Origin of the sequence: Sulfuricurvum sp. (genome assembly GCF_028688295.1) — a bacterium.
In the GTDB taxonomy this organism is placed as follows: Bacteria; Campylobacterota; Campylobacteria; order Campylobacterales; family Sulfurimonadaceae; genus Sulfuricurvum.
The window spans coordinates 1-44,378 of record NZ_JAQTYM010000014.1 but is presented as its reverse complement, the minus strand read 5'-3'; the positions used below and the strand labels follow the sequence as shown (position 1 = coordinate 44,378).

Here is a 44,378-nt window from a genome sequence, read left to right as displayed (position 1 = left end):
TTTTAGAGTATTGTTGGCTAAAATAATCGAAACAGATGCCTAAGATGCAATCGTTCAACTCAAATTCTGAAATCTATGCTGATTTTGGATTATTACGGGGTGAGATTTGCAAGTGGCTCTATAATAAAAAAGAAAAGAAATTAATATGCGATAAAACAGTGAAAACAATAAACGGTAACCCTATAATCAAAAAATATCGAATCTTTTGAACTAAGTGACTTTAAGTAGAAAAATTCACAATATGACTTCGTAATTACAGCATAGTTATATCAAAACATAAATCTACTCCTGCGCGGGAGTAGATGAAAAATACTATTAGAGAAATCCCTATATTCTGGAATAAAAGAGACTTTTTATGCAGGTATTTGGAAAAATAAATGAGAGTGAAAACGAGAAGATAAGTGATGAAATTTTTTATTTTGTAGCCAGGAATTATTTCCCGGCTACTTTTTCTTTAAGAACAGAGCTTGCAGCGAATTTAGCGACAGTTGTTGCAGGCTTGCTGTAGGTCTTATCTGTACCTGGAACTTTTCCTTCTTTAGCAGCTTGAGTAGCTGTTTTGAATGATCCGAATCCCGGAAGTGCTACATCTTCTTTAGCACTTAGTGCTTCAGTGATAGCAGCAGTAACTGCATCGATTGCCGCGTCGGCTGCCGCTTTTGAAGAGTATTCTCCATGTTTTTGTACGAGTTCTACAAATTGTGCTTTATTCATGAATGTCCTTGGTCAATAATTTGAAGGCGCGATTATAGCACGCTGTAGAGGGGAAAGGAAATTTTTGAGAACGATTGATAATGATCTGGAGTGTAATGATAGAGGAAGGGTAGGGGACTTCTCCCCTAGAGTTTAGCGATATAGTCAGAAAGTGTTTTCATATCAGTTTCATTAAGAGTTGCGGTCTGACCTTTCATGATCGCGCCCATACCTTTGGTATTGCGAGTTCCTGCTTTATAGGCTTTAAGAGCATCGAGAGTTTTAGTGGAACTCCATCCTCCAATCACTTCAGATTTGCCAAGAGCGGCTTTTTCACCTTTGGTTCCATGACATGCAGCGCATTTGCTATAAAGAGCAGAACCATCTGCCGCACCTAGAATTGCAGTGAGTGTTAAAAGGGCAAGTAACGTTTTCATAATCATCCTTCTGTGAGAATCTTTAGATTCTCTTTTTATATAACAGCAGTATAAAAAAAGATTGTGGAGCCATCGTGAAAGTAAAGCGCAAGCAATTAAACGTAACAATCATGTCATGATTAACTACTCTTTCCCCCTCTACCGTCCCCCTGCTGAAGCCGACAACATAATCATCCAAGCCACACTTGGGTGCAGCCACAACCGATGCAGCTTTTGCACCATGTATAAAAGCAAACGCTATACAATACGTCCATTAAATGAGGTACGCCGTGAGATAGAAGCCCTTGCACACGCGTATCCGAACGCTAATAAAGTATTCCTAGCAGATGGAGACGCACTCGCACTTCCAACGGATCATCTCGCAAAGTTGTTACGTTTACTAAAAACATCTTATCCAAGACTATCACGCGTATCGCTCTATGCCACGGCACAGAACTTTCTGGAAAAAAGTGTCGATGAACTAAAAGAACTCAGAGCAGGGGGGCTGAGTTTGGCGTACTTTGGGATTGAGACTGGGAACGATGAATTGCTTCGTAAGATCGATAAAGGGGTGAATGCGGATCAGATGATTGAAGCGCTGCATCGTGCCCATGAAGCAGGGATAAAAATATCGGCTACTGTCATTTTGGGAATAGGGGGGATAGAATATACTCGTGGGCATATTCATGATACGGCCAAATTGATCAACGCCGCTCCGATAACCTATCTATCCACATTACAGTTGGGATTGGAAGAGGGGGCAAAGGACCGATTCCTAAAAGCATTTGATTCCTTTACTCCATTAAATGACCTACAGATTCTGCACGAACAGCGTGAATTGATTTCTCTCATCAACCCACCGCAAAAGATTATTTTCCGGTCCAACCATGCCTCCAATGCACTGCATCTCTCCGGTATCTTGCCAAAAGACTCTAAAAAGTTAATGGCTCAAATCGATGATGCACTGAGAGTAGGGAAGGGTGCAATGGTACCTAGATGGATGAGAGGGTTTTAGCGGGCGTAATTTAAAGCATTTTCAAATAAATTTTAGCTTTTTGTTTCATAATGTAATACTGGTACTTTTAGACTGAATAAACCTCATTAAATCATCTGTAAAAATGCTTTCATCATTAAGAATTTCATTTGCCTTACTAGTGTCGCTCAGTATTACAAAACATTCGATTGAGTTAAATTGTTTGAGAATACTTGATAAGCAGAGCCTTTGTTTTTCTGAAATAAAATTTTTTGATTTACTATTACTTCCAAGGTGATACGTGGCGATATGTGTTTCAAGAATTTCACGTGCGAATTCAGGAACTATGAGCTGAATAGTAGATTTATATGATTCTAGCGCCTGAACAAAAAGATGCAGTGCTTGTAACGAACCAAGATGTACAAAAGCCTCTCCGAAAAAAGTTGCTGATTGAGGAAATGTGAAGCGTTCTCTAAATTCTTCTCTAATGATAAATTGTTCTAGCAAGTTATTTAGATATTGATATGAGTTGTTTTTATGAGTATACATTAAAGCTTTTGTAAATAAATTGCTTGTTGGTTCAGGTATTAGATCTAAATTATCATTGGACTTCGATGGGTCATTTTCGATGATAATATCACCTATCCCAGATATTAACCAATTGAGATTAATCATAACTCCTGATGTCTTGCCAGAAATTGCTATACGTTCAAAAAAATCTAGGGATGGTTGAACGGTATTGTTTTCATATCTTGTCAAAGAACTGGGTGTAATATCTAAAGCTTTTCCAAATTCAGTTTTATTCATTCTAAGAACATGTCTGACTTCTTCGAGTCTTTGCCCAAAAGTGCTTAGAGGCAATCCCATATCTTCCATTTATTACTCCATATGATTAATATTTACAAAATACTTGCATTTATGCCAAATAATATTTATACTTGCAGATATGCAATATTATTGAATATATGTATACAATAGTGCGATACAGTGAATTTTACCTTAGTATCATTTAAATTTTGCGCTAAGTACTCAAATATTGCAATTTATTTAGAGCGTCCCATCGTTTTTTTTAAGCGATGATACGCGAAGTGATAAGGAGAAAAATTATGTCAAAAGTGATATTTCAAGAGTGCACTATCGCACTCGATGAGCATCATGCAAGTAGGTTTATCAGCCATGGAGGTGTGAGATGATGGAGTATATCAACGGATGGGAATGGCTTCCTCTTGTTATCTGTACGATAGCAGGGTTTATTATGGTTTCATTTACCAAAAGAGTAGATATGGCCGTCATAGGTACCATAGTCCTTTTCATGACGATGATCTTAGCCTATGAAACCCACAGTAATAACCTTGATAAAGAATATGTACTCAAACGATTCACACAAGGAAAAGCACTCAAATGCGGTCTGTGGAGAGGTGAGAGTCTTCTCGTCGATCCAAAATCCGGTTGGAAATTTGAAGAGAATATCGGTTTTATCAAAGGTGATCAGATTCATAACGATCATGGACTGTGTTCGGTTATCGGTGAAGAATCACCAAGAGCCTCAGATATTCCCTATGTGTTTGCTCTGATATTTGAGCTGATGCTGGCGTTTGGTCTGCGTGCCGTCTTTGTAAACTATGCCGAAAAAGAAGAGGAGAAAGATCATGACACCGAATGATATTTTATTTGTCGGTGTCGCAATGGACATTCTCACCCTCATCGTGGTGTGGCGGATACGCCGTCACCGCCAACACACTAAATCACTTGGTCAAGGAGATTGATATGGAACTCTATGAAATCGTTCTAATCGTTTCTTCGATCATTGTTACCCTAATGTGGAGCATGCTGCTCTTACGTATAAGAGCCTATGCGGTATTGGTGTTTTTGCTGATGGTACTAGGTGTAAGCGAAGTGGTCATCTTTTTTGAGGATCATGAGCTCAAATGGCACCTTATTACAACGACATCGTCCGCTCTGGTGGCATTGATCTATGCCATGATAAGAATACGACTCTGTGTAAAAAAGATATACAAGCAAATCGATACTCTGGAAAAAGAGAAAGCGCGCGAATCTGCAAACACAAATGCTCAGATGAACAGTGAGGTGTCCGATGGAACCGAACATCATCTACTGTAGCGATGCATCGTATGACTTAAAAACCAAGGAAGCGGGGCTGGGGATTAAAAACCTCACCACCGGAGTCAGTCACTCGGTAGCACTTACTGCTTCGAGTGTTCAAGAGGCCGAAGAGTTCGCCCTCTTAGAAGCGATCAATCACGCGATACTGCATCGCCACCGCAACTGTATCTTTGTGTATGACAACATCAGCATCGATACGGCGAGTATCGGTGCGTTCTATGCCAATGCGTTTGAGATGATTCAGTTCTTGTGGTGCAAGCGTGACTATCTGGTCGAAGTGGACCGGTTGGCTTCCAACGTCCGTACTTCTGCTTCGAACGTGAGGACGCTGAGCAAGCAGATCCTCTCCCATGCAAAGCAGATCAGTGATGAGGAGCTGGTATCTGCCCTGATGCCGCTGACGCGAGGCGAGACGTATGGATATCTGTGTGCCATCAGTGGCACCGCTCCAATGCATAAACCTTACCCCTCATCGATAAAAGGGGTAAATGAGATGATCGTTTCTCTTTTAATGTATGTCTCCTCAAACCCTTTGAGAGCCAGACTCATCGAGCGGTTTGGATACCTCAGAGGGTACAAAGAGAAACACTACGATGAATTACTCAAAAATGCCCACTTCTCTATGGAGTGGTTTGATGAGGCCAAACATGAGTGCCGCGCACTCCATCGTGCGGCGTAACGATGGTCACGATACTCTATAGGACGCTCAATCATAAAGAGCGTTATTACAGCATACAGCTGCTTCCCACTCTATTTGGAGAAGCACTGGTGATCCGAAGCTACGGGTCGGTGAACAATCATAAACCCACCGGAGAGATCCGTAATGTCTATGAAACGATCCAAGAGGCACACAGCAGTGTCTCCGTATTGCTATCCAAGAAGTATAAACGGGGCTATCGTCTAAAAGGCAAACCGATGACGACAGGGCTTGAAGAAGAAAAGGAGAGATTATGTTAATACTTAAATTGATTGCACTGCTCATAGGGGCGTTTGTGTTATTTCTAATCATGGATCGGTTTAACCGCTTTAGCCGGGATGAAATCGGATACGAATACTTTACCCATGAGCATACGATCGCCATGGTGATCGGATACGCTCTGATCTTAGTGGGGCGGGTTTGGAGTATCGGATCTACCAATGATCCACTTAATGGGATTATCGTGATGCTTATCGGTATCGCGATTATCGCTATGGTGATCAAGAACAATTTCAATAAAACCCCAAGACTCTATGCCATTGCGGGTTCGTTGATGCAGATTGTCATCTATATACCGGTGACGTTCCTGATCATCCCCATAGCGATTATGCTGTTTGGGTTCTTATCCCAAATCAAACCGGTCTATACGATCAATGCACGCGATTAAGTGATGTGGAGTGTACGATTGATCATAACGGTGGGATTTTTTCTCCCCTCATGTGTATTCGCCCTAAATGCTAGATCTATCAGTGATTGGATCAATGCCATTGGGGGATTGCTGCTGGGGTGGATAGCACTTTATGTGATCAAACATCAAGATAAACCCAACGTGAAACGCTTTTTAGAGCGTTTTTAACTCAAAACATAAAACAAATAATCAAAGGAACTTCCATGTCAGAAGCCTTACAGATCATCAACATCATTGTTCTTGCTATAGCAATCGGGTTTGCAATCAATCGCTTAATCAAAAGCGATAGAAAACTGAAAATGAAAAAAGCTCAAGAAGACTCCGAACAAAAGAGATGGGAACGCGCTGCTCATATCGCCGCCAACGATAAAGAGTATACGGCATTCGTCCATGACGTAACAGGCTTAGGAAAAGAGTACGACCCCGATCAATGGTATTTCAAAATGCCCGATTCTGCCCTTAAACACTTAGAAGCGTGTTTCGAAGGTGATGAGCACAAAGTCTATCTGATGCAACGGGCCATTGAACTCTCCATAGAGCACTTTGCGATCGAAATGGCCGATGATGCCGAGTGCGCTAGGATTATCGATGAGAGGGTATATAAAACCACCAAAGAGTTTAAACCTTTGGATATCGATGAACTCAATAAGCGGAGAAAAAGTCTACAGGGTGATAAAAGCAAAAAGGATTAGAGCTCTTCTTGGAAGAAGTCGGTGATGTTACACTCTAAAATATGGGCAAGCTGATAGAGGTGTTTGATATTGAAGTGCTGCTTTTTGAGATAAAGCTCCCCTTGTGATATTAGCCCCGGAGATTTGAGATTCATCGCCAGTGCCAATTGTAGTTGAGTAAGCCCTTTTAGCTCACGGCGTTTTTTAACATTTATTCCGATACGGCGATACAAAGCATCGATGTGTGCATCGCTAATATCTTCAATGTTGTTCAAAGTTTCTCCATAATAGTAATTACTATTCGGAGTGTACTTATGTTATACTATTTAGCTCAAATAGTAATAACTATGTAAGCTAAGTTTTAGCGACGTTATAGAGCGGTAATAAGGTCATAAAAGACTATAGAAAAGGGTAAGTAGAAAAAGAGTTTGAAGCAGAAAAAACAGATTAAAAGGGTGCTGAGTCAGGAAGAAGGTCTTTGACATCCATTTCCCACTCTTTTGCCAAAATGACCAAATGGGCAAGGTTGTAATTGGCTTTAGCCTGTCGAAGTTCAATGCGGGCAATGAAAGAAGTGGAGTTATGCCCCAAAATATTGGCCAGTTTTAACTGGCTGATTCCCCGATCTTTACGGAGATGCTTGATGTGTTCGGTGAGGGTATCGTAGTACGCTTTAACGTCGGGATGCTCTTCTTTAGACATAACCACCATCACTCACTATTAGATGGGTGATTCTAATGGAATCAATCAGCGATAAACAATCACTATTAAGTGAGTGTAAAGAGTTGTGAAGATAAACTCTCCGCGAATAAAAATACATAAATCAGCATAAAAGGATGATACCGATGAAAATACTGTTAAGTATTCTGATCTCAGCGGCAATGTTTGCCAATGAAGTTCAGATAAATGAATCCAATGTTTCCGATGCAGGAATAACTGCTCCCCAAGAACAGCAAACGGTTCAGAATGAAGAGAGCGGAATAACGGCAAAAGATGTGGTTGTCGCAGTAGCGACACCGGTGGTTGTTGCCGGAGCGGTTGTTGCCGCCGTTGTAACCTCGCCAGTATGGCTGGTTAAAAAAATATTTGAATAGGAGATAAGAGAATGAGCATCTATAAATCAATAGCATCGGTAAGTTTGTTGCTGCTTCTGGCAGGATGCAGCAGCACGCCGACACCTGCATTGCCCGAATTCAAAGCAACTAAATTGGATAAAAGTTCAGTATCTAATCTCAAAGAAAATGAAGTCAAACATCTATTCTACCTCACCTTTAACGATCATGTGAGAGCAAATGGCGGATCTCAGTATTTAAAATCAGCTCAATCCAGTCCGTTTTTAGCGGTATCCGGTTCGAATTCAAGTATTGTAGATGCGCGTGACACCTATAATTATTCATATACCTACGGATACTATTACGATCATCCGACCATGAATATTACCGAAGTACAGCAGGGGACATGTCTGTCAAAAAGTTTTTATCCAACTTCGGGAAAAACACGCATTACGGAAAATAATTGTAAAGATTTTACCTCTTTGTATCGTGCCCCAAATGCATTTGAAATACAGGTAGAGTCAGCTCGGAATTTTGTGAAGAACACTTTTCCGGTTCTTTTAAATAATTACAACGCAAATAAACCGCAAGCCGATCAATGCCGATTAAAACGTTCGCAAGAGACAATAGCACTTATAGATAAAACGGGTCTGCTGAATAAGAACTTTCTTAAAACATTACAGCCGGTGATCACTACCGAAGCGTTGATGCCAGCTTCTAAAATAGCGCAAATCCCGTCTGAAAATTTCACCTGCAATGCTCTAAAAGATACGGTGATTGTTGATGTGCCAAATGCAAATAAGAAATATTCCTTTATCTATGACAAAACATTACCGTTAAAAACAGAGTATGCGTCTTTACCAAAAAATTTAACCATCACCGATATTCGATATAACTTCCTTAATGGTTATGAAACGGAAGATAAAATACTCAATGTATCATTCGATCATAAAACAGGGATGACGTCCTATTGGGAAGTGGCGTTTACGAACAAATCCAATGAATTTATCGAGATTCAAGCGAGTGATTTTACATACGGGGGTAAGAAAATACTTTACGTAGCCTCTTCAAAATATCCATTAAGTGTCCCACCAAAATCGACTAAAAATATTGTGTTGGAAGGGTATGCCCACCCACAGACAGTGAAAACGATGAATGATACATACCAGATTATGGTCGCCGTCAAATACAAAAAAGGTTCAAAAGAGCAAACTATACTCAAAAATGAAACGATTAAAATGGAACCATTGAGATAAACATTGTAAAACGTTTTGGATACGTTTAGTGCTGAGCCTCATGAAATTAGGGACTAGTGCTCATGAATATGGAATAAAAAATCTTTTTATTATGACAAGCTCTTTATTCTCTGTGCTGATAGAACTTGTTTATAAAGTTCACCCGGCACTTCATACTCTTTAGCTAACTGTGTAAAACGACTAAAAGCATCAAGAGAGGTATCAATTATTTCATTCGCATGTTTTGCACTTATGCTGCACTTCGATGCAAAGGCCAAAAGATCGTTTCGCTCAAACTGATCTCGTTTACCTGAAAGCGAAATCTGATGCTGCGAGGTCCACTTTCCAAGCGGGTCATAGGCATAGGTCATATCAAATGCAGGTGAGAGCGACCATACTCCACGACGATCCATCATAAAGCCAAAATTTTTGGCATGATCGTCTTGATTGCGCCCGATGATGTTAAAGATCGCACGACGAAACAGCTCATTGAGTTCGTTCTGACCCAAGCCCAGTTCTCGACAGGTCATGACCAACTGCTCGTACGAGTAGACACCCACATGATCTCGATCGAAATGTCGCAAGCCTGCCCAGGAAGCATAGTGCTTTTTGCGCACCTTGCCATCAACTATCTCACGATCAAACCGCTCGATCATAAAATGAAAATCTTCACCGTCGCTAATGTAAGTTGTTGAGGGAATATCGATACCGCACTCTTTGGCAATCAAAGAGTAGATGTATTCGATTCGAGTCATCCCTTTAGGATCTTTGCGATCTTTATCGCTGTTATCATCCGAATCAAACTTCAAAAGCCAATAGCGTTTATCATCACCCGCATCCAAGGTACCGTCATAAAATCTCCCTTGCGCGTCTTGGGCTACCAATGCTTTCGATCTTGCCCCTCCGGCACTTGATCCGACTCGGATAAGGGCTAACATCTCTTCATGCGATGCGGTGGATAATTTGTGATTGAAATCGCTCTTTTCGTGCAACACCATATTGGCCAGTTCATTGAGATGATGAATATTGAGGATTCCTCCATTCATAGCCATGCCATCGTTGGTTGAGGGCTCATATTCGAACGCACCCATGCTTCGTTTGCCGATGTAAGCCAAACGATCAAGGGCGGTAATATCGGATGGGGATAACCCATTATCGGCAAAGAAACGATCGATTAACTTGTTTCCGAATTTATCAGGGAGAGAATCGGCAAATATTCCGGGCAGTCCATGAAAGGTTCGCTGACTGATTGCGGGGTATGAGTGTATCAAGGGAGGATATCTCATCTCTAATGGGGAAAGTTGAATCTCTGAGATTGCAAACTCAGGAGTGTATTCAAACGTCGCTATTTCATTTTGTCCGGGGGCATAACCCAAATATCCTATGGTCTTTCCCCATAAATTTACAGTAATTACCGGTGTAGCCATTATTCATCTCCCCATTGAAAATTGGAGGGTTTGGATTTCTTTTTAGTGATCCGCTTTTTGAGCGGTTTTTCAATTTGTTGTGCAGGGCTGAATGTCTGGGTTGATTCCAAAAGCGAATTAAGTGCATCTAGCTCTCCAAGCCCTCTAAGAATTCGGATAAAACTGGTTAGAGATATCGTCCCCTTGTTAGCACGAAAGCGTTTGAGAGTAGCAAGGTTGGTTCCGCTTTTTTCAACCAATTCGGCATCACTGAATTCTTTTTCACGACGTCTTCGATCAACGCGATATGCGAGTTCTTTGAGTATCTCTTCATCGCTTAAGAGTGAAAAACGCATCAGATCCCTCCAAAATGGTATATAAAATTTATTATAGCACTAAAAAGAGCTTTTATATTTAAAAAATAGAAATAAAGAATCTAAATAGAATTTTAATATAAATAATGCCATATCGATTTAAAATTATTTACAAAATATACACATAGGTATAGTGTCTAATTGGGTTGCAAAAAAATCACAAAAAAAACATATTAAAGATGAAAAACAAAAACAAAAGGATTTACATGCAGCAATTCGAATATTACACCCCATTGGATGTCGCAAGTTTGTTTCGAACAAGCAGAGATATGGGGCAGTTTATCGAGGATATGATCGATACGTTATCGGAGTTAAAAGATAGAAACGCTGGGGATGATTCTTACATCCCGCCGGTGGTTTATTCGCATCAGGGATGGTCGTTTAATTTCGATTATAACTTTATCGTTTCGTGTTTGTCGGCGTGGGTAAATGATAGTGCCGTTGAGGGTGATTTTCGGCTTGTAGATTCTGCGAATGAAAGCGTAATTAAGAACGGTATTTTTCTTGTCGGAGCAATCTTCGAGGACTACTATGGGGTGGCAAGAATTAATAATAGAATTGTTGATTTGAAGAGGTATCGCCATCTAAAAACGCTTGATATGAAAACGCGGTTTTACAACTTGATTGTGATTAAAAACGGTGAGAATTATAAGCGATTTTCAGCGGTACATTTTTCAGCGTCGGAAGTTAAAAATCTGATTGATGCGAATGCGTATTCGATGCTTGTTTCGATTGCTGATAATAGCAAATATGAGCAGGTTGTTTTTGGATATCCGGCATTCAAAGAGTTCGTAAAAACTCAAAGAATTAACCCTGAACCCGTTTTCGGGTGATGGGAAACCCATTATAGTATATATATAAACTCAATATAGTCTAATCATTTAGAGTATATTAGATAATTTAGTCTATATTAGTTTAGGGTGTGTAGAGAGAGTATATAAGAGTTTATAAGGAATAGTTTATAGTAAAAATCCTCATCTTACATTCGCGAGGCAAAAACAAAGGAGAGTGAAAAATGAATGATTCGTCAATATACGTGATGATTGGCTTGATGGTTATGGTTGCCGCATATGTGAAATTTATCGTGCTTCCAAAGCATGCTTAAGAAGTACGATAATACCTCTAAGAATCGTTTAATAGCTGTTTTTAGCCATGAAAACAATTTTTCCATATTGGATTTGTCTAAAGTGTAATTTGCCTCTTACAGGCCTTCTAATGTGTTTATACATTTGAAATGGAGTTAGAATCTAATTTTCTATTTATTTGATCGAATCCTAACGATTCAAGTCCCTTGTCCCATTCATCCAGCATCCTATTGGCAAACGTACTGATCTCCGTATGCTCTTTTGCATAATTGAGCATCTTTTTGGCCGCGCTCTTTGTGGCTTCGGCACAGGTATCGAATATTTCTTCGATCTCTGCCAATGATAGTTTGCATGTCTGCTTACCAAATCCGATATAGGTTTTTTTCTTCCACCATATTTTTCCATCGCTCATACTAAGAGCAGGCAGATCTTCGTTTAAATAGACCGTTGTGCATACGACATCGTAGATGGGTGCCATGGCAGCATCGGTATAATCTTCATCATACAAGATGGCAAAGTTTTTGAGATGGGCATCGCCGTTTCTAAGCATGTGATTTATTACTAGTGCTTTAAATAATGTCCGTAGATTTTCAAGCCTCGATTCGGGAGCTGTAGAAGCCCTCAGAACTTTAGCAAGGTCTTCATAGGAAGCATGGTATTTATCATTGGTCCCTTTGCCTAGAAGTACACACCCATCTTCAAAGCCCAGATAGTTGCCGTCATCTTTTAAATCGAAGCGTTTCATGATAAACATCGATCGGTTTTTTGAGAGCTTAAACTCGGGTGTAGGTAAACCAGCTTGTCGCACCGCTTCCATACAAAAAAACTCGTTAAAGGCAAGTTCAGGGTATTCATCTCCCCACGATTTGACAATATACTCTTCAGTGGTGAGGGTGTTTTTATTATCGATTTGAAGCAATATTTTGGGTTGTACACCTGAAACGCCTGAACGGATAGCGAAGCGATCCATCAATTTCTCAAACAATACGTGGGTATCGTCATGTAAGATTTCATCGAGGGTGATAGGCTCTTCATCATTTGCAGGAAGACCGTATTTAACCCGCCCGATAACATGGGGACCAATCAGCTCCAACAATCCAAGATCATCCATCTGTTTGACCTTCGCAAACCGTTCACGTATCGTCTCTTTCAATGCCCCTTCGGGAAGGTTCATCTCAAATATCGGATGAAGATGGAGAGACCCCCAGCTCTCAGTACGAATCGGCATCGTTACGGAGATGGGAGTAATCGCATCTGGTGTGTAGGTGAAGATATGCTTTTCACCTTCTTTAGCCAGTGTACCGGCTCTTTGGGTGTTGGTATAGATATTAATACGTCTCGCCACGCTGCAACTCCTCTAACGTTAATGGGCGACCTTTTTCTCTAAGGGCCATTTCCAATCCAAATATCTCAAGGACTTCATTTACTTTGGTGATTCCCACTTCATCGATAAATCCATCTTCCATACGACGGTATGTATTGAGGCTTATACCGGCATATTTAGCAGCTTCCGTTTGGTTCCACCCTTTTTTCTTACGCGCATGAACAATGGTTTCGCTTAGATGCATTAGGCTCATTGGTGATCCAAAATATCAATATACTGATAATTATAGCGATAAATTCTAAATAAATATCAATATATTAATAATTATTGAGAAAATTTTGTGAAGAGTATGATTATGAGTGATGTTGATGCCTTCAAATTTTTTAGTGAAGGAAATCTCGTTATTGTATTATATATAAGCTATATAGTCTAATCATTTAGAGTATATTAGATAATTTAGTCTATATTAGTTTAGGGTGTGTAGAGAGAGTATATAAGAGTTTATAAGGAATAGTTTATAGTAAAAATCCTCATCTTACATTCGCGCGTGCACGCGCATGAGAAATTTCAAAAAAGAGTTTGGTTGTAATTTTTAGATCGTATTGGTCATTTTTAAATGTGCTTTACAGAATAGGTTCAAGTAGATAGCCGTAAAAATTGCATAATATAGCCTTAAATCGCAAAAAAACATTTTTTGATATTCTGATATACCTGAGCATATTTTCGTCGTTATACGGCTTTGTAATCGTTTTTAGGAGTTCTTAAATTAGTAATAATCAAGTGGCATTGAAGGATTATGAAAGATAATCACACCAAATATGGTATGATTAATTCACGAATTCAACCCACTAAAGTCAAATCAATTTACTAAAAGGCAATAAAGAGCATGAAACGCTGGATATGGGAACAAGAAGCTTATCCCCATTTTACCTACGATCTAAACCGCCTTGAGCGATTGATTCAAGAGGTATCGTTAGAGCAGGGGTACTTAATTGCCATGACTCAAACGATGGACAGTGATAACATTGCCCAGCGTCAGCTCGAAGCCCTTATCAGTGAAGCGATCAGCACCTCTGCGATCGAAGGGGAAATTCTCAACCGTGACAGTGTCAAAGCCTCCATCGCTCGAAAGCTCGGACTCTCCAGTATCGATTCCTCAAAACGTGATGAGAGTACTGATTATCTGATTGAGATTCTCATCGATGCCAATACGAACTATGATCAGTCTTTAACACTGGAGCGATTATTTGGATGGCATAACGCTCTTTTTCCACGAGGATACAGCGGTTTATCAAAAATCAATGTTGCAACATTTCGAGGCGAAGAGCCGATGGAGGTCATCGGAGGAGCGGCAGGTAAAGAGAAAACCTACTATGTAGCACCTCCGCGATCCATTCTCGAAGATGAGATGGAGAGATACCTGCAATGGTTCAATACCACACAGCCAAGTTTAATCAAAGCGTGTATTGCCCATCTGTGGTTTGTGATCATCCATCCGTTCGATGATGGTAACGGAAGAATAGGGCGGGCAATCACTGATCTGGTTTTATCCAAGATCGAGAAATCGAGCATCTCACGGCTTTATTCGATGTCCAGTGCTATTAACAATGATCGTAACGGCTACTACCATGCGTTAGAAAAAACGACGGGGTATGTTCACAAAGAATCAAACCATCTCGATATCACCCAGTGGTGTGAATGGTTTCTCACAACCTTGCATACCGCACTTATCGATACCAAGAAAAAGCTGAACTATATTGTTCAAAAAACAGCGTTTTGGGATAAGTACCGAGAGTATGGTCTTAATCCACGACAAACCAAAGTACTCAATAAAATTCTTGATACGGGAGCTGAGAATTTTCAAGGCTCATTGAGTAAAAAGAAATACATGACGATCACCGATACTGCATCGACAACTGCATCTAGAGATATTACCCAGCTTCTTGAAATCGGATGTATCCGACAGATTGAGGGGACCAATGGACGCAATGTACGTTATGAGATCGTGATAGAAAATTAAACAACCCCTTTTTTACTTCGAGGTATGTGTTAAAGTACCATGATTGTGAAAGATGACATGTATCAAGCGAACAAAATTTTCAGGAAAATATACTATTTTTTCTGAAAATTTATCAAGTAAAAAGCACTACACCTTCTGAAAATAGCGGGTCTCTCCATTGACCTTGGCACTGAACCCATCGGAGGCAATGTTGATTTGATGCATCATCAGATCAAAGTGTTTGGATGGGTTCTCATATACGTTCATTGCAATACTGTGATCAAAGTGTATACGGTAATCGGCATGAAGTTCTTGTGAGGAGTGAGGGTGTATAAATCTTGCTTTTGCCTCGGGCAAGAAAAGGAGTATGAATCCCGTTTTAGAGCATTGGAACTGTTGGTTGCACAATTGAGAATCGATACGTGGTGAAATCTTTTCTTGAGTGAGGGCAGAGCGATCAGAATGAGTTATTTCCTCACTCATTAACGGAGTCGTACCCAATAATCCGGTAGTAATCAGAGCGGTGGCTAAAAATCGTTTGGATTTATCGTGATATTTATACATTCATTATTCTCCTGATACATAATCAAACAGATTGAAGACATTGTAGAGGTGAATAATAAATGAATGCTAACTACATAATAAACTATCGAATGAAATTATGAAAAGCGGCTTCACGGTCTGATTTAGAGAGCTTTATAAATTCGTACACTTTGACGCTTTTGCAATAATGTGTTCTACCGCTTCTTTTACCCAAGCAGAGCGATTTTTAGCGGCGGATTTAAGATCCGTAATCTCTTTTTCATTTAACGTTTGAGCAATTTTTGATTGGATAGATTCATCAAATGCTTCATTTTTCCCTAGATACTCTATTGCACTAAGATAGATGCCGGCTCTCTTACCGCGTCCGGAGAGTTTTTTTTCCGATACTTTACGAAATTCGATTGTTGATTTTCCAATAACAATATCACCGATTTGCTTTTCAGTTAAATAGACCTGTTTCATAGGGATTTGCGTAGTCAATCCCAATTGATAAAGAGCATTCGCCCCATCAGGGAGAAATTTAGTTCTCATCATACGGCTAAGTGCATTGACAATATCCGAATGAGCAGGGGGAACTTCTCCCCAACGGCATATTTCGGGTTTATAATACAAACCTCTACGAATACGACGTATTTCTCCTACTTCAAATAGGCGTGATAGTATCCGTTCAATAGTAGCTTCATTTCCTAAGGAAAAGAAATCAACATGGGTGAATACGTATCCAGCTTTGTGCGAAGCAATGGTGTTTCTAATATGTTGAGTTAGTGAGTTTTGCATTTATATTGTCTGTAAATAATAAATAAATTAAAGACATTATGACATAATATTATTGCATACACATACTAATTTGAGAACTGGAATTCGACAAGTTGTGATTTTACAGTCAGAAAACCTATGAAATATACAATTCGTATACTACTAATACACCTACTTATGGGAATAAGCATTAAATAGCTGGTTGTGTCGGAAAACACTTATTTTTCGTAGTATAAATCTAAAACAGCTAACGTTAAACAACCATTATATAATTTATAATGTTACTTTTTGTAAGACATTAGAATAATTATTTACTGTTTATTTAAAATATCACTTTTCTAAGAAACACTTAGTTATTATAAATTTCTTAAATATTTGTAATAATGATGTACTTTATGAAACTACCTGTAATCCTCCTCTTTAGTACCCTAAGTTTGTTATGTGCCCGTGAGATCACGTTTTCCGAAATCAAACAAAGCGCTTTGGATCACTCACAGCGTTTAACCCTTCGTTTCATCGATGTAAAAATCGAAGAAGCCCGTTTAGATAGCATCTATTCAACCCTCTATCCTCAGCTTTCCCTTGGTTACAGCGGCGAGTATAACCACAACCTCGATCCCTCGGTATCGGGGAGTATTTCAGTTGGAGATGCGACGATCAATTCTACTGTACCGTATGAGCATTCGGTATCACTGCGTCTTAACTATGAACTCTATCATTTCGGTACCACTATGAAACAGATCGAAGTGGGTGAGAAAGAGATTGCGGTAAAACGTTTAGAGCAATGCAGCGAAGAAGTGAAACTCTACCGTGAACTACTCGAACACTATAGCCGTGCCCAGAAAGCCCAAAGTGAAAAAAGTTTTAAATCCCGAATGCTCACCCTACGTCAAGAACTTTACAATCTCAAACAGCGTCTTCATGCCGCCGGAAAAGAATCCCGCGTCTCGGTTGGGGATGAAGCGATCCGTCTTATCGATTTGGAACGTGATATTGAGCGCTCTACTATGGAGTTCGAAGAGAACATTATTGCCCTCTCGCAAAAATCCCATATCGATCTGAGCAGTACCGATACGCAGCTCCTCCCTTTGGAAGTGAATTCGGCAACTCCAGCCGATTTCTCCTTTTTCCATACTCCCCAAGCACGTAGCTATGAAGAAAAAATAGCCCAAAAACAATCCGAAATCTCGATGTTGAATCACAGCCAACTCCCTGTTATCTCACTCTATTCATCGTACTATCTCTATGGATCGGATCAGGATAACTTTTCACGCGGATTCGAGGATATCCGTGCCAACAGTTGGAACGCCGGGGTGAGTCTACGATGGGCTCTGTTCGAGGGGTTCAAATACAATAGCGAATCCGAACGGCTCAAACTCGAACTCTCCCGAATCCGCGAAGAGTCCGAACTTGCCAAGCGGGAGTTCGATTACGAAACCCGCACCCGACATGAAAAACTAAACCGCCTATCCATGCTCACTAAAAACGAAACCGAAGCGCTGAACGAAACCGCCTCCAAACTCACGATGACCCAAAGACTGAGAGTACAGGGTGAAGCAGACGCGGTGAGTGAAGTGAGTGTAAAACTGGAAAGCTTGGAGAGAGAATTGACATTGGAATCGGAAAAGATACAACACGCGTATGAAGCGGAAGCGTTGAAATTACAACATAGGGGGGTGGATCAATGCAGAAAATAGTAATGAGATGGATAAAAGGGAATGAGAAGGTGAATTGCGAAGCAAGAGAGACCACCCTGGGGTGCGGTTTCGTCGTACTGGATCGCAACGGTAACGGCACTATCGATAACGGCGGAGAACTCTTCGGAGATCAAACGAGTGTAAACGGTGCAAAAGCGTCTGATGGGTTTAGTGCTCTGAGTGCGGAAGACACTGACCATGACGGAACTTTTGACGCAGATGATGCAAACTATACCAATGTGAGAGTATGGCAAGATACCAATAGCGATGGAATATCCCAAACCACAGAACTCCATACCCTCACCGAATTGGGAATAGCCTCTATCAACCTAACCTCCACCGCAACCAATACCGTAACAAACGGTAATACCCAGAGCGCTACAGGTACGTATACCCGTACAGACGGCACAACAGATGAAGCAGGTAATCTCAACTTCTCCCAAAACCCTTTTTACAGTGAGTTTACCGATCCTCTTCCACTGACCGATACGGTATTGGCTCTTCCTGATATGCAGGGGAGCGGGATGGTGCGTGACCTGCGCGAGGCATCTACCCTCTCGGCGGGATTGACGAGTGCACTGCAAACAATGAGTGTGAATAATCAGAACTTCAAGAATACAAGGAGAGTGGCATAAATGAACTTTTTAAAATGGCTAATGAATATTTTATTCGGGTGGATACTCTATGTACCAAAAAAGATTATGCAAGAAATAGAAAAATATTTCTCATTTAAAGCTATGAGTTTGAATTATGTTAAAGAGTTTTTAGTAATGCCTAAACAAGGAAACGGTCCATTACCTATACAAAGTACGAATTTAGACATCATTCTGTCAGCAACGATATTTGTTATATTAGCAGTTTTAATCAATGAAAACTTCATAGCTTCGTGCCTGAGATGTCAAACTTTTATAGATTTTATGAGTACATATGTTACGAGTATGACAGAAATGTCGCACCATCATACCATGCCGCAGATTGTGCTATTTGAACTATCGTTTGCCTATACGATTTTGCCATTGTATATTTTGATATTTTTATTCCGAAATCGAAACATCAGATACGACACGGTTGATACTTCAAGTACCCAGTTTATTCGCGGATATTTTTTGCTTTTTGCTTTTTTATGTTTTATGACATATATCAGCTTTCACGCCGCAGTTTTGTTTTTATTCTTCCCTGAGCATCAATCTCAGAGATTGCTCGATTTGATTATTCAGACAAAAATTGGATTAAGCTTATGGATTTGGTTATTAACATATCTTACATCAAAATCTTTTGCTGTATGGCTTTTAATGAACGTGGCAATTGTAAAAAAGATTAATCATGAGGACATAAAAAATGAAGCGTAATAGTACTAAAAAATCAAATAATGGGGGATTTCTATGGGAGTAATAACAGTTGTAGTGAAGACGTACAAAGATGGGCAAATGGGTTATAACTCGTATAAGTTAGTAGCAACAGATGATCAAGGTAGAGAATCGGCTGGTTTAATAGGTAATTTACTTGGAGGTGGAATTGGTGGTTTTTTAGGATTAACTATAGGTGGAGTATATGGTGCAGTATTGGATGAACCTGTTGCAGGTGCAGCAGCAGGATTTGTCGCAGGTGATTATTATGGTGGTAATTATGGTGAAGATTTAGGCAAAGCAATTTACGATAGCTTTCAAAAACAATATGACACTATGTCTGAAGCAGAAAAACAAGCATTAAGAGATAAAGGGTTTCTTTTTCCTTTCGATTCACATAAAAATAATCCTCCTTTTCCTATCAATCCTGATGTGAATGATAATTATAAGCGTGGTAAAAACTGGATTGCCCCCCGCATCGATCCCCTCGTCCTAGACCTCGACGGAGACGGTATCGAAACATTGGGTGTCAACGCTACGACCCATGTGGTATTCGACTATGACGGAGATGGAGTAAAAACGGGTACGGGATGGATTGCAGGAGATGATGGGTTTGTCGTACTGGATCGTAATGGTAACGGCGTAATCGATAACGGCGGAGAACTCTTCGGAGATCAAACGAGTGTAAACGGTGCAAAAGCGTCTGATGGGTTTAGTGCTCTGAGTGCGGAAGACACTGACCATGACGGAACTTTTGACGCAGATGATGCAAACTATACCAATGTGAGAGTATGGCAAGATACCAATAGCGATGGAATATCCCAAACCACAGAACTCCATACCCTCACCGAATTGGGAATAGCCTCTATCAACCTAACCTCCACCGCAACCAATACCGCAACAAACGGTAATACCCAGAACGCTACAGGTAACTATACGAAAACTGACGGCACAACAGGCGAAGCAGGTAATCTCAACTTCGATCAAAACTCTTTTTATCGTGAATTTACCGATCCACTTCCACTGACTGACACCGCATTGGCTCTGCCCGATATGCAGGGGAGCGGGATGGTGCGTGACCTGCGTGAAGCTTCGACTCTTTCAGCCGGTATAACCACTACTCTGCAATCGATGAGTACTTATGAAACTCATGATCAAATGATGGCGAAGATCGATACGCTACTGTCTCAGTGGGCAGAGACGTCGAGTATGGCGACGAGTGTGCAACTGGCGGCGAGTAATCATGATGTATTAGTGTATGTTCCAACACAGAGCAGTGAGGATTTTAATCTCTACTATAAAATGAATGTCGATTCTGCATCAAACGGCGAGGAGGGGGTTCACCTCGTTATCTATACTGAAGAGGAACAGTCCCGGTACCAATACTTGCTAGCCGAACAGGCCCGTATCACGAGAATTATTAGTATCTTAGAGCGTTTCAATGCTGAAACCTTCGTCAGAATTGAAGATGATAAAGCTACGGGTGGAACCGGTACGATAAGTATGACGGTAAAAGATTCTGGAGATAGTAGCGGCAGTGGTGCATTTTTATCATTTGATCCACGAGTGTTTGTTGGATTATCTGCGGCACAAGTAAGCTTTTTAGATCAGAGCTACGCGGCACTCAAACAATCGGTTTATGACGGGTTAGTATTGCAGACACGTCTTAGCGGGTATATGGATGCAATTAATTTGACTATTACAGAATATGGTATCGGTATTGATATTAGCGGTGTTATTGCATTGCTTGATGAGCGAAAAAATACAAATATAATTAATATAATAATTGATTGTGCAGAATTAAATAAATATATGAGTAGTAATCTAGCTGCAATAGATCCAACCGCAACTGTCATGCTGGATACATGGTTTAAGAGCTTGGAGAATGAAGAAATTTCCGTCACTGCAAGTGAGCAACAACTTATTAATACGGTAATTGGGTCATCTTATCAAATAGGAATGGATACTAACGATATTTTGACAACAGGTGCAAGAGATGACATCGTATTAGGTTTAAGTGGCAACGACACGATCAATGCTGGTGGAGGCGATGATACCGTTTACGGACAGACGGGTGATGACGTATTGTACGGGAATAGCGGGACGGATGTTCTTGATGGTGGCGAAGGAAACGATACCATCATTGCTGATGACGATGGGTACTACTATGACGATGCTGCGTATGCAGATACCTTGATCGGCGGTAAAGGGGATGATACACTAAAAGGCAGTGCCGGAAACGATATCTATGTGTTCAATATAGGAGATGGCGTCGATACGGTTTACGACTATGATTATTTCGGTTATTACAATAGTAATAACTATTACAACGCCGGAAACGATACCATTCAATTCGGGGAGGGGATTAGTGCGAATGATCTATCCTTTTATGCGAGCGGGAATAATCTGATCATCCAATATTCCGCGAGTGACAAGATTACGATTAAGGACTGGTACAACGCCAATAATAGTATCGAAAATATTAAACTCTCTGACGGGACGATGGTAACAATACCAAAAATCACAGTACTGACCAGTGATAATGCAGATGTATTTATTCAGGCTACTGGACAGCAGTATATCGTTGACGCTCAAGGAGGAAACGATCAGATCACAACGGGATCGGGTAATGATACGATTAGCGGTGGAGAAGGCGATGATATAATTAATGCTGGTGACAGTACGAACACAGTATCCGGCGGTATCGGTAATGATACAATTACCAGTGGAAGCGGAGTTGATATACTTGATGGCGGAGAGGGCAACGACACGATCAATGCTGGTGGAGGCGATGATACCGTTTACGGACAGACGGGTGATGACGTATTGTACGGGAATAGCGGGACGGATGTTCTTGATGGTGGCGAAGGAAACGATACCATCATTGCTGATGACGATGGGTACTACTATGACGATGCTGCGTATGCAGATACCTTGATCGGCGGTAAAGGGGATGATACACTAAAAGGCAGTGCCGGAAACGATATCTATGTGTTCAATATAGGAGATGGCGTCGATACGGTTTACGACTATGATTATTTCGGTTATTACAATAGTAATAACTATTACAACGCCGGAAACGATACCATTCAATTCGGGGAGGGGATTAGTGCGAATGATCTATCCTTTTATGCGAGCGGGAATAATCTGATCATCCAATATTCCGCGAGTGACAAGATTACGATTAAGGACTGGTACAACGCCAATAATAGTATCGAAAATATTAAACTCTCTGACGGGACAAATTATGTTTTAAATACGTGGACAATAGGGACAGTTGGAAACGATACCATATCCGGAAGCAGTAAAATGTATGGTGGATTAGGTGATGATACATATATCATTGACTCTATCGAAGATAGTGTTGTTGAACATCTGAATGAAGGAATGGATACCGTACAATCTAGTGTAACATTTACATTGGGTGTAAATATTGAAAATCTCACGCTCATGGGAACCGGAGTAATTAATGGTTATGGGAACACACTCAACAACACTTTGATTGGAAATAGTACTAATAATACATTAGACGGTAAATCAGGAACTGATACAATGAGTGGCGGTGCTGGCAATGATACATATATCGTTGAAAACACTGGAGATAATGTTATCGAAAACTTGAACGAGGGGAGTGATCGTGTAAATGCTTCGATTAGTTATGTATTAGGAGCTAATATTGAAAATCTCCAATTAACCGGAACTGCAAATAATAATGGAATGGGAAATGAGCTGAATAATACTATTTATGCTAATAATGGAAACAATATTCTCGATGGAGCTAACGGAACGGATACATTATCGTATGCTTATGCAACAGCTGGGGTTAATGCTAACATTGGTATCACCGCTTCGCAAAACACCATTGGCTCAGGACTTGATACTATTCTTAATTTTGAAAACCTGATTGGAAGTAATTATGATGATACTCTGATTGGAAACAGTTTCGCGAACTCAATAATTGGTGGCATCGGTGCCGACATAATGTTTGGAGGCGGTGGCAATGATGCTTATTATATTGATAATATTGGGGATCAGGCTTTTGAAACAGTAAGTTATACAGATACAACAAATGCTGGTGGGTCTGATACAGTAGTATCAACGGTCAGCTATACATTAGGTAGTTATATTGAAAATTTGAGACTAAATGGAAATGGCGCTATTAATGGGACTGGAAATACGCTAAACAATGTTATTTATACGAATAGCGGAAATAATATTTTAGACGGAGGTAGTGGAGCGGATACAGTATCGTATGCTTATTCGACAGCTGGGGTGAATGTTGATCTTAGTATCACCGCTTCACAAAACACCATTGGTTCAGGACTTGATACTATTATTAATTTTGAAAATCTTTACGGAAGCCAATATAACGATACGCTTTATGGTAATAGCTTAAGTAATACACTTTATGGGGATAAAGGTAATGATTCTCTAAACGGAGGTGCTGGGAATGATACCTATATTTTTAATTCCGGCAATAGATTAGATACGATAAACGATACGAATGGTACGCTCAATGCAGGTATTGATACGGTTAAATTTGGTACAGGAATTACTAAATCATCGGTTTCTCTATTCCAATCAGGAGCGAATTTATTGCTTTCTTATGGAAGTGGTGATGTAGTAACCATTGCTAATCAATCCACTACTAATAATGCCATTGAAAAATTTGCGCTTAGCGACGGCAATTATCTGACATCTAATGATATTAACGTCATTATTCAATCGATGAATGCCTATGCATCGTCCCATGATATCGCTATCGACTCTATCGATACGGTCAAAGCCAATCAAGATCTAATGAACATCGTCGCGGGAGCATGGCATAAATGATATACGTATCCCTTAATGTGAGGGGTATGGCATGCACTCCGCGCTAACCGCCCTCGAAGTTGCAGGTAAACTCAACCGCATCGCCATCGATACCCGCGTCATCATCAAAGAGTACGCCCTAAGCGAGCATGAACCTTCCATCGAAGAGCTGACCCGTATCGCAACGTCGCAGGGATTCCGTGCGGGGATTAAAAAGCTCTCCATTGAAAAGCTCATCGAGTCTTACCCCATGCCGATCATCGTCCAAAAGATGGATGGCAGCTATATGAGCATTATCCAAGCCAATAGCGAGAAACAAGAGCTTTTGGTATTCGACATCACCCGTAAAGAGCCTTATATTATCTCCTATGAGGATTGTGCCGCTCAGAGTTCGGGTAAAAGCATTGTCCTCAAGCACCGCATATTAAGTCAGGATGCCCGTTTCGGATTCGGGTGGTTTTTTCGAGCGATCATGAAATATAAAAAGGTGATGGCGGAGGTGTTGATCGCCTCATTCGTCCTCCAGCTATTCGGACTCGTCGCACCGCTCTTTACTCAGGTGATACTTGATAAGGTTCTCGTACACCGCTCTATGAGCACCCTCGATGTTCTCGCGATTGCCTTTATCGCCGTAGCGGTGTTCGAGCTGATCCTTAATCTGATACGCAGCTACATCTTTGCCCATACTACTTCCAAAATCGATGCCAAACTGGGAGCAAAACTGTTTCATCATCTCCTCGCATTGCCGTTTGTCTATTTCGAGAAGCGTAAAGTAGGGAATATCATCGCCCGTGTCCGTGAACTCGATCAGATAAGGGAGTTCATCGCCAACAAATCGGTCACTCTTATCCTCGATGTTCTCTTCTCCGTCGTCTTTGTCGCGGTGATGCTCCTCTACAGTGTCAAACTTACCCTCATCGTGTTGGGATTCGTTACCGTTATCGCCATCCTCTATCTCATTATCACCCCTGAGCTTCGCCGACGGCTGGAAGAGAAGTTTCAGATGGGGGCGCAAAGCAACGCCTATCTTGTCGAAGCGGTGACCGGAGTGCAAACAGTCAAATCTCTCGCACTGGAGGGTTCGATGCAGCGCAAGTGGGAAGATTACCTCGCTCGCTACGTCAACTCAGGATTTCAGCTCTCCAACCTCTCGAACATCCTCGGAGGGGTGAGCGGAGCGTTACAGAAGCTCATGACGATAGCGATGCTCTATATGGGGGTAACGTTGGTACTGGAGGGTAAACTCAGTGTCGGACAGCTCATCGCGTTTCAGATGTTCGCGGGACAATTTACCGGACCCGTGTTGCGACTGGTGAACCTATGGAACGAGTTTCAACAAACGCTTCTCTCTGTCGATAGGTTAGGTGACATCCTCAACACCCCTACAGAGCAGACTAATGACAAAGCGATCACTCTCCCTAAAATCGATGGGAGTGTGAATTTCGATAATATCGTCTTCTCCTACGCTCCCGATTCTCCTGCCGTACTCAACGGTATCAGTGCCGAAATCCCTATGGGAAGCAGTGTAGGGCTAGTCGGGCGAAGCGGCAGCGGTAAGAGTACCATCACCAAACTCATCCAGCGTCTCTATATCCCTAGCAGCGGAACGATCTACATCGATGGAGTAGACATCCGCCACATGAACCCCAAATGGCTCCGTAACAATATCGGCGTAGTACTCCAAGAGAACTACCTCTTTAGCGGAACAATCAAAGAGAACATTGCCCTAAGTCGTCCCGATGCACCGATGGAGCATATCATCGCGGCTTCGCGTATGGCGGGAGCCGATGAATTTATCGCCGAGCTCTCCGAGGGGTACGATACCCAAGTAGGTGAACGTGGTGCCGCACTCTCCGGCGGTCAGCGTCAGAGAATCGCTATCGCCCGCGCCCTTATCACCAACCCCCGCATCCTCATATTTGACGAAGCGACCTCGGCACTGGACTATGAATCCGAACGTATTATTCAAAACAACCTAAACACCATTAAAACAGGACGTACCATGTTCATCGTCGCTCACCGACTTAGTACCGTCAAAGATTGCGACATCATCATCGTAATGGACAAAGGGCACATCGTAGAACGGGGAAGCCATGAAGAGCTGATGCGATTACAAGGCTATTACTACAAACTTACTACTCAACAAGGGTTATAAACATAATGGGACTATTTCATACCAAAGACAAACACGAATTTACCCCGCTCCTCGTCGAGATCGAAGATCGTCCTACCTCTCCACTAGGAAGAGGTCTGCTTTATGCCATTCTAGCGTTTATGGTGATTGGTCTATTATGGCTCTTTCTTGCCAAGATCGACGTGGTGGTGAGCGCACGGGGCAAAGTCGTCCCAGAGGGGGAGATCAAAACCCTCCAGCCGATCGAATCGGGCTCTATCAGTGCCATCCGTGTCCGTGAGGGGCAAGCGGTCAAAAAAGGGGATGTTCTCATCGAGATCGACCCCTCCGTCACCGTTACCGATCTGGAGTCTAAACAAAAGAACCTCTCCCTCCTCGAACTGGAGATCGATAGGCTAAACGCATTGGTGAGTGATAAACCCTTTATCCCCAACTCCATCTGCACTGACACTGCCGCCATTGCTACCCAACAGCTCGCCTATCTCTCCGCTAAAAGTGCATATGAGCAGCAACGTATGGTGATTGAGCAGCAAATCCTCCAAACCCGCTCCCAAAGTGACGCTTCTCGTAGCGATCTCTCCCGCCTAGGACAGCTCCTGAGCAATGCAAAAGAGCGTGAAGCACGTCTCAAAGAGGTACTCGACATTATTGCTAAACGTGATTATGTCGAAGCACAGAACCAGCGGATCGAATACCAAGAACAATATCGGATGAAAGAGCACGCCATCACTCAATCCAATTCCCATATCCGAGAACTGCAAGAACAGCTCCATCTCATCACCCAAGAGTACCGAAGCAAACTACTCGCCGAACTTACCCAAAAGTCCAAAGAAGCGACCGCACTACGCACCGAAGTAGAGACGACCCTCTTTCGTAACGCCAAACAAAGCATTACTTCTCCTGTAGATGGCTACGTCGGCAAGCTCCTCATCACTACCGTCGGCGGTGTCGTTACACCGGCTGAGAAACTCATCACCATCATCCCCAAAAATGCTCCGTTGCTGATCAAAGCGACTGTACAAAACCAAGACATCGGATTTATCGCCAAAGCGATGGAAGCAGAGGTAAAAATAGATACCTACGATTTCCAAAAATACGGTCTGATTCACGGAAACGTCAAACACATCGCTGATGATGCCATAGAGGATGAGAAACTGGGACCCGTCTATGAGATCAGTATCACTCCGACCAACACGACTCTGAAAGGAGAAGGTAAAACTCTCCCTATCCATGCAGGGATGAGTGTTACGGCAGAGCTAAAAGTGGGTAAACGCCGCGTCATAGAGTTCTTTATTTATCCGATGATCAAATATCTTGATGAGGGGTTGAGTGTGAGATGAAGCAAAAAACAGTACTCGTAATGCTCAGTGGAGGGCTAGACTCTTGCTATATGCTTTATTATTATCTGACTCAAACTGATTATGCGATCCACGCCCACCATATTTCGTTACGCTATCCCAGTGAACCGCGATGGGAAGAGGAAGATACAGCAAGCCGTAAAATCGTAGAGTACTGCCGTAGCATCCGAGCGTTTGATTACAGTGAATCACGTTGTGACATAGGATTTAAACACTATGTAGGACGTGACAGTGATACACAGCTTTTGATGGCGGCGAAAGTAGCCCCCAATTTGCGAGGAGAAGTCCATCTTGCCATCGGATGGGAAAAAAGTGATTTTGAATTGGAAGTGAATCGACAACGTGCAAAAAATCATGTTACTGAAAACTTATGGAATGCACTGTGTGACAGTATAGATTATCCTCTGGGAGAACATATTAGTCGAAAGATTCTTTTTCCCCTCATAGAGATGGATCTTGATAAATCTCAGATGATTGCTGCGTTACCCGATGAATTGGTTGATATGACATGGTCATGTCGAAGACCACAAAAAGATGAACACGGGGTTATCTATTACTGCGGAATATGTAAACCATGTCAAACAATTCGTGCAGCGAGAGAAATAGTATGACTATATCCATTGTCGTCCCGTTTTATAATCCGCCTCTTCATCTCTTTGCCGAGTGTCTACGTGCACTTAAAAAGCTAAGCCCCTACGAGGTGATTCTCGTCGATGATTGCTCTTCAGATAGCCTAGCGGTTCAGATGGCAAAAACATCAGGTTTTAAGTATCTAAAGACCCCTTACCAATCCGGACACGACGGGTTACCTCATAATATTGGTGTCAAAGCGGCAAGCGGAGAGTACATCTGCCGTGTTGATGCGGATGATGTGTTATTGGAGTTACCTGAAAAGATCGAAACCGATATCTATTTCGGACGGCTGAATCGTGTCAAGGCTCCTGTTGATTTAACCGTAGACGAACTTATTCTTGCCCCGCGAGCTATCTGCAATGCCCTGATCACCAAAAAAGAGATATGGCTCAAATATCCATCGGCAGAAGATAAAAATGTCTATGGAGATGTCCTATTTACTCTGAGAGCCTTGCACAACCAACACACGCATAGCGTTCATCCGAGTGTCAACTATATCTATCACAAACATCCCGCTTCGATCCAAAATTCTAAACCGTTGTTTCATCATAGGATGAGACATGTTCAGACGATAGCAAGATTTTGCCAGTTGGAGCAGATTGATCCGCAACAATCTATCCGCTATTTGGAGATGGCAATGCTAAATGCACGGTATGGGAGCGGGAGCTTGAAACTACACAAGCAACATCATCATCCCTCTTCAAACGGAAGAGATACTTCATGAACAGAAATAAAAATATAGATTGTAGATATAAAAAAGAAGATAAAAAGGAGTAAAAAATGGTGATTTATGATCAAGTTTGGATTGGCGAATTAGGTGTCAAATCCATAAACCTAGACTATACCCAAACCACAGACTACGAAGAACAAAACCGTATCTTCCAAACCTCTAGCTTTACCACCACCGACGGTACTACCCAAAGCATCAACGACGTATGGTTTAAATCTAAAATCCAACAAAAGGCAGCTTAAATGGAACAAGAAACACTTCAAACTCAACAGCTCAAAAAAAGGAAGTTGCCCAAATGGTTGATAGCTCTTATTGTCACTCCTTTAGTAATTATCGCTATTCACTTCCACTTTTACCCAGCACTTAAAAAAGAGTTTCATGCCGACCAATCGGTCAATCCCGAAGCAACTTCGTATTTTCTGCATGCTAGCACTGTTTATATTGTTTGGATAGGTCTACCGCATGAATTTTTGTCTATCGACTATGACAGTCCACTACTTAAGCCATTTCTATTATTACGAGATTATCTCTTTGAAAAAGGGGAAGCTAGCATGCCTCCTGATAATGCCGAAGATGCTATGTGGTGGCTTCAAAATTACGGTCGAATGTATGGTTTTAGTGTTGAGATGAGAAAAGATGAAAGTATGGTGATTGAAACGCTAGATAAACCGACACAACGTGCTATTCGTGAGAAAATGTATACCTATATCATTAAGCTAGATAAATATGGAATTAAGGGAGTTAAATCAGAAAAACTTGCGCATTCACCAGCAATTTTAATGACATATTTAATTCAAGGGTATTGTAATAATATTGAAAAAATGTATGATGGAGACAGCAATGATCAGCAATTTGAAAATTTTTATACAGATACCAATACATTTTCTAAACTTATTAAAATCTATAGTGCTTATGATAATAGTTTAAAAAAATATTCTTTTACAAATATCGATAGACCGTCTGAATATAACAAACAGCACTTGTTGGGAATGACTATTTGGTCATTAATTTATAATGTAAATATTCCAAAGATATTATGTGATAGTCCTGAACTGACGGAATATTTGAGACTAACAAGTTCATTATATAGTTGGGCAAGTCATCCTGAACAGATAAAAGATGACGATTTACAGCGTATTGCTCATGCCTTTATGAAGGAATCCCCAAGAATACCTCAAAAACTTCCATCAGCTATTATAGAAGCAGTATCTAATGAATGTAAGCTAAATGATCTAAATCGAAATTTAATCAAAACTATCCAAGGAGTTAACAATGGCAGATAGCAATACAACAATGGCGGAACACCTCAAATTTGTACAAAAAGAAGTTTGTGACGCTGCAACAGCTGCAGATATTCTTCAAAAAACAAAAGGTGCCAGTGGGTATGTAATCACTATGGGAATATGCGATACTAGTGGAAATACTATATTTGCCACAGATGTGGTATATAAACATAAAGAAGATCCTGATGGAAAAACACGTATATATGCTGAAATAGCTGGTCAGGTTGTTGGAGCAGCAGTATTTGCTTACGGGGTTCAACAAACAATTGGTATTACTTTAGCAGCAACTGTTGCCACTGCCATTCTTACTAAAAATCCAGCGTTGATTTATGGAGCACTTACTTTTGGACTTGCTTCTGGCTATGCAGTAACAAAAACGACTTCAGAGTATGCTCAAACTTTAACGACAAAAGCAATTGAAGGATTATTTATTCATGAAAACACAAATAAACTAGCTTCATTTGTAGATTCAGGTCAGGTTTTCAGCCACAATTCAACCACCAAAAAAGCCACTATTTCTGAGAATGCAGATGTACAAGGGTTAACCGATATTACCCTGAAAAAGACAAATGCCCAACAACTCACCATCGGCACCCGAGTTCTCGACATCCGCAACCTCTCCGAGATCGAACTACGAAATGCAGTAAGCCATATCGACAGCGTTTCATTTCTCCTCTCTGAAATTAATATCAAAGTGGGTGAAAAACTCGATATGGGTAGCTTCGGTATTTATACCGTTGGAACTAATAGCTACGATTACTCCTTATCACTGATTGCAAAAAATCACGGCATGACGACCAAAGAACTGGTAATGCTCAACACATGGCTAGTCGATGATGGACGTATCGACTTTCTCTATCCTACCAAAGTTCTCGTCGATGCAGGCACTATCGTCAACAGTGTTATCAACCATACGATAGCAGGATCGATGCAAGATGATGTGATTATCGATCATAATGGCGGAACCGATACCCTGATCGGTAACGGCGGAGCTGACTATATGGACGGCGGACAAGGTTACGACACCTACTACAGCGGTAATGGCGACACGATCAAAGATACCGATAATAACGGACGAGTATTATTCGAAGGATTCAAACTCACAGGAGGCGTATCCGAAACTGGATGCAAACCAAACGGTGATGGAGAGTACCGAGGAGATGGAGGAGTTTACAAACTCTCAAGCGGTAAACTCACCTTTACCAAAGACGGAACAAACGAAACACTAATTATAGAAAAGTTTGTCAACGGCTCCCTAGGAATCACCCTAACCAGTAAAGACCCCGGAGCATCCTGCCCACCACCGATGCCGAACCCTGAGCCGGATGATTTACCGACACCAAGCACTCCAAACCCTAACTTCCCATCCCCACTCGTCCTCGACCTAAACGGTGATGGCGTAACATCGACATTCATCTCCTCCACCTCCACCTATTTCGATCTCGATAACGACGGTGTAAAACAACGTACAGGATGGGTACAAACAACCGACGCACTCTTAGCCCTCGATAAAAACCAAGACGGCATTATCAATAATGCTTCCGAACTCTTCGGTAATCACACCACCCTCAAAAACGGAACCAATGCCGCCAATGGTTTCGAAGCTCTCAAAGAGTACGATGAGAACAAAGACGGAGTGATAGACGCTAAAGACAATATCTATAACACCCTAAGCCTCTGGCAAGACGCTAACAGTGACGGAGTAACCGATACGGGAGAACTGCATAGCCTGAGTGAACTGGGCGTTGCCTCTATTAACCTCGGCTATTCCACCAACACCGATACCATCGAAGAGCGAAATCAGATCAACCAAACCTCTACCTTTACCACCACAGACGGTACTACCCAAAGCATCAATGACGTAAGCTTTCAATCTAAAATCCAAAACAAGGTAGTTGCATGAATATCAAAACAGTCTTCAAATACACCTTAATAACAGTTCCATTACTATTTTTAGCAAAGTGCGCAGCCGAAAGTGCAATGCCCGATATCAACTTTCATCCTGTCGATAAAATGAGAATTTATGGCAAAACCTCATTCGGACAAGAGTGCAAATTACTATTTAATGTTAAATATGCCCCCAATGATTCATTTGGAATGAGACAAACTCAGTGGATTAAAGTGCCGACTAATCTTAAAAAAGATGGATCATATGAGGCGATTGTCTATAAGGACTATTTCACACAAATGTTATCTACATGGAATGTGGTAGCGTTTAATCCAGAATTTCAATGCCAATTTTATAGTCAAGGTGGAATAGCGATGCTAAACCTATCGGAGAAAAGTACAGTGTTTAAACGTCAGATAAATTGTACGCATGAAGATGAACGCTTAGGGAAAAGAGTGACATGTGCTGTGAGTAATACTCATTCTATCGGTTTTGAGGAAGTTTCAAATTCACAAAAAGAGCTAGAAATAAATATTGCTGATAAAGGCTTGAATGCTCCATATTATGAATTGATCAAATGAAAGGATGAAGAACATGAATATTAAAAAAGTCATTAAATACACTATTGTAGCAATTCCATTGCTATTTTTAGCAAAGTGGGGAATTGAAAAGATAATTTACGATTCCAATAAAATTCCTGATATCAATCTTCATCCGAAAGAGAAAGTGAGGATATACGGTAAGTTTCCGTTAGACACAAAAAGTTATTACATAAAGGCTTCCGTGCGTTATATAGCAACCAATCCAAAATGTGATAATGTAGTTTGGCTTGCAGGGGCGCGGTTTGCTCAAGATGAAAATGTAGATATGAATGCGACAATGTTAGATAATCATTATGAGATAAATATATATAACGATTACTATCAGTATGGTGTTTGTGATTGGCAAATAGGTGAGATAGGTATAGTAACTATTCATAAAGATACAAATCGAGCATCATATGGAGTAGGATTTTCTACAAAAAAAAGTGGTACACACGCTTTTGACTTTAAAAGTGAATTAATAAGGGCAAGGAGCCCATTGAATTTTATTTGTAACTATGAACATCATGATTCAAGTGATTATACTCACTATTTTTGTGAAGACTCAACTCAAAAAATTGTAGGATCTATAGAACAAAATATTGTAGGCTCTACGGAAAAAGCTATATTTTTTCCTAATTCACAAAAAGAGTTTGAAGTAAATTTCCAACAAATGGCAGAACCAATGAAACAACCACTACAAGGAGAAAAATAAGATGGCATCTATAACAGCATTGCAAGGGGCGCAAATAGCAAGTCAAGTTTATAGTGATTTGGCAGTAGGAGGTAATGTACTAGCTTTTTATACAGATCCAACAACCGATTTGCAAATGGCATTACTGCAAATTGGAAATCGTACAATTGTTGCTTTTAGAGGAACAGCTTCTGTCGCAGATGCTATTACTGACCTCCAAATGGGAGTATCAACTTATTTGGAAGGTCTCGCAGATCAGTTTACGCCTGCAGGTGTGAAACTATCTCAATGGATAAATCAATTTGGCTTAACCACAAGTAATACGACGATTGTAGGACATTCTCTGGGCGGGGCATTGGCACAATATTTTGGAGCAAACACTGGATTTGAGACATTGACATACAATGCATACGGTATAGGAAATGAGTTTTCAGGCGGTTCGTATGACAATATAACCAACTATGTCACGATGAACGATCCCGTTAGCGTTTTTCCAAGAAGTAAAATGATAGGTAAAACGTATATGCTGCAAGATGAAAATTTGACTGCTGCATTGGGACACGGTATTTCCAATTTCACAAGCGAGAGTAGTTGGGTCAGAGGCTATTCGAGAGTTAATAGTCCTCATGATATTGATGTGATCGATGGTATTGGTAATCCAGCGTATGAATTAGCACTTATGGCAATTGAAGGTCGAAAATTTGCAACGATCAACGGTTCAATAGATGATGTTATAATCGGTGGAGAAATTAATAATTTACTTATAGGTGGTGGAGGTAAAGATACTCTTTACGGGATGGGTGGAAGCGATACTTTAGAAGGAGGTAAAGGAAACGATACTCTGTTTGGAGGTTATAGTGATAAAGTCGACGCCTTCACCGACTACCTCTATGGTGGAGACGGCTTCGACACCTACATCTCCGGTAACGGTGACACCCTCATGGATTCCGACGGCAGCGGACGAGTCGCCTTCGAAGGGGGAATTCTAACCGGAGGAAAAAGCAAAGAAGGAGAGAAAGGGGTATACGAAGGAAACGGAGGAACCTACACCCTCAATAATGGAACCCTGACATTTACAAAAGAGAGCGGCGAAATCCTCACCATCCAAAAGTTTGTAAATGGAGATTTAGGGATATATTTAGGAGATGAACCTCGCCCGAAACCAACCCCAAAACCCGATTTTCCATCCCCTCTAGTCCTCGATCTAAACGGGGATGGTGTAACTTCAACATTTGTCTCCGAAACCTCCACCTACTTCGATCTCGATAACGACGGAGTGAGACAACGTACAGGATGGGTGCAAAGTACCGACGCTCTATTGGTCTTCGATAAAAACAAAGACGGTAAGATCAACAACGGAAGCGAACTTTTCGGAAACAACACGATCCTAAAAAACGGAACCAAAGCCGCTAACGGTTTCGAGGCACTGAGAGAATACGATGAGAACAAAGACGGAGTGATAGATGCCAAAGATAATATCTACAATACCCTAAGCCTCTGGCAAGACGCTAACAGTGACGGAGTAACCGACACAGGAGAACTCCATACCCTGAGCGAACTCGGGGTTGCGTCTATCAATCTCAACTATTCCACCAACACCGATACCATCGAAGAGCGAAACGCTATCAATCAAACCTCTAGCTTTACTACTACCGACGGTACTACCCAAACCATCAACGACGTGTGGTTTATGACCAATGCACAAGACACTGCACGTGATACCAACATAACCATAAAAGACACTGTTGCCGCACTCCCTGATTTCCGTGGAGCAGGCAGAGCAGAGAACCTATCCGTGGCGATGAATGAGAACACGGCACTAGAATCCGCCGTTACAGCACTCCTCACCAAATCCACCACCGCAACCTATGATTCACTCTTAGGAGACGTTAAAAACATCCTCGCTCTGTGGACACATACCGATAATATCTCTGCTACTACAACGCGGGGTGAGCAATACATTACCAACCATAATTACAATTCTCCTCAACCGATTATGCGTCACCGTATTTTTGCCTACGCACGTGATGTTGCGATTTTAGAATCGTTCTGGGGACAAAACTTCACTATGAATGTGGATGGTAAAACGACTTCTGATGTCATCGGTACTGAGATGTCGAATTACATGACTAATGCTATCAACACCCTCACCGATACCGTACTCGCGACTCTCCTCGTACAACAACTCTACGGGAAAGAGGCGTATGACGTCACCAATGGCTCATTTGATTATGCAGGGCTCTTTGGTAGATTGAACGAAACCCTCACTTCAGGAACGAGTGAGGATAAAACAACCGCCTCCAATCTCCTCGCAACTCTGATCCATCGTGACGGATTGGAGACGCTATCCAATCTCGATACGGCACTCTTAAGTGATAGTACATTTAAAAGCCTCCTTAGCACCAACGGAGTGACCTATGCTGTAGAAGCCAACGGTGTTATTAGCGGTAGCTATGCAGGAACCGTAGAGGGGGGTAGCGAGAATCATACTCTCTATGCTTCTGATTCGGGAACCGTGTACGGTGGAGAAGGAAATGACATCATTTACGGAAAATCCGCCTCTAATGTTTACAGTAATGCTACCGGTCACGAGGAGCTCCACGGTGGAGCAGGAAATGATATCATCTATGGAGAAGGAGGAAGTGATATTCTTTATGGGGATGAAGGTGATGACACGCTTTATGCCAATACTACAAATAGCGATGATGGCAGTTACGGTCATGATGTCCTCATCGGCGGTACAGGAAATGATACTCTCGTCGGTACAGCACGTAATAGCACGTATATCTACAACTATGGAGATGGACACGATACGATCATTGATGGTGGTAATGTTGGATATACACCGGATATTTTGGAGCTTCGCGGAATACGATTTGAAGATATCCGTGTAGGAAAAGTCGGTAATGATATGGTTATTACAATAAAAGATGCCATTGACCCTGAGATGGAAAGCGGGTCTATAGTAATCAATAGTGGAATGAATAGCGGAAAAATCGAAAGTTTTATATTGGATGATAAAACACTCGACTTTGCTACGATCCAGTTGATCGCTGATGGGTTATTAAAAGATGATATTTATACCTTTGATCGCGGGACGGGGTTAAAAACGATCAGAGATTATGGTTCGATCAACGGGGATACATTGCAATTTGGTGAGGGTATTACAGCAAATGACATCATGATTAAAGTCTCTCCTGCAAGTAACGATTTGATTATCGCAATAAAAGAAGATGGAAAAACATTTAGTACACTCAGCGATAAATTAACGATTAGCGGTTGGTTTAATGCTGATAATCGTATCGAGACATTTACCTTTAGTGACGGATCAACTTGGGATGTTAATGCAATCTTAGCTCATCAGGGGACGGATGAAGCTGATACGTTACGCTTGATCGATACCAATGCAGATACAACACTTGATCTTGGTTCTGGAAACGATACGATCACAATAGGACAGGGTAATGATTCACTGAATGGCGGTGAGGGTGATGATACTATCAATGCAGGAAGCGGAAACGATACACTAATCGGAGGAGAAGGCGATGATGCCATCAGTGGAAGTACCGGAAATGATACCTATATCTTCAATCGCGGTGACGGAGCCGATACGATACTCGATGAAGATCGTTATGCTCCTTACTATTGGAACTCATCTTATACTCTAACACGTAATGCTGGCAATGATACTCTTATATTTGGAGAGGGGATTGTAGCAAACGATATCCAAACGAAAGTAGCCTCAAACGGAAAAGATTTAATTATTGCACTCAAAGAAGAGGGAAAAAGTTTCGAGGAACTCGGCGATAAAATCACTCTCAAAAACTGGTTTGATGCTAATAGTCGTATAGAGAATTTTTCTTTTGCTGATAAAACCGTATGGAATGTTAACGATATTATCGCCACACAGGCAACTGAAACGGATGATATCATTCGTCCGATTGATATGACGCTGCCAATCGATATTCATTTGCTAGGAGGAGATGATTATATCTCTACCGGTACGGCAGATGATATTGTATACGGAGATAGCGGAAACGACATTATCAATACCGGACTCGGTAACGATACATTGATTGGCGGAGTAGGTAACGATACACAAAGTGGCGGAGAGGGAGATGATACGTATGTATTTACCAAAGGAGACGGATCGGATACTATCATCGACAGTGCCGGAAACGATACGCTCCACTTTACAGACGGTATTACCCAAAATAATCTTGTTGTACGACAAGAGGGGAATAACCTTCGTGTAGCGATCAAAGAGACGAATACCCTGATAAATGATCTTAGCGACAGTATCGTTATAAAAGATTGGTTTAGTGCGGGCAGTCGAATCGAGAATTTTTCTTTTAGCGATGGAACGGTACTAAGCAGTGCCGAATCGATCCTCTCTCTGATCGGCAGTGATGAGAATGATACAGTGACATGGAACGAAAGCTCTTTGAGCCTCTCATCTGGTGCAGGGAACGATACCATAACTTTAGGCATCGGAAACGATACGCTCAACGGTGGTACCGGAAATGATATACTCCAAGGCGGTGGCGGTAATGATACCTATATTTTCAACCGTGGCGATGGTATAGATACTATCACCGATGTTGAAAATTATCAACCTTACTATTGGAACAAAAACTATACTGTTGCGCAAGATGGAGGAGAGGATATCCTCTATTTCGGTGATAGAATCACAGCAGATGATCTTATCGTTCAAGCCTCAGCCAACAGTAACGATCTGATCATAGCGATCAAAGAGGATGGAGTAGCATTCGCTGATCTCACCGATAAAATCACCCTTAAAAACTGGTTTGACAGCAAGTACCGTATCGAAAATATCAAATTTTCCGATGGCACAGGATGGGATATCAACGATATCGTCAATGCTCAAGGTACCGACGATGCCGATACTGTACATCTTGTTGATACTACGACAGATGTAACACTGGACCTCAGAGATGGTAATGATGTCATAAATACAGGACTTGGGAATGATATCTTAATCGGTGGTATGGGTAATGATACGTTAAATGGTGGAGCAGGCAATGATACTTATGTGTTTGAAAAAGGAGATGGTATTGATACGCTTATCGATGTATCGGGCATAGATGCCCTATCGTTTGGTAGCGACATCACAGAAGATGATATTGTTGTGATGGCGGATGAAGAAAGTGACGATTTGATTATTGCGCTCAAAAAAGATGGAAAATCATTCGATGAACTGAGTGATAAAATTGTTCTCAAAAATTGGTATACAGATGATAATCGGATAGAGAGTTTCGTATTTGAAGATGGTACCATCCTCGATACATTTGACATTACCGAACTGCAACCTAGAGACGATGAAAACAACTACTTGCGTTATCTGGAGCATGATAATACCATCGACGCGTTGAGAGGAGATGATACCATCCACGGCGCTGCAGGAGATGATACCTACCTCTTTAATCGTGGAGATGGAGTTGACCATATCACTGATATAGCAGGAATAGATACTTTAGCATTCGGCAGCGAAATCACCGTAGAAGATATTGAAGTTCATGCAGATAACAACTATCTGATTATCGGATTGAAAGAAGACGGCAAGCCATTTGATGAACTCAGTGATAAAATTTACTTTAAACAGATCGGCTTAAATGATTACGGTATCGAGAATCTCGAATTTGTAGATGATATGATTATTGATCCACGCAGCTTGATATCGACGTATGAGGGTACTGATGGAAATGACCGGATTGATCTAACCTATCTGCGTTCCATCAATCCGACGGTATCGATTGATGATAGTTTGATAATTAATGCAAAAGCAGGGAACGATACAGTTATCATCGGCAACGGAAATAATACGGTTAGTATGGGAAGTGGGGATGGTGAGTTGTTATCAGTTGGAGATGGTGACAATAAAATCGATGCTGGAACGGGGTGGAATAAGACGCTGAACGTTGGAAATGGTCAAAATGTCATCAATATGGGAGATGGGAGGAATACACTTTTAGCAGGAGATGGCAATAACACCATTGATACGACACAATCTTTTTCAACCCTTCGTTTAGGAAATGGTAATAATATAATCGATGTCGGATCTGGGGACAATATTGCAGCAGGGGATGGTAATAATTCGGTTTTATATTTTTCAGACGGATATTTAAATTTTTATGGTGATTTCGGAGATGGAGATAATACGTTCGACCAGCTTGATGATGGATATGAAGCCCTTTATGGCGGCGAGGGAAATGTTTATCTGCATATGGGAAATGGGGATAACCGATTTACAATGAACGATTTTGATACATCGTGGATGGGAATTCAAGCTAGTTTTGGAGACGGTAATAATGTGGTGGAAATTGGGGAACAACTCTCACGCGATTTGCTATATGATTCGATTGAACGAAATAGTACGATCTCCGTTGGGGATGGAGATAATTCTATTACCGTGGCTAACGGCGATGATGATCTGTATGTTCAAATGGGAAGTGGAAATAATACTATCAATTTTAGTGCAGATATTGATTCTGTTACAATCAATGCAGCCCATGGTTTTAACGATATTATTCAGCTTGAAGATGTTGATATCGAAAATAGTTATTACGAATGGGTGTACGATGAGACTACCGATCAATATATGCAATCTGACGAGTTGACTGTCATTAGGGAAGCTAATGATCTTAATATTGCATTAGGCGATAGCGATAATGCGATTACACTCTCTGATACAGCGCAAGACTATACTCTTGATCTAGGTAATGGGACAAATACCATTATGATAGGTAAAGAAGGAAGTGATAATGACTATGCGATGCAGAGTTTACTATCTCTAGGCGATGGCAATAATGAAATATCTGTTTTAAACGGAGATGGAGTGCTTGATATCGGTGTCGGTGGGGGAGATAATTCGATCCTGCTAAGTGCAGATTTGGATGATATTTCGATTGAATTAGGTGATGGAGATAATATCATTACTCAAATGGTCGGTGTGGATACCGATGATGATGTGCTAGCGACTGCCGTTGTATATTACGGTGGTGAAGAGTATTATGGTGGTAGCTATTACTATGGTAATGAAACCATTTATAACGATACTATTTCTCTTTTGCTAGGTGATGGAGATAATGATATTACGATCTCCCGCACCGATACGCTTTACGGATCGTTTGGAGAAGGGGATAATAGCCTCCGTCTAGGAGATGTCAAACGAAGCTATTTGGAATTTAACGGTGGTGAAAATCGCATAGAGATAAATTCGACAGGATCATCGTATGCTGATGTTGCGGGTAGTGAAAAATCTACGATAATGATGGGATCAGGTTCAACCCTCCTAACCGCGCGATACAATGAAGAAACAATCATCTCAACAGGAGAGGGTGCCGATAATGTTTATACGTATGAAAGCAATGATTCTTATATCGTCAATATCGGAGATGGCAGTGACGCGATCCTCGATATGTACGGTACCGATAAAATCATTTTCGGAGAGGGGATTACCAAAGAAAATCTGAAAGTTCGTATTGAATTTTACGGTGATTTGATGAACCATACTGAAAATAATCTATTGATGCAGCAGTTCCAATACGATGCAAATGCGGATGGGTTTAGTTTCAATACGTTGATGAATGCCAATTTGGTTATCCAATATTCGGATGATCCTTCTGACGTATTGATTTTAGCAAATTGGTACGATAGTGACAGCCGAATCGAATCGTTTGTATTTAATGATGGCTCTATCCTCAGTGATCATCAAATCGTTTCGCTCATCGGGACAGATGAGGATGATACTGTATTGGGAACCGAAGGAGGCAATACCCTGCATAGTGGAAGTGGAGAGGATACGATTAGCGGAGGAGAAGGCAACGATACCTATCTCTATAGCCGTGGAGACTCTCATGATCTCTTTAGTGAAGATGGCGGTTTCGATACGATCATATTTGGTGCTGGGATTACAAAAGAGGATCTGAATTTACAAAAAGTAGATAATAATCTCATAATCTCTCTATTGGAAGATGGAAAAACGGATAATGATCTTGTAGACACCATTACTGTAAGTGATTGGTTTAATGAGCGTGGTCGGATTGAGCGGTTCCGTTTTGCGGATGGTTCAACGATGGAATTAAATGAGATATTGAGTCGTGTCGATGCAGACGGTGTGATCTACTATGGGACTCCGGATGTTGATGCGATGGAAGGAACCGATATCGGCGATATCATCATGGCACGTGAAAGCGATGACATCGTGAATGGATATGCAGGAGATGATCTACTCTTCGGTGAAGCAGGAAATGACACTCTTGATGGCGGTGAAGGTAATGATCTGCTTTATGGCGGTGAAGGTAATGATACCTACATGATCGATCGCAATATGGGTAATGATATAGTATTTGATCAAAACGGTACGGACACTCTCCGATTTGCGGAGGGTATTACCTCTGAGTATATTCAGGTTTGGTATGACAACAATGATTTGAAAATCTGGGTAGAAGGGAGTGAAATCACTTTAACCGATTGGTATAGCACTGAGCATCGTATCGAAACATTGACATTTGCAAACGGGGAAATTTTTAATGTCAATGATATGATTAATCTTCAAGGCGGTGAAGTTAAAGGGGTGTCAGAAGGATCGACATTTGATGTGGATGATGGTGGTGACACGATTTATTACGCACAAGAGGGTAATGATACTTATCGGATCGGTACCTATGTCGGGGCGAATAGAGTCATTGATGCAGGTGGGGTTGACCGTATAGAATTTGCAGAGGGCATTTCCGCCGAGATGTTAAATCTATCGTATGAGGGAGATGATTTAATTATCGAACTCGAAGGAACTTCGGTTCGTTTGAGCGGATGGTATACCGCGAAGAACCGAATTGAGAGTTTTGCCTTTACGGATGGAACCCTATTGGTGGCAGAAGAAGTTATTGCTCTTATGAGTACCGATGGCGATGATAGCATCCGCTCTCTTGAAGAGGGGAACTATATCAATGCAGGGGATGGAGACGATATCTATGATGTCGTCAATCTGAGTGGAATGCATACGATTGAGGACAATTCCGGAATAGATACGATCCGTATGGGTGCAGGAATATCGCCGGATTCTCTTCGAATTACATGGGTGCAAGGTAGTGATGACATTTTAATCCGCGACAAAGAGATGAGTATCGATGGCGGGTTGCTAATCAAAAACTGGTACAGCCCCGAAAATCGTATCGAAACGATCTTGTTTAGTGACGGCAACTTATGGAGCTCACAAGATATCCTTGATGCGATGGGTAGCGAAGACGATGATGTGTATGACGGATTTAAAGATCAAGCCAATATTATCCATGCAAACGGTGGCAGCGATGTAGTTAGTACATTCGGATTTGATGATACCCTTTATGGAGGAGCAGGAAATGATGCTTTAGATGCCGGTGATGGAGATGATACACTAATCGGAGAGGAAGGCGCCGATCTTCTCTTCGGTGGAGCGGGAGATGATACCTATCTCTTCAATCGCGGTTTCGGAAAAGATATGATTTTCGAAGATGCATTTGGTGGCGCTGATAGTGCCGGAGATGATCATATCGTTTTAGGTGCAGGGATTGCATACGATGATGTTATCGTACGTTCGTTTGAAAACGATAATAATCTCTATATAGCCCTCAAAGAAGATGGAAAACAATTTGATGAATTGAGCGATGTCATAACGATCAAAGATTGGTTTTTGAGTGCGAATCGGATTGAATCGATTTCTTTCGGTGATGGTGATGTGATGTCGCTAATCGATGTTATGCACGCAAAAGCTGCTGAAGAAGGTGAAGCGATTAGTGCATTAGGTGAGGGCGGTATGCTTATCGGTACCAATGATGAAGATACCTTGATCGGAAATAAAGGGGATGACTTTATTCTCGGACTTGATGGGGATGATGATCTTATCGGTGCAGAGGGGAATGATACCCTTATCGGAGGTCAAGGAGATGATTCACTTGAAGGTTCCGAAGGTAATGACACCTATTTCTTCGGTCGTGGAGATGCTCATGACACTATTTATGACAATGCTACGGCTGTTCAAGAACAATATGGCTATGTCACTGATAGTGATGGAGTGGCACGTTGGAGTAAGATAGAGCATGAATATAGTGTTGATGGCGGTACGGATACCGTCTATTTCGGCGAGGGGATTACTGCGGATGATTTGATCGTAAAAAATGAGGGATTTGATCTGTTGATCACCCTAAAAGACTCTATTGATGATGTATTACGTATTCAAGACTATTATAAGCCGTTTAACACGATTGAGTTTTTTGGCTTTAGTGATGCAACAATACTTAGCAGTAGTGAGTTTGAAGCGTTATTGTTTACTCCCGAAGATGATGACGTAACCTTCGTGGATGATCAAGATCGCATTTTGAATGGTAATGAAGGTGATGACACTATCCATGCAGGAAGCGGTAATGATATTATCGACGGTGCAGGAGGTGATGATACACTAAATGGCGGGTTTGGTGATGATGTTTATCTCTTTGGTCGTGGGTCAGGGCATGATACCATCACTGATAAGGGTATTGGCGAATGGTGGCAGACCCGTTCAGGTAACGATACCATTTTCTTCAAAGAGGGGATCAGTAGAGACGATCTTTGGGTTAAAGAAGAAGGTAATGATCTACTGATTGCCATTAAAGAAGAGGGCAAAAGTTTTGAAGAACTAAGCGATACACTTCGAATTATTGGTGCGTTTGATGACAACAATCCTTTTGAATCGGTAGTATTCGCCAATGGAACAAACGTATCAATAACCGCATTAGTTAATCATGCCCCTGAAGCCCAAAGCGAAACGTCTCACACCTTGCAAGATGTTAGAGTGTTTAGTGGCGAAGTAGGAGCAACAGATATCGACGGCGATGTCCTCACCTATACTGTCTCGACCGAAGCCTCTCATGGAACACTGAGTATCGATGCAAACGGCGCATGGAGTTACTCGGTAGCGGATGGCTATATGGGTACAGACAGTGCGATAATCATGATCGACGACGGTAACGGAGGAATGATTACCCAAACATTGAATTTCGATGTTCGCGTATCCGCTCCAACCTTGTCTGATAGTACCTCGGGTCTTCTCGAAGATACTTCCAGTAATGGAGTGTTCAACGTCACCAATCCGATCGGCGGAGCATTGGTCTACGAAGTACTCAACGCTTCGAGTAAAGGAGCGTTCAGTA

The 44,378-nt window shown here is 41.4% G+C and carries 37 protein-coding genes; 26 read left to right on the top strand and 11 right to left on the bottom strand.

Going from position 1 to position 44,378, the window contains the following annotated elements; translation table 11 throughout:
- Positions 1-432 precede the first annotated feature (432 nt).
- On the bottom strand, positions 433-714 hold the full coding sequence (locus PHR02_RS05035) for an HU family DNA-binding protein (protein WP_299892109.1): 282 nt from the start codon (positions 712-714) through the stop codon (positions 433-435).
- 125 nt (positions 715-839) lie between these two features.
- Positions 840-1,130: a c-type cytochrome gene (locus PHR02_RS05030; RefSeq protein WP_299989822.1), complete on the bottom strand. Its 291-nt coding sequence runs from the start codon at positions 1,128-1,130 to the stop codon at positions 840-842.
- Positions 1,131-1,245: 115 nt separating this feature from the next.
- On the opposite strand from PHR02_RS05030, the gene PHR02_RS05025 reads away from it, so the two are divergent.
- Positions 1,246-2,124 (top strand): radical SAM protein, encoded by an 879-nt coding sequence (locus PHR02_RS05025; protein WP_299989819.1) that lies wholly within the window; start codon positions 1,246-1,248, stop codon positions 2,122-2,124.
- A gap of 45 nt (positions 2,125-2,169) precedes the next feature.
- Here PHR02_RS05025 and PHR02_RS05020 read toward each other — a convergent pair whose 3' ends face one another.
- Complete coding sequence (locus PHR02_RS05020; protein ID WP_299892118.1) at positions 2,170-2,958, bottom strand: helix-turn-helix transcriptional regulator; 789 nt, start codon at positions 2,956-2,958, stop codon at positions 2,170-2,172.
- A gap of 313 nt (positions 2,959-3,271) precedes the next feature.
- Here PHR02_RS05020 and PHR02_RS05015 point away from each other — a divergent pair, with 313 nt between their 5' ends.
- The 7 genes from PHR02_RS05015 (at position 3,272) to PHR02_RS04985 (ending at position 6,283) form a co-directional block, all read left to right on the top strand.
- The gene (locus PHR02_RS05015; protein WP_299892120.1) at positions 3,272-3,745 is read left to right on the top strand and encodes a hypothetical protein; all 474 of its coding nucleotides are present in this window, start codon (positions 3,272-3,274) and stop codon (positions 3,743-3,745) included.
- A gap of 104 nt (positions 3,746-3,849) precedes the next feature.
- Complete coding sequence (locus PHR02_RS05010; protein WP_299892123.1) at positions 3,850-4,203, top strand: hypothetical protein; 354 nt, start codon at positions 3,850-3,852, stop codon at positions 4,201-4,203.
- Positions 4,178-4,885 (top strand): hypothetical protein, encoded by a 708-nt coding sequence (locus tag PHR02_RS05005; RefSeq protein ID WP_299989816.1) that lies wholly within the window; start codon positions 4,178-4,180, stop codon positions 4,883-4,885. Before PHR02_RS05010 ends, PHR02_RS05005 begins: the two co-directional genes overlap by 26 nt.
- A gap of 2 nt (positions 4,886-4,887) precedes the next feature.
- Positions 4,888-5,163, top strand: coding sequence for a WGR domain-containing protein (locus PHR02_RS05000; protein ID WP_299989813.1), 276 nt, complete (start codon positions 4,888-4,890; stop codon positions 5,161-5,163).
- On the top strand, positions 5,157-5,570 hold the full coding sequence (locus PHR02_RS04995; protein ID WP_299989810.1) for a hypothetical protein: 414 nt from the start codon (positions 5,157-5,159) through the stop codon (positions 5,568-5,570). The genes PHR02_RS05000 and PHR02_RS04995 overlap by 7 nt, the downstream gene beginning before the upstream one ends.
- Before the next feature lie 18 nt (positions 5,571-5,588).
- Complete coding sequence (locus PHR02_RS04990; protein ID WP_299989807.1) at positions 5,589-5,759, top strand: hypothetical protein; 171 nt, start codon at positions 5,589-5,591, stop codon at positions 5,757-5,759.
- Between the two features lie 35 nt (positions 5,760-5,794).
- Positions 5,795-6,283, top strand: a complete 489-nt coding sequence (locus PHR02_RS04985; protein ID WP_299989805.1) for a hypothetical protein — start codon at positions 5,795-5,797, stop codon at positions 6,281-6,283.
- Here PHR02_RS04985 and PHR02_RS04980 read toward each other — a convergent pair.
- Positions 6,280-6,537, bottom strand: coding sequence for a helix-turn-helix transcriptional regulator (locus PHR02_RS04980; RefSeq protein ID WP_299892141.1), 258 nt, complete (start codon positions 6,535-6,537; stop codon positions 6,280-6,282). The two genes, PHR02_RS04985 and PHR02_RS04980, sit on opposite strands and share 4 nt — an antisense overlap.
- A 172-nt stretch (positions 6,538-6,709) precedes the next feature.
- Positions 6,710-6,964: a helix-turn-helix transcriptional regulator gene (locus PHR02_RS04975; RefSeq protein ID WP_299892144.1), complete on the bottom strand. Its 255-nt coding sequence runs from the start codon at positions 6,962-6,964 to the stop codon at positions 6,710-6,712.
- A gap of 143 nt (positions 6,965-7,107) precedes the next feature.
- Between PHR02_RS04975 and PHR02_RS04970 the strand changes: the two genes are divergently transcribed.
- Positions 7,108-7,356, top strand: a complete 249-nt coding sequence (locus PHR02_RS04970; RefSeq protein WP_299892147.1) for a hypothetical protein — start codon at positions 7,108-7,110, stop codon at positions 7,354-7,356.
- A gap of 11 nt (positions 7,357-7,367) precedes the next feature.
- A complete protein-coding gene (locus tag PHR02_RS04965) occupies positions 7,368-8,570 on the top strand; it encodes a hypothetical protein (RefSeq protein WP_299989803.1) in 1,203 nt (400 codons plus the stop codon).
- A gap of 89 nt (positions 8,571-8,659) precedes the next feature.
- Here PHR02_RS04965 and PHR02_RS04960 read toward each other — a convergent pair whose 3' ends face one another.
- Together PHR02_RS04960 and PHR02_RS04955 are read right to left on the bottom strand one after the other, a co-directional pair.
- Positions 8,660-9,976: a type II toxin-antitoxin system HipA family toxin gene (locus PHR02_RS04960; protein ID WP_299989801.1), complete on the bottom strand. Its 1,317-nt coding sequence runs from the start codon at positions 9,974-9,976 to the stop codon at positions 8,660-8,662.
- Complete coding sequence (locus tag PHR02_RS04955) at positions 9,976-10,311, bottom strand: transcriptional regulator, XRE family protein (protein WP_299892156.1); 336 nt, start codon at positions 10,309-10,311, stop codon at positions 9,976-9,978. Before PHR02_RS04955 ends, PHR02_RS04960 begins: the two co-directional genes overlap by 1 nt.
- Positions 10,312-10,535: 224 nt before the next feature.
- Between PHR02_RS04955 and PHR02_RS04950 the strand changes: the two genes are divergently transcribed.
- Complete coding sequence (locus PHR02_RS04950; RefSeq protein WP_299892159.1) at positions 10,536-11,162, top strand: hypothetical protein; 627 nt, start codon at positions 10,536-10,538, stop codon at positions 11,160-11,162.
- A gap of 388 nt (positions 11,163-11,550) precedes the next feature.
- Here the strand turns inward: PHR02_RS04950 and PHR02_RS04945 are convergent, their stop codons facing one another.
- Both PHR02_RS04945 and PHR02_RS04940 read right to left on the bottom strand, forming a co-directional pair.
- On the bottom strand, positions 11,551-12,759 hold the full coding sequence (locus tag PHR02_RS04945; RefSeq protein WP_299989798.1) for a type II toxin-antitoxin system HipA family toxin: 1,209 nt from the start codon (positions 12,757-12,759) through the stop codon (positions 11,551-11,553).
- Positions 12,743-12,991 carry a helix-turn-helix domain-containing protein gene (locus tag PHR02_RS04940; RefSeq protein ID WP_299989795.1) on the bottom strand — a complete coding sequence of 83 codons (249 nt, stop codon included), beginning with the start codon at positions 12,989-12,991 and terminating at the stop codon, positions 12,743-12,745. The genes PHR02_RS04945 and PHR02_RS04940 overlap by 17 nt, the downstream gene beginning before the upstream one ends.
- Before the next feature lie 633 nt (positions 12,992-13,624).
- Between PHR02_RS04940 and PHR02_RS04935 the strand changes: the two genes are divergently transcribed.
- On the top strand, positions 13,625-14,758 hold the full coding sequence (locus tag PHR02_RS04935; RefSeq protein ID WP_299989792.1) for a Fic family protein: 1,134 nt from the start codon (positions 13,625-13,627) through the stop codon (positions 14,756-14,758).
- Positions 14,759-14,884: 126 nt separating this feature from the next.
- On the opposite strand, the gene PHR02_RS04930 is transcribed toward PHR02_RS04935, so the two are convergent.
- Together PHR02_RS04930 and PHR02_RS04925 are read right to left on the bottom strand one after the other, a co-directional pair.
- Entirely contained in the window at positions 14,885-15,301 is a 417-nt protein-coding gene (locus PHR02_RS04930; RefSeq protein WP_299989788.1) for a hypothetical protein, read from the bottom strand.
- Positions 15,302-15,433: 132 nt separating this feature from the next.
- On the bottom strand, positions 15,434-16,057 hold the full coding sequence (locus tag PHR02_RS04925) for a DUF6088 family protein (RefSeq protein WP_299989785.1): 624 nt from the start codon (positions 16,055-16,057) through the stop codon (positions 15,434-15,436).
- Between the two features lie 374 nt (positions 16,058-16,431).
- On the opposite strand from PHR02_RS04925, the gene PHR02_RS04920 reads away from it, so the two are divergent.
- From PHR02_RS04920 to PHR02_RS04855, 14 genes are all read left to right on the top strand, one after another.
- Entirely contained in the window at positions 16,432-17,733 is a 1,302-nt protein-coding gene (locus PHR02_RS04920) for a TolC family protein (protein ID WP_299989782.1), read from the top strand.
- Positions 17,721-18,368, top strand: a complete 648-nt coding sequence (locus PHR02_RS04915) for a hypothetical protein (RefSeq protein ID WP_299989779.1) — start codon at positions 17,721-17,723, stop codon at positions 18,366-18,368. The genes PHR02_RS04920 and PHR02_RS04915 overlap by 13 nt, the downstream gene beginning before the upstream one ends.
- Positions 18,369-19,082, top strand: coding sequence for a hypothetical protein (locus PHR02_RS04910; RefSeq protein WP_299989777.1), 714 nt, complete (start codon positions 18,369-18,371; stop codon positions 19,080-19,082). It begins immediately after the preceding gene.
- Positions 19,083-19,115: 33 nt separating this feature from the next.
- Positions 19,116-23,912 (top strand): calcium-binding protein, encoded by a 4,797-nt coding sequence (locus PHR02_RS04905; RefSeq protein ID WP_299989774.1) that lies wholly within the window; start codon positions 19,116-19,118, stop codon positions 23,910-23,912.
- Positions 23,913-23,943: 31 nt separating this feature from the next.
- Complete coding sequence (locus PHR02_RS04900) at positions 23,944-26,046, top strand: type I secretion system permease/ATPase (protein WP_299989771.1); 2,103 nt, start codon at positions 23,944-23,946, stop codon at positions 26,044-26,046.
- Between the two features lie 5 nt (positions 26,047-26,051).
- Positions 26,052-27,365, top strand: a complete 1,314-nt coding sequence (locus PHR02_RS04895; RefSeq protein ID WP_299989768.1) for an HlyD family type I secretion periplasmic adaptor subunit — start codon at positions 26,052-26,054, stop codon at positions 27,363-27,365.
- Positions 27,362-27,994 (top strand): hypothetical protein, encoded by a 633-nt coding sequence (locus tag PHR02_RS04890; protein WP_299989765.1) that lies wholly within the window; start codon positions 27,362-27,364, stop codon positions 27,992-27,994. Before PHR02_RS04895 ends, PHR02_RS04890 begins: the two co-directional genes overlap by 4 nt.
- Positions 27,991-28,740 carry a glycosyltransferase family 2 protein gene (locus tag PHR02_RS04885; protein ID WP_299989762.1) on the top strand — a complete coding sequence of 250 codons (750 nt, stop codon included), beginning with the start codon at positions 27,991-27,993 and terminating at the stop codon, positions 28,738-28,740. Before PHR02_RS04890 ends, PHR02_RS04885 begins: the two co-directional genes overlap by 4 nt.
- 56 nt (positions 28,741-28,796) lie before the next feature.
- Positions 28,797-28,988 (top strand): hypothetical protein, encoded by a 192-nt coding sequence (locus PHR02_RS04880; RefSeq protein WP_299989759.1) that lies wholly within the window; start codon positions 28,797-28,799, stop codon positions 28,986-28,988.
- Positions 28,989-30,029 carry a hypothetical protein gene (locus PHR02_RS04875; protein ID WP_299989757.1) on the top strand — a complete coding sequence of 347 codons (1,041 nt, stop codon included), beginning with the start codon at positions 28,989-28,991 and terminating at the stop codon, positions 30,027-30,029.
- Positions 30,019-31,932, top strand: a complete 1,914-nt coding sequence (locus PHR02_RS04870) for a hypothetical protein (protein ID WP_299989755.1) — start codon at positions 30,019-30,021, stop codon at positions 31,930-31,932. The genes PHR02_RS04875 and PHR02_RS04870 overlap by 11 nt, the downstream gene beginning before the upstream one ends.
- Positions 31,929-32,498, top strand: a complete 570-nt coding sequence (locus PHR02_RS04865) for a hypothetical protein (protein WP_299989752.1) — start codon at positions 31,929-31,931, stop codon at positions 32,496-32,498. Before PHR02_RS04870 ends, PHR02_RS04865 begins: the two co-directional genes overlap by 4 nt.
- A 13-nt stretch (positions 32,499-32,511) precedes the next feature.
- Entirely contained in the window at positions 32,512-33,213 is a 702-nt protein-coding gene (locus tag PHR02_RS04860; protein ID WP_299989749.1) for a hypothetical protein, read from the top strand.
- A 1-nt stretch (position 33,214) separates the two neighbouring features.
- A partial coding sequence (locus PHR02_RS04855) for a calcium-binding protein (RefSeq protein ID WP_299989746.1) occupies positions 33,215-44,378 on the top strand: 11,164 nt, incomplete at its 3' end.

Bases quoted from the DNA above. Each gene is read 5' to 3' on its own strand.
- PHR02_RS05035 (WP_299892109.1), bottom strand. From the start codon at position 714: ATGAATAAAGCACAATTTGTAGAACTCGTACAAAAACATGGAGAATAC.
- PHR02_RS05030 (WP_299989822.1), bottom strand. From the start codon at position 1,130: ATGAAAACGTTACTTGCCCTTTTAACACTCACTGCAATTCTAGGTGCG.
- PHR02_RS05025 (WP_299989819.1), top strand. From the start codon at position 1,246: ATGATTAACTACTCTTTCCCCCTCTACCGTCCCCCTGCTGAAGCCGAC.
- PHR02_RS05020 (WP_299892118.1), bottom strand. From the start codon at position 2,958: ATGGAAGATATGGGATTGCCTCTAAGCACTTTTGGGCAAAGACTCGAA.
- PHR02_RS05015 (WP_299892120.1), top strand. From the start codon at position 3,272: ATGATGGAGTATATCAACGGATGGGAATGGCTTCCTCTTGTTATCTGT.
- PHR02_RS05010 (WP_299892123.1), top strand. From the start codon at position 3,850: ATGGAACTCTATGAAATCGTTCTAATCGTTTCTTCGATCATTGTTACC.
- PHR02_RS05005 (WP_299989816.1), top strand. From the start codon at position 4,178: ATGGAACCGAACATCATCTACTGTAGCGATGCATCGTATGACTTAAAA.
- PHR02_RS05000 (WP_299989813.1), top strand. From the start codon at position 4,888: ATGGTCACGATACTCTATAGGACGCTCAATCATAAAGAGCGTTATTAC.
- PHR02_RS04995 (WP_299989810.1), top strand. From the start codon at position 5,157: ATGTTAATACTTAAATTGATTGCACTGCTCATAGGGGCGTTTGTGTTA.
- PHR02_RS04985 (WP_299989805.1), top strand. From the start codon at position 5,795: ATGTCAGAAGCCTTACAGATCATCAACATCATTGTTCTTGCTATAGCA.
- PHR02_RS04975 (WP_299892144.1), bottom strand. From the start codon at position 6,964: ATGTCTAAAGAAGAGCATCCCGACGTTAAAGCGTACTACGATACCCTC.
- PHR02_RS04970 (WP_299892147.1), top strand. From the start codon at position 7,108: ATGAAAATACTGTTAAGTATTCTGATCTCAGCGGCAATGTTTGCCAAT.
- PHR02_RS04965 (WP_299989803.1), top strand. From the start codon at position 7,368: ATGAGCATCTATAAATCAATAGCATCGGTAAGTTTGTTGCTGCTTCTG.
- PHR02_RS04960 (WP_299989801.1), bottom strand. From the start codon at position 9,976: ATGGCTACACCGGTAATTACTGTAAATTTATGGGGAAAGACCATAGGA.
- PHR02_RS04955 (WP_299892156.1), bottom strand. From the start codon at position 10,311: ATGCGTTTTTCACTCTTAAGCGATGAAGAGATACTCAAAGAACTCGCA.
- PHR02_RS04950 (WP_299892159.1), top strand. From the start codon at position 10,536: ATGCAGCAATTCGAATATTACACCCCATTGGATGTCGCAAGTTTGTTT.
- PHR02_RS04940 (WP_299989795.1), bottom strand. From the start codon at position 12,991: ATGAGCCTAATGCATCTAAGCGAAACCATTGTTCATGCGCGTAAGAAA.
- PHR02_RS04935 (WP_299989792.1), top strand. From the start codon at position 13,625: ATGAAACGCTGGATATGGGAACAAGAAGCTTATCCCCATTTTACCTAC.
- PHR02_RS04930 (WP_299989788.1), bottom strand. From the start codon at position 15,301: ATGTATAAATATCACGATAAATCCAAACGATTTTTAGCCACCGCTCTG.
- PHR02_RS04925 (WP_299989785.1), bottom strand. From the start codon at position 16,057: ATGCAAAACTCACTAACTCAACATATTAGAAACACCATTGCTTCGCAC.
- PHR02_RS04920 (WP_299989782.1), top strand. From the start codon at position 16,432: ATGAAACTACCTGTAATCCTCCTCTTTAGTACCCTAAGTTTGTTATGT.
- PHR02_RS04915 (WP_299989779.1), top strand. From the start codon at position 17,721: ATGCAGAAAATAGTAATGAGATGGATAAAAGGGAATGAGAAGGTGAAT.
- PHR02_RS04910 (WP_299989777.1), top strand. From the start codon at position 18,369: ATGAACTTTTTAAAATGGCTAATGAATATTTTATTCGGGTGGATACTC.
- PHR02_RS04905 (WP_299989774.1), top strand. From the start codon at position 19,116: ATGGGAGTAATAACAGTTGTAGTGAAGACGTACAAAGATGGGCAAATG.
- PHR02_RS04900 (WP_299989771.1), top strand. From the start codon at position 23,944: ATGCACTCCGCGCTAACCGCCCTCGAAGTTGCAGGTAAACTCAACCGC.
- PHR02_RS04895 (WP_299989768.1), top strand. From the start codon at position 26,052: ATGGGACTATTTCATACCAAAGACAAACACGAATTTACCCCGCTCCTC.
- PHR02_RS04890 (WP_299989765.1), top strand. From the start codon at position 27,362: ATGAAGCAAAAAACAGTACTCGTAATGCTCAGTGGAGGGCTAGACTCT.
- PHR02_RS04885 (WP_299989762.1), top strand. From the start codon at position 27,991: ATGACTATATCCATTGTCGTCCCGTTTTATAATCCGCCTCTTCATCTC.
- PHR02_RS04880 (WP_299989759.1), top strand. From the start codon at position 28,797: ATGGTGATTTATGATCAAGTTTGGATTGGCGAATTAGGTGTCAAATCC.
- PHR02_RS04875 (WP_299989757.1), top strand. From the start codon at position 28,989: ATGGAACAAGAAACACTTCAAACTCAACAGCTCAAAAAAAGGAAGTTG.
- PHR02_RS04870 (WP_299989755.1), top strand. From the start codon at position 30,019: ATGGCAGATAGCAATACAACAATGGCGGAACACCTCAAATTTGTACAA.
- PHR02_RS04865 (WP_299989752.1), top strand. From the start codon at position 31,929: ATGAATATCAAAACAGTCTTCAAATACACCTTAATAACAGTTCCATTA.
- PHR02_RS04860 (WP_299989749.1), top strand. From the start codon at position 32,512: ATGAATATTAAAAAAGTCATTAAATACACTATTGTAGCAATTCCATTG.